The sequence below is a fragment of the Clostridium ragsdalei P11 genome (genome assembly GCF_001675165.1).
Classification (GTDB): domain Bacteria; phylum Bacillota; class Clostridia; order Clostridiales; family Clostridiaceae; genus Clostridium_B; species Clostridium_B ragsdalei.
Window position 1 is genome coordinate 57,672 of record NZ_LROS01000022.1, and the last position, 57,671, is coordinate 115,342.

Genomic DNA, 57,671 nt, shown 5'->3' on the forward strand with positions numbered 1-57,671 from the left:
CCACAAAGCTTTCACTGCCATGACCATTTAAATTCCAGCAGTGAATAGGACTTTTATCAATTGTTATGCTGCCATCACATATATAGGTATCATTTAATCCAATATTGTTTTCTAAAGCACTTGCTGCAGTAACAACTTTAAATATAGACCCTGGTTCAAAATTATCTTGAATAGAAGGATTTTTCCAAAGCATTTCAGCATCTTTAGAGTTTTTGGCTATACTTGCTGCATTATTAAGATCTACACTAGGCTTATTTGCCATTGCTAATATTTCTCCATTTTGAGGATTCATAACTATAATATTGACTGCTTTTGCATTATTATCTTCTAAAGCTTTTTGAGCCGCTTGTTCAGCATATTGTTGAATAACTGAATCTATTGTTAAAATAACATTTTTACCATCTACTGGCTGGGTATATTTTTGAGATTCATAAGGTAATTGATTATTTTTTGCATCTTTTTCATAAGTCATACTGCCAGGTGTACCTGAAAGTTCTTTATCATAGCTCAATTCTGCACCGGAAATTCCATTGCCCTCAGGATTTACCAATCCTAAAATACTTGTCATAAAATTTCCATTTACATAATACCTTTTAGTATCTGGTGAAATAATAATTCCTTTAATATTTAACGCTTTAACCTGAGTCATTACAGGTTTCTCAATCTGCCTTTTCAATAAAGCTGAATTAGCAGGCAATCCATTAGGTAGTGTTGTACTTAATACTTTTAAAATATCGCCAGGTTTCATATTAAGTATGGGAGACAATTTATCAGCTAATTGAGAAAAAGACATTTTTCTCTCACTTAAAGTTTGTCTTAATGTTTTTAAATCGAGGTCAACTCTATAAATACTTTCATTTACTGCTAATTCATTAGAATTTCTATCTAGAATTTCCCCTCTTTTAGCACTAATTGGTATTGTAGTTGTTTGCTGCTCCACAGCCATTGATTTATATTCAGAACCCTTTGCTACCATTAAATACCCTAACCTTCCAACTAGTCCTAAAAATACAATAACCAATAGTATACCAGCAAATATAAATTTATTTTTTTTAACAAATTTTTTTGTTTTCATCCTTCGCCTCTTTAGTCTTTCAGGCAATTTTTCCATTTAACTAATCGCCATTTTATAATATTATTTCTTATATGCTATATAGATTATTATATTAAAAGCTGTAATCATATTCAACTATAAGTAATCATGAATTTCGGCTACCATGCGCTGCCTCTACCGATGAAACCCACATCAATCTAAAATTTAAATTACTGGGATTTTTTTAGTTTGAAGAAACTTAAAAGTTATTCTTCAGTATCTAATGGTACTATTATAACTTTATTTCTGCCCTGATTTTTAGCTTGATAAAGAACATCATCTACTGATTTATAGGAATTATCAAAAGAGTTTAAAAAGCTGCTTTTTAATAAGGAAACTCCAAAACTTGCAGTTATTTGTATTTGTGATTTATCAACTGATATTACCTTATTTTGAATTGCTAATCTAATATTCTCGGCTAATGAATAAGCTTCATTAATTGAAGTTTCAGGGAGAAATATAAGGAATTATCTGCTGTCATTCCAAATTACATTTGAATAAGGATTTATTATGTACGGTATATCATTAAATAATATAAATAAACCTTCAACTATTACAAATATAATAAGAATTAACTTCATTCTTGCAAAACTAATAACATTAATATCATGCATAATATTAGATTTTTGATCTTTTGTAAAAAAAAAATTTGACTTATTAAAAAAGTGTAATTTGTTCATAGTATAGTTCTTCAATTAAATTGTATTACCATTTATAGAAAAATTTTGCATAAGAAAGCCTACAAATAACTACTCATAGTGATATACTACCATAAAAAAATATAAATGAAAATTAATTTATCTATACCGTCATTTTTCGCTTTTGCACTTTATTCTTATACATATTGCTATCTGCTGTCTCTATTAAAGTATCAATATCAACCTTTTTTACATTATTATATTCTGCAAAACCATAGCTAAAATCTACTTTATAATTAAAAGAGCTGCCTGCATTAAGCTTGTCCATGTCACTTCTTATTCTATTAATAATTAATTCTGCATCTTTTATAGCGATATTAGGAAATACAATAAGGAATTCATCTCCACCTATTCTACAAACATAGTCAGAATTTCTTACATTAGAGACTAACAATTTGACTACATTTAAGATAAGATTGTCCCCTTCAATATGTCCATAAGTATCATTTGTCTTTTTTAAATTATCTACATCTATAAAACATATTGTTAGATTATTTTTGTTTCTCAATGCATTTTTCATTTCTTTATCCAAAAACTCCATACCAGCCCTTCTGTTGTATAACTTCGTCATTTCATCAGTAGCAGCTGTTTTTTCTAATTCATTTTCTTTGTCTGTTAATTCTTTGAATATAGTGTTATAAGGCTGAGTAATACAAGTTATTATAACTGCCTTATATATAAGATAAAAAGATATCATCTTAAAATAATGCCCTAACAAATTTGAAAATGCATAGTTATTTATATATAAAGTAAACTCAAATTCAGATATTATAGTAAAAATAATAGACCCAAACAAGTACCCATAAACTTTACTATCAAATTTATTTTTGTTCTTCCTTAACAATATGATATCAGTTGTTAATATTCCACATATTATATATTCACTAATTATCTTAAATGAAGTTTGCCCTTTTCCTTGAATAAAACATATAGGGAACACCTTGAAATAAAAAATTGAAGCTATAATACTTAAAGTAACTACGGTATAAATTCCAAAAGTTAAATATGGCCTCAATTTTCTCTTAAAACGTATGAATATAAATGGTATCAACAAAGAAATGCTTTCAAGATAACGGGCTCCTATCCACAATTGATTAGCATAAAAATTATATCCTCTAAAAATGTTCATACCGTTGTATGACAGTGTATGTAATAAATCTAAAAATGATACAAACATATATGCAATACCTATAAATACAAGGTAATCAAAATATTTTTTTGAAAAATTTTTTGAATTCCATGCTACTATAAATAAAGTAAACCCTATTATTACACTAAATAATTCTGCAAAGCTGTGAAATAACAAATAGCTATATAGGTTGGTCATATACAAAACTGCTATCACAATTAATAAAATAATAACTTCAAAAATATAATTTTTATATTTATACATATGAACAGCCTCCCAATAAAATAATAATTACATATAACAAATACTTTAAATAATTTTATTACCTAGATATAAACTATTAAATACATTATATTATTAAATAATAAAAAATCCAATAGAATAATGTTTAAAAATATTATTTGTCGAAGAAACCTATGTAAAAGGTTCAGATAATAGTCACAACCATTTTATTGTGATAAAATAAGAAAAAAGTGTTTGAAAAGTGTTGTTAATTGAAGTATGATGATTGATACAATCACAAATATGAATTTGTTTAATTAAAATTATGAATTTTAATTCGTTTAATAAAATCTATAAAGATCAGAGGAAGTTTTATATGAATAGAGATATAAAAAAAGAAGTCCAACTAAATACAGCTCAAATGCTAGTAAAGTGTTTAGAAGCCGAAGGAGTAAAGTACATTTTTGGTATTCCTGGTGAAGAAAATTTAGAAATAATGAATGCAATTTCAGATTCAACTATTGAATTTATCACAACCCGTCATGAGCAAGGTGCTGCATTTATGGCAGATGTTTATGGACGTTTAACAGGAAAAGCAGGTGTTTGCCTATCAACACTAGGACCAGGTGCGACTAACTTAGTAACTGGTGTAGCAGATGCTGATAGTGATGGTGCTCCGGTTGTTGCTATTACAGGTCAAGTAGGTACTGAAAGAATGCATATAACATCACACCAATTTTTAGACCTTTGCAAAATGTTCGAACCAATCACAAAGAGAAGTAAACAAATCGTTCGTCCTGATACTGTAAGTGAGATTATAAGACTTGTTTTTAAGTATGCTGAAAGTGAAAAGCCTGGAGCATGCCACATTGATTTACCTGTAAATATTTCAAAAATGCCAGTAGGTGCTTTAGAAAAGCCTTTGGAAAAGAAAATTCCACCAAAGGAACATGCGGATTTATCAACAATTGAGGAAGCTGCAAGTGAAATCTTCAAGGCAAAAAATCCTATTATCTTAGCTGGAAGCGGTGCTATAAGGGGAAATTCTTCAAAAGCTGTTACGGAATTTGCAACTAAATTGAAAATTCCAGTAATTAATACAATGATGGCAAAAGGTATTATTCCAATGGATAACAAATATTCAATGTGGACAATAGGTATTCCACAAAAAGATTATGTAAATAAAATTATTGAAGAGGCTGATTTAGTAATTACAATTGGATATGATATTGTAGAATATGCCCCATCTAAATGGAATGTAAATGGAGACATTAAAATTGTGCATATCGATGCAAGGCCATCACACATCAATAAACTTTATCAGCCCATAGTAGAAGTAGTTGGTGATATTTCAGATGCTCTATACAATATATTGAGAAGAACTTCTAGCAAAGATGAACCAGTAAAAGCTTTGGAGATTAAAGCAGAAATGCTAGCTGAGCATAAAAGCTATGCAAATGACAATGCTTTTCCAATGAAACCCCAAAGAATTTTAAATGATGTTAGAAAGGTAATGGGACCACATGACATTGTCATATCAGATGTAGGTGCTCATAAAATGTGGATTGCCAGACATTATAACTGTTATGAGCCCAATACATGTATTATTTCAAACGGTTTTGCTACAATGGGTATTGGTGTTCCAGGTGCAATTGCAGCCAAATTAATTAATCCAGATAAAAAAGTATTGGCTATTGTTGGTGATGGCGGTTTCATGATGAATAATCAAGAATTAGAGACAGCCCTACGTATTAAAACTCCAATTGTAGTTTTAATATTTAATGATAGTAACTACGGTTTAATAAAGTGGAAACAAGAAGAACACTATGGTAAAAGCTGTTATGTAGATTTTACTAATCCAGACTTTGTAAAGCTTGCAGAAAGTATGTATGCAAAAGGATATCGAGTAGAAAAAGCAGAAGATTTAATTCCAACTTTAGAAGAAGCCTTTAAACAAAATGTACCTGCAGTTATTGATTGTCAAGTTGACTATGGTGAAAATATAAAACTTACAAAGCATTTAAAAGAAATTTATGAAAATATGTAAAGTGGAGGAATAAAATGAAGGCATTATCTATTAAACCAGAAATCTATACCTTTGATACATGTAAAGAATTTATAGACAAATTTAAAATAGGAAAAGAAGACTTAATTATTACAAGTGAGCATACCTATGTTTCATATTTTTCTAAATATAACCTTGATACCAATGTAATATTTATTAGAAAATACGGAACTGGAGAGCCAAATGATACAATGGTAGAAGCAATTTGTAAGGATATAAAAGATATTACTTATAAAAGAGTAATTGCCATTGGCGGCGGAAGTGTCCTTGACGTTTCAAAATTGTTTGCATTAAAAACAGTTTCGCCAGTACTTGATTTATTTGATCACAAATTAGAATTTGTAAAAGATAAGGAATTGATCCTAATTCCAACAACTTGTGGAACAGGCAGTGAAGTAACTAATATTTCTATTCTTGAATTGAAGTCAAGACATACAAAATTAGGTCTTGCCATAGATGAACTATATGCAGATTTTGCTGTTATGATTCCAGAACTTCTAGAGAATTTACCCTTTAAATTTTTTGCAACTAGCTCCATTGATGCCTTAATTCATTCCATTGAATCCAGTGTTTCACCAAAGGCTACAAGCTATACAGAAATGTTTTCCTATAAAGCAATGGAAATGATTTTAAAAGGATATCAGGAAATTTCAAAAAATGGCCCAGACGCTAGGTTTTCCCTGTTAGATAAATTTTTACTTGCAAGCAATTATGCTGGAATCGCATTTGGTAATGCAGGGTGTGGTGCAGTACATGCTATGAGTTATCCTTTAGGTGCTAATTACCACGTTCCTCATGGAGAAGCAAATTATCAAATGTTTATTGGAGTATTTAAAACTTATTATCGTTTAAAACCACAAGGTAAAATTACAAAACTAAATAAATTCTTAGCATCCATTTTAAACTGCAAAGAAAGTGAAGTTTACACTAAAATAGAAGAGTTATTAAACGTGTTGATTCCTAAAAAACAATTACGTGAGTATGGGGTAAAAGAAGAAGAACTAAAGGAATTTACGCAAAGTGTTATGACTAAACAAGGTCGTTTAATGGCAAATAACTATACAAAATTAAATGAACAAACTGTATATGAAATATATAAATCATTATATTAAAGTAGAGTTGATTTAGATTATGATAAATTTTCTTAATTTGGAATACTTTTTAGTTGCATCAGAAGAATTAAACTTTACTAAGGCAGCAAAAAGGCTGTTTATCTCTCAACAATCATTAAGTTCTCATATTTCAAAGTTAGAGAGTGACTTGAATGTGAAATTATTTAATCGCACCTCACCTTTAACGTTGACACCAGAAGGAAAAAGTCTGGCAAAAAACACTATAAAGATATTGAACTTAAGAAAACAGTCTCTAAAAGAACTGTCAGATATCAAAGATTTTAAACGAGGTGACTTATATATTGGTATATCCCCTACAAGAGGACTATCATTTTTGCCAGAGATACTGCCTGACTATAGCGAAAAATTTCCTAATATTCATTTACATTTATTCGAAGGTAATTCAAAAGAATTAGACCTTGCATTACTTAATGGTGATGTAGATTTAATAGTTGCAATGTTACCTTTCAATGTAGAAAATGTAGAAACAATACCTCTTTGTAATGAAGAAGTTCTTATGATTGTTCCAGATAGTATATTAGTAAAATACTTTCCTAATAACTATGATAAAGTTAAAGCGCAACTTGGAAAAGATGTAGATTTAGCTTTATTGAAAGATTGCCCTTTTTTAATGTTTAACACAAGACATATGGTTAGGATTATTGCAGATGAAATGTTTAGTGAAAAACATATAAAACCTAATATTATTTTAGAAACAGATAGTATTGAAACAGCGTTGGCACTTTCAGTAAAAGGGATGGGAATTACTTTTTATCCTAAAACTCTAATGAGTAACAAGAATTTAGTATTTGATAAAGACTCCTTTGCAAATACTAACATATACCACATGAGATATAATAAAACTCATAGAACGCTGGCCATTGGCTATCAAAAAAATCGCTATATATCTCAAGCAGTAAAGGAGTTTATCAAGCTAGCAAAAGAAAAATATGAAAATTTAATTCAATGACAGGCATGGAATTTAATCATTATCCTTGCCTACACCATAATAATAAAACAAATAACCGCACACCTGCTGAATTCAGGTATGCGGTATAATAATGTTATTAAACTCCTGCTGTGATACCACCATCTGCAATAACAGGTGAGCCTGTCATGCAAGAAGAATCATCTGAAGCTAAAAATGTAGCAATTTTAGCAATTTCCATTGGAGCAATAGGTCTTCCAATAGGTTGTACGGAAGCAAGATCTTTTAATACAGCTTCTCTACCTCCAAATAATTCAGCATGAGCATCATTAAAAGTTGTGTCAACCCAACCAGGACAGATACAATTTACTCTAATATTATCTTTTGCAAAATCTAGTGCCATTGCTCTTGTTAACATTAGAATAGCCCCTTTGGATGCTACATAAGCAGAAAGCCTTGGTTCTGCAACAAAACTATTTGCTGATGCAGTATTTACTATTGAACCTCCCCCTGCTTTTTGCATAACAGGAATAACATGCTTAGATACTAAAAAGTGGGACTTTACATTTACATCCATTGTTTTATTCCAAATATCTTCTGTTAACTCAATAACAGAACCAGGAATATTAACAGCTGCATTGTTACATAGGATGTTAATTGTTCCAAACTTTTCAACAGTAAATTTAACAAGTTCCTGTATATTTTTTTCAGAAGAAACATCTGTTTTAAAAAAATAAACAGAATAACCCTTCTTTTGCAATTCTTCCTCAAGAGCTTGTCCTTCAGCTTCTAAAATATCAGAAATAATCACCTTTGCTCCTTCATTTACAAAATCTCTAACAATTGCTTCTCCAATTCCCTTTGCACTTCCAGTCACAATGGCTACTTTATTTTTTAATCTCATATTCTTTTCCTCCTTACCCAATGTAATTTATTTTAGTTCATACATTTTTTTATATATTATCAATTATAGGTCCTTCCTTTTTATATCCTTTTGATTTAATAAATCCAACAATCACACCTATGAAAATCCAAGAAAGACCTACAATTTTAGTATTTCTATCAAAACCTGACCATACAAAAGCACAAACGGCAAATCCTATAAATGGGAACAATAAATGAAATAAAAATCCTTTCACTCCACCTTCTTTTTTCTTGAAAAAGAAATATGCAATTACAGATAGATTTAAAATCATAAATGCTGTTACTGCACCAAAGTTAACAAACATTAAAATGGTTGTTAACTTTAATGTTAAAACAAGAGTAATGGATACAATCATTGATAGTATAATTGCATTTGCTGGAGTCATATATTTAGGGTGAACTTTCTTCAATATATTAGAGCCAGGAACAATGTTATCTCTACCCATAGCAAATAGAATACGGGCTACTGCTGATTGAATATTAAGGGTAACAGCAAGTCCAACTGCAACTACATTTATAAGAAGCATAGCCACATAAAAATACTGTCCTCCAATTTCCTTTGCAATATCAAACATTGCCATATCTGGATTTAAGTTTGCATAATTACTGTGAGCTAAACAAGCCAAATAAGTTTGAACTAAAAATATTAAAGCTGTTGTTACTAATGCTAAAACTGTTGCTTTACCAACTACCTTTTCAGGCTGTTCCACTTCTTCAGCTAATGTACTTATTCCATCAAATCCAACAAAACCTAATAGAATCATAGAAGTTGCAGTTGCAGCAAATTTTAAATTAACATGTTCTGGTTGAAAAATTGGAAGTAATGAAAATCCTCCTATTCCTAATCCTTCAATAAATACAAATTTAATAGCAAAGCTTACAAATAAAATTAATGCTATAATCTGTAATATAAATAAAAATGTATTTACTTTAGCATTCAATTCTACTCCCCGAATGTTAATAAGACCAGTTATTATAATGAATATGATTGCTAAAACTTTTGGATCAAGACCTGGAAAAATACCTGTTAACCATAAACCTGAGAATAAACACATAAGAGCAGGTGCAAGAATATAATCTGATAAAATAGTCCAACCTGCTATAAATCCAATATGTGGATTAAATCCTTTCCCTACATATGAGTAAACTGACCCTGCATATGGAAATTCCTTACTAAATCGAGCATAACTCAATGCAGTAAAAAGCATAAGCACTGCCCCAATTAGATATACCAAAGAGACCATTCCGTAACTTGCTTGAGCAGCTGTACCGAACACTTGAAAAGGTGCAAGAGGTGACATCGTAATCATACCGAATATAATTAAATTTTTCATGGTAAGTGTTCTTTTTAATTCTTGTTGCATACAAATTCCTCCTATTCATCTTTAGTTAACTAAAGTGTATTACGTCTATTATAATATCGCTTGTTTAAAAAAGATAGTATTTTTTTATTTATTATGTATAAATATCGCACTTTCTTTAGAACTTTAGCAAATTATGCAAATTATATAGTTCATTACCAAAAAGATACTTTGAAAAACTCTTCTTATTTCCATACCTCTACTTTCTTTAACTTCTTCTAAAAATCTTCATATGTGAATAATTTTAATCATATTAAACATACTAAATCTGTATTTAATTGTTCTAAAGGAGGTTTTATTACGTCAATTTTAAAATATTTCCATAATCCCAAGAAATCCAAAATTAAAAAACAAGATGAAAAAACTGAAAAAAAGTTACCTCCTCAAATAAAACTTTCTTTAGATTTAACTTCTAATATTGAAATAATAAAAAAGATGCTGGGTTTTTCCAGTGACATAACAGTAAGAAATTTTACCATTACTCCAGGTTCTGAAATAAGAGCAGCAGTCATTTTTATTAAAGGCCTGGCTGAAAGAGAACTCATTAATGAACAGGTTATTGGAGCATTGATGCTAAATGAAAGATTTAATGGTTTCAAAAATACTAATGATTTTTTTCAAACGATAAAAGAGTATGGTTTACCCAACACCTACGTAAATGAAGAATCTGATATTAATAACATAGTAACTGAATTAATTGATGGCAATACAATTCTTTTGTTGGACAAAATAGACAAAGTTCTTATAATAGGAAGCTCAGGCTGGAAGGACAGGGCAATTTCTGAACCAACCAGTGAAAATTCGGTAAGAGGGCCAAAGGATTGTTTTACAGAAAACATTGAAAATAATAGTGCTCTAATAAGGCGTCATATTAAAAGTTCTGACTTAAGGATAGAATCATTTAAAATAGGTACAAAAACTAAAACAACAGTATTGATAGCCTATCTTAAAGGAATAGCAAGGGAAGGAGTAATAAATGAAGTTAGAGAACGACTAGGACAAATTGAAATTGACGGCATACTTGAGAGTGGTTATATTGAAGAATTAATAGAAGATACCCCTTCATCTATGTTTCCTCAGATAGAACACAGTGAAAGGCCTGATAAAATTTGTGCAGCAATCTTAGAAGGTAGGGTGGCTATTCTTGTAGATACAACTCCTTATGTACTCATAGTCCCAACAATTTTTGTTCAATTTATTCAGTCGGTAGATGACTATTACCAGCGTTTCCCTCTGGGGTCTTTTGCAAGATTAATTCGAATTATTGCTTATTTTACTTCAGTTTTTCTTCCTTCACTGTACATTGCTTTAACAAGTTTTCACCAAGAAATGATACCTACTACACTGGCCCTGTCAATTGCAGCTTCCCGTGAGGGTGTACCTTTTCCCAGCATAGGAGAAGCCTTTATGATGGAAATTACTTTTGAAATTCTAATGGAGGCAGGCCTCCGTTTACCCAAACAGGCAGGTCAAGCCGTAAGTATAGTCGGCGGTCTTGTTATAGGTCAGGCTGCAGTTCAAGCAGGTATTGTTTCACAGGCTATGGTAATCGTGGTAGCCCTAACAGGTATAAGTTCCTTTGCCATTCCAGCTTTTAATGCATCATCTTCAGGCCGTTTACTTCGATTTCCCCTAATGATAGTAGCTTCTATACTCGGTTTACCTGGTATCCTGGCAGGAGTAAGTATAATTGTTATTCACTTAAACAGCCTGCGCTCTTTTGGTGTGAACTACATGGAACCTTTTATATCAGCAGACAAAAGCATAACTGAAGACACTGTATTTAGAAAACACTGGTGGAAAATCAACCGGCTTCCAGGTTATATTGCGCGTAAAAATATTGTAAGAGAAGCCCCAAACATGAAACCAGGACCAAAAGCAGATTCTACAGAGAAAGATAATAATAGTTAATTCTGTTTTCAAAAAAGGAGAGATACAGATGAGGAAGATAGCTTTTGGATTAATTTTTATACTTTCACTTCTACAAACTGGCTGTTGGGATGCGAGAGAAATCGATGAACTTGCCTTTGTATTGAGTATTGGTCTGGATAAAACAGACTATGGGTTCAAGGTAACGGCAGAAATTGCAAGTCCCGAAACTTACAGCAAAACACCATCAGGCTCTGGAACTGGTCAAAAGGCTAAACCTTTCTGGATAGTCACAAGCACCGGCAAAACAATTTTTGAGGCAATACGTAATATGGCCTCTACATCTTCCCGTCGTATCTTTTGGTCTCATATTAAAATAATAGTTATAAGTGAACAACTAGCGCGGAGCAATACCCTTGAAATATTTGATTTTTTTATTCGGAATCCCGAGCTTCGTTTGAGAACCCTAGTTGCAGTTACCCCGGGAGATGCAGGAAAAGTTCTTGATGTTGTTCCTGTAACGGAGAAAGATCCAGCTGTATACCTGGAAAAAATAATTAAAAATAAGAACTTAACAGGCAAATCTTACGACATAATGTTAAAGGATTTTATTGAAGATTATCTTGACCCCTATGTAGGTCCAGTAACCTCAAGGATCATTATTGATAAATCAAAATCAGAACCTATTCTAAAAACGAGTGGTGCATACGTTTTTGGCAACAATAAAATGTCCACTGTACTTAGTGAAGAACGGACAAGAGGACTTTTGTGGATAAAAAATAAAATGAACTCATCAATAATGGTTGTAAATTGCCCCTATGATGGTATGCCTATTACACTTGAAATTAAAAATTCTAAGTCTTCCATCAAGAGTTATTTGGATGGTGAAGTCCCCCATTTTTCAATTAATCTTAAAGTAGACGCTACCATCACCGAACAATCATGTCTTACCAACTTTAACGACATGGAAAAACTAAATAAGTTGGAAGAATCACTGGAGAAATCCATTTGCAAAGATATCCAATCTACAATACTAACAGCAAAAGATATACAAATAGATTTTCCCGGTTTAAATTTTACACTACACAGACAGCATAGAAAAGAGTGGAATCAAATATCTTCAAAATGGGATCAGCTTTTTAAAGACAGCAAAGTTAATATAGCTGCAAATGTAACTATTCATCACGTATCATTGGCAAAGCCCCTAGAGCCAATAAAAATACAGAAATAATATATGAGATAAAGGAGTAAGAAGTGCTATGATGCAAAAAAAGGAAACCATTAGCAATAACCAGTTTAGAGATATTTTAATTTGCATTATGTGGCCTACGACAATCAACTACGCAAGTGGCATTTTAGCTAGAGAAGTAGGACGGGATATGTGGATAAGTGGTATTATAGGTGTACTTACTATAATACCTTTTGCTCTTCTCATTGTTTATATCGGACAAAGCTTTCCAGGCAAAACAATTGTACAATATAGTCAGGACTTGTTAGGCCGTGTATTAGGAAAAGTTCTAGGGATAATACTTACACTGTACTTTTTTATCATGTCTTCTAGTTCAATATCGATGTACGTCCACCATCTTACTGACTTTCTACTGCCGCGAACACCTTTTTTAATAGTAACTACAATGCATATTTTGATAGTATTCTATTTAGTATGGAAAGGTTCTGAGGTCATTGGAAGAACAGCTGTTATCGCTTTTGGAGCAGATATATTTTTTTATTTTCTTGTCTCCATGGCTTCTCTAGGTGAAATAGATATTAACAGAATTTTACCTTTTTTTGATTCAGGAGTTGCTAATGTATTTAAATCCACTTTAAAGACTGATACATTTATAGGCATATCCCAAATACTTATAGCAATGATTCTTCCAATGGTTCATGACCAAAAAAAAGCTTTTGGCTCCGCAGCTTCTGGTTTGCTCATTGGAGGTTCTTTTTTTATCTTTTACTTTATTGTAGAATTAATGGTTATGGGTCCCCATGTAGTAGCCTTAATGCGTATTGCCAGTATGGACTTTGTAAGGTCCATTCAAATAACCCAATATCTTCACCGATTTGAATCCTTTATGGTTGCCCTGTGGTATTGGAGTATAATGACTCAGGCAGGAATTCTAGCAAGCTGTTCTTTAACTGCCTTTATGCAAACTACTGGAATAAAAAAGAAAAATCCATTCATTATTATTGTTTTTGCCTTAATAATGATAATTGTTACCTTTTATCTAGGTCATGACAGAGTGTTGTTTTTAAATTTAAGGGAGCATGTATGGCAGTATTTTTCTCTTCCAATTGACTTTGGAGTACCTTTATTACTTTTCTTTGTCCTAGGCATAAAAAAAAGATTACATATGATAAAAAGCAAATAAATAAAGTTGAAGGTTCAACTTTAATATGTTACTATTAATGTAATATAGTTGAACTTTCAACTAGTGTTTAAGGAGGTGAAAGGTTATGGAAATCTTACATAGTCAAATATTAAGGGAAATAGGAGGTCTATCCCGCTGTGTCCAGTCTATAAGTGATTTGAAATTTAAAGAAATAAACCTTCAAAAAGGTCAATTTACATTTTTAACAAGAATATGTGAAAATGCTGGAATTAATCAAATTGACTTATCAAATCTTTTAAAAGTAGACAAAACTACAACAACAAAAGCCGTACAGAAACTCATTGAGGCTGGATATATAAATAAAAAAAAGGATGATATTGATAAAAGAATGTGGCGACTTTATCCAAAAAAAAAGGCATTAGATATATATCCATTTATCATTGAGGAAGAAAACAAACATATACAAATTTGTTTCCATAACTTTAGCAGCGAAGAAAAAGAATTTGTCTATAAATTAGTTAAGAAAATGAGAGAAAACATTGAAAATCATTGGAAAGAAATAAAAAATTCTTAGGAGTGATACTTGTGATAAGAAAAGCAACTATGGAAGATATAAAGGATATTATGGAAATCATAAGAAAAACTATTATAGAAATGCGTACTTATAACAATACTCAATGGGATGAAAATTACCCTCAAAAAAAAGATTTTGTTGATGATATTCAAAATGAAAATTTAGTTGTAGTAGAGAGGAACGAAAAATTAATTGGTTTCCTGTGCATCAATAAAATAGAACCAGCTGAATACAATGGATTAAATTGGTCATTAAATGAAGATTGTTTGGTTCTTCATAGAATGTCAGTTAGCCCGAATTATAGAAGATGCGGAATTGCCACTGAATTAATGAAATTTACAGAAGACCTTGCTCTAAAAAATAATATAAAATATTTAAAAACAGATACTTATTCAGTAAATGCAAAGATGCAAGCTCTTTTTAAAAAATGCAGTTATAATTTTGTTGGAGAAATCCACTTTAATGGAAAAGAAAAGCCATTCTACTGCTATGAAAAAATATTAAGCAAATAGAGCACATTCAATTAGAAATTGATATAAATGAACTTTTTACACATACTACATTTAGAAAAGACATTTAATTGGGAGGAACATATGAATAAAAAAGAGCTTTTTTTAAGTAATATAGAAAATGGACATAATGTAAAACTATCATTAATGGTAATGAAAATAATATTTAAAGATGCTTCTAAGATTGTATGTATATTAGCCGATAAAAGTGGAGAAATAAAAGCTAATATGCCAAATAAAAATGAAAATATTACACAAGGAACAGTACTCGAGGCTGAAGGAATTAAAAGTAATATTCTAGATATAAAGGACTATAAACTAATTTGTGATTATAATATTTCAGATTATCTTCCAACCGCAAAAAGGCCTATTGAAGATATTATGGAGGAAATTGAACTGTATACAAATAAATATATTATTTCTAAAGAAGCTAGAACTTTAAACGATTATTTTTTTAAAGATGAACTATTTCTAGATAAATTTAAAAGAGGAATAGGTGGTGTTTCCATGCATCATAATTATATAGGAGGCCTTGCAGAACATACCTTAAACGTTATGTATTTAACTGCTGTGCTTTGTGAAAGGTATAACTGCAGGAGAACAGAAATGGCAATGTTAGCAGCAAAACTCCACGACATTGGAAAAGTTTATGAATTGTATTATGATGGCCCTTTTAAATATACTCTTAGAGGAGAAATGGAAGGTCATATTGTTATTGGAGTAGAGTTATTAGATAAAGCTATTAGGGAAAATCCTACACTGTATTCAGAGGATTTTATAATGAGAATAAAAGGCTGTATTGTTCAGCATCATGGAAAACTTGAATTTGGTTCTCCAAGAGAAATGAAAACAGAAGAATCATTTATAGTTAACTATGCTGATTCCATAGATGCTACTATGAATAAGATTTGTCAGATAAAGGATGAAACTGAACCTGATAATTGGTCAGAATTTGATAGAAGAATTCAAACAAAATTATACTTATAAATAAAAGAAACGATATAAATTTAAAATATTCATCCAATTTTGATCACCTAAAAGCCCTCTAAATAATTATATTATCTAGGGGGTAACATATTTTCTAAAAATAATGCTATTTTCTCATTTAATTTTATTGCATTATTTGTGTTTATTTTACAAATATGTAAAATAAACAGGTGTACTTCTACGCTTCATATTTTTGTTTTAAACTCTCCATTATTTCTCTATTCTGCGCAACGATACCATTCATCTTTTTCTGCAGCTTCTGTATATCTTTAATATTTTCTCTTACCTTAGCATCTTCATAAAATGAAGTATATTTTTTTTTACAATGTGGACATTCAAAATAAGTCCTTCTAACACTATCATTTACCCAATCTGTTTCTAGTTTTTCTATTCTAAATGTTTTTCCACAATCATCACAATGAACTTCAATTCCTTTTAAAGTATTTTTCATAACATCCCTCCTAGAATTAGACTAATCTTCTTTATCCTTATTTTTCTCTTCTTTACTATCACTAATTTTTTCTTCATCTTTATTAAGTAAATATCTGAAATCAGTTAAGTCCTTATTTTTACCTCTGCCTCCATTTTTGCGTCCCAAATAAACCACCTCCCAATTTATACTTATGTCCATATCTATAGTATAACCTATAGATACAATTAATACTACAATTCATAATTTCAACTAACCTAGGAAATTCTTTAAGTAACCAATAAACATTTAAAAACTCAGTAAAAAATATCAAAAAAGAAATCATATTCACTGAAATATGATTCCTTAACTATTTTATATGACTACCTACCCTAATATTTAGATCTCTCTTTCATCTGTCTATCTATATCCCTTTTAGCAGCTCTCTCCAGCATTGTATTTCTTTTATCGTAGTTTTTCTTTCCCTTTGCTACTGCCAAATTTACTTTTACCCTACCATATTTAAGGTAAAGAGACATTGGCACAAGAGTATATCCCTGCTGGGCTGTATATTGCTGCAATTTAATTATCTCATTTTTATGAAGAAGTAATTTTCTATTTCTTAATGGATCCTTATTAAAAATATTTCCTTGTTCATAAGGACTAATATGCATATTACATATAAATATCTCACCATTTCTTATTTCAGCATAGCTATCTTTTAAATTACATTTACCTTCTCTTATAGATTTAACTTCTGTTCCAACCAGTTCTATTCCAGCTTCCATGGATTCTTCAATAAAATAATCATGCCTTGCCTTTCTATTTTCTGCAAGAGTCTTATTACTAGACTTTTTATTAGTCAAAGCATCCCATCCCCTTTCATAACGTCTGTTTACCTAGTCCCCATTTTCTTCATCATCTATTTCCTTTACCACTTCAAAATATATCTCATGAGCGAACATATCAACTTTTAATACTCGAATTTTTATCTCATCACCTAATTTATAAATGTTTCTGTTTCTCTCCCCTACAAGGCTTAAATGTTTTTCATCATATACATAATAGTCATCTTCCAAAGTACTCATATGAACTAATCCTTCTATCGTATTTGGAAGTTCTACAAACATTCCGAAATTAGTAACTGAAGATATTATTCCTTGAAATTCTTCCCCAATTCTTTTACTCATATATTCCGCCTTTTTAAGATCATCTACTTCTCTTTCAGCGTCTTGAGCAACTCTTTCCATTTCAGAAGATTGTTTTGCAGCATAGTCTACTTCTTTTACCAATGTTTTTATTCTATTATCAGTTAACCTACCATTTATAAATTCTTTAATAATTCTATGAATAATTAAGTCAGGGTATCTTCTTATAGGCGATGTAAAATGACAGTAGTATCTAGCTGCCAGTCCAAAATGGCCCACACACTCCGATGAATATCTGGCCTGTTTCATAGAACGGAGTAGCAAAGTACTCACCACAATCTCTTCTTTTTTACCCTTTACTTTTTCTATAATATCCTGTAGGGCTTTAGGATGGACTTCCTGCCCCCATTTTATCACATATCCTAAATTATGTACAAACTCATTAAAATGCATTAATTTTTCCTCATCAGGGTCTTCATGTATCCTATATACAAAAGGTAAATTGGTCCAAAACATATGCTCAGCTATAGTTTCATTGCACACCAACATAAACTCTTCTATTATCCTGTTAGATATTCCCCTTTCATAAGGCTCAATCTTTACAGGCACACCTAAGTCATCTAAAATTATCTTGCATTCTTGAAAGTCAAAATCTATAGCTCCTCTTCCCGTTCTCTTTTTGTTTAAAATTTTACACAATTCTTCCATCAAATTAAACATGTTCACTAAATAACTATACTTTTCCATAGTCTCAGCATCTTTATCTCTTAGTATTTTTGTTACGTCAGTATAGGTCATCCTCTCATTGCTTCTAATTACACTTTCCACAACATTATGCTGTACTACTTTGCCAGTTTTATCTATTTCCATGAGACAGCTCAATGTTAGTCTATCTGTATTAGGATTTAAACTACAAATACCATTTGAAAGTTTCTTAGGAAGCATAGGTATAACTCTATCTATAAGGTAAACAGAAGTTCCTCTCTTCAATGCCTCTTTATCTAATGGATTTTTTTCCCTTACATAGTTGGATACGTCGGCTATATGGACACCTAAGGAGTAATTTCCATTTGGCAATTTACTTAAGGATATAGCATCATCTAGATCCTTAGCATCTTCTCCATCTATTGTAACTGTAAGTAAATCTCTTAAGTCAGTTCTTCTATCATACTCATCCTTTGGAATTTCTTCAGATATATTTTCAACATATTGCTGAACTTTTATAGGAAACTCTTCAGGTAAGTTATTCTTTTTTATTATGGTCAATATGTCTATTCCCTTTTCTCCTTTTTTACCTAATATATTTATTATCTTCCCCTCTGGATTTCTTCTTTTTTCAGGCCACTCAGTTATTTCTGCAACTACCACATCACCTGTTTGGGCACTTTTTCTACATTCCTTAGGTATAAATATATCTTGATATATACGCTTTTCTTCTGGTACCACAAATCCAAAATTTGTACTGTCTTCAAACGTGCCTATAACTACTTTATTGGCTCTTTCTAATACTCTTATAATTTCTCCTTCACATTTTTTACCTTTATCTTCCATCTTCGTTACCTTTACTACTACTTTATCGCCATTCATGGCGCCATTTAAATAGGAAGATGGAACAAATACATCTGCTCCTTCATTTTCTGGTATAACGAAACCATATCCTTTTTGATGTCCCTGAAACTTACCTGTTACAAGTCCCATTCTATCCGGTATTCCATATCTTTTTCTGCGTGTTTTAACTACCAATCCTTCCTTTTCCAAGTCATCCAATACCTTTTTAAAATCTTTTGCTTCAGCCTTTGTTACAGAAAATATGCTCTCTAATTCCCTTATATTCATAGGCTTATAAGCCTGTTCTTCCATAAAATTTATAATTGCTTCTTTTATATTCATTTTTTCACCACCTACTATTATCTTGACTTAATTATGGTAAAAATATTCAATATTACCCAAATTTTTTATTTAAAATAATAATATATTATACCTACACTATAAGTCAATAACCTATAGAATTTATTTCGTAACTTAAAAATCAACTTACACGTAGGCATGCTTTTACAATTCAAAATATTAACGAGCTGAAGGTTGTAAAAAATATCCGGAGTATAAGTTGATTTTTCGTTTAGAAACTCTACACAAAAAAATAAATAGAGCAACATATACCCTATTTATACAAACTGCTATCTAAATTACTTTATGAAATTTTGCACTACACATATAATTGCAAATAATATAGCTAGTATAACAGTTGTTCTTACTAACATTGCTTCTGAAGTCCTTGATTTATTTCTTGAATAAAAGCTTTCACCTGCTCCACCAGATATAAGTCCACTCAACCCGTTAGTTTTACCTGGCTGCATCAGCACAACTGCTATAAGCATAACTCCAATTATCAGCTGTAAAATTACTAAAAAAATGTGCATAGGTAATTTCCTCCTACATATTGCATTTTAAATTAACACATATACTATATTAACATATGTATCTAATAATTTCAATTTACTATTTTTTAAAAAACCCGGTGTTTTTACACCGGGCTCTTTTTTACTTTCTGTTTAGATTGTAAAATGCATCTAGTCCTCTGTACTCAGCTACTTCGCCTAATTCTTCCTCTATTCTTAAAAGTTGATTATACTTTGCAACTCTTTCACTTCTTGCTGGTGCACCAGTTTTAATCTGTCCTGCATTCACTGCTACTACTAAATCAGCTATTGTAGTGTCTTCTGTCTCACCTGACCTATGTGATACAACTGCAGTATAACCTGCTCTCTCTGCCATCTCTATAGCATTTAATGTCTCTGTAAGAGTTCCTATTTGGTTTAATTTTATAAGTATAGAATTTGCAACTTTTTTATCTATACCTTTTTTCAATCTTTCTGTATTAGTTACAAAGAGGTCATCGCCTACTAACTGAATTTTATCTCCTAATTTTTCAGTTAATAATGCCCATCCTTCCCAATCTTCTTCTGCCATACCATCTTCTAAGGAGATTATAGGATATTTATTTGCAATATCTACATAGAAATCTACCATTTCTGCAGGAGTTAAAACTTTGCCTTCTCCCTTTAAATTGTATTTTCCATCTTCATAAAATTCTGATGAAGCAGGATCTAATGCTATAAATATATCTTTTCCTGGAGTATATCCAGCTTTTTCTATAGCTTCAACTATTACCTGTATAGCCTCTTCATTTGATTTTAGATTTGGAGCAAATCCACCTTCATCACCTACACCAGTGTCATAGCCCTTGGATTTTAAAAGTGATTTTAATGTGTGGTAAACTTCAGAGCTCATTCTAAGAGCTTCACTAAAACTTGGAGCACCTGCAGGCATTATCATAAATTCCTGAAGATCTACATTATTATCAGCATGTTTTCCACCATTTAGTATGTTCATCATTGGAACTGGAAGAACTTTTGCATTTACTCCACCTATATATTGATATAAGCTTAGTCCTAAATATTCAGCAGCTGCTCTTGCGCAAGCAAGTGATACACCTAATGTAGCATTAGCGCCTAACTTAGCCTTATTTTTTGTGCCATCAAGTTCTATCATTGTCTTATCTATAAGTACCTGATCAAATACATTCATTCCTATAAGTTCTTCTGCTACGTAATTATTTATGTTATCAATAGCCTTCAAAACACCTTTTCCCTTATATTTTTCAGTGTCTCCATCTCTAAGTTCTACAGCTTCAAATGCTCCTGTAGATGCACCAGAAGGTACTGCTGATCTGCCTACAGTTCCATCTTCTAATACAACTTCTACCTCTACAGTTGGATTTGATCTTGAATCAAGGATTTGTCTTGCCATTACATCTACTATTTCTATATAATTTTTCATAAATTCTAACCGCTATGTAAAACAACGGTTTTTTCACTCCCTTCATTTCTTATTTTAATTTTATATACATATTTAAAAAATCAGCTAGTTAAGTTTAATCTTTTAATATGAGACTTTTACCTGTCATTTCTGAAGGCTTTTCTAGTCCCATAACATCAAGTATTGTAGGAGAAATATCTGCTAATATCCCATCTTGTCTCAAAGATTTTGAGTTATTTGATACAAATAAAAATGGGACTTCATTTGTAGTATGTGCTGTCATAGGACTTCCTGTAGAATAATTTGTCATTTGCTCACAATTTCCATGATCTGCTGTTATAAATACTGTTCCATCTTTTTCTAAAACTTCATCTACAATTTTCCCCAAACATTCATCTACTACTTCTACTGCTTTTTTTGCAGCCTCAAATTTTCCCGTATGACCTACCATATCAGGATTAGCAAAATTTAATATTATAGTATCATATTTATCCTGATTTAGTTCATTTAACACTTCACTTGTTACCTCTCTAGCACTCATTTCAGGCTTTAAATCATAAGTGGCAACTTTAGGTGAAGGAATGAGATCTCTATCCTCATTTTCATTTGGTTTTTCAACTCCACCATTGAAGAAAAAAGTTACATGAGCATATTTCTCAGTTTCTGCTATTCTAAGTTGTCTCTTTCCTTTACTGCTGAGATATTCTCCCAATGTATTTTTATGTAGTTCATTTTTAAAGGCTACATCCACATTTTCCAGAGTAGAATCATATTCTGTCATAGTTACAAATTCAATATTTAAATTATTTCTTTTAAATCCTTTAAATATCTTATCATTTATAGCTCGTGTAAGCTGCCTTGCCCTATCAGGTCTAAAGTTAAAAAATATTATAGAATCTTCATCTTTTATAGTAGCAATTGGATTTCCACGTTCTTCAATTACTGTTGGAATTATAAATTCATCGGTCTTACCATCTTCATAGGAATTTTGGACTGCTTCCAAGGCACTCTTTGCTTTTTTTCCTTGACCATATACAAGTGCATTATATGCAAGCTCCACCCTTTCCCATCTATTGTCTCTGTCCATAGCATAGTACCTTCCCGATACTGTTGCTATCTCTCCAATTCCTATTTGCTTTATGTAACTTTCCATATCTTTTATATAGGATCCAGCAGAGGAAGGAGGTACATCCCTTCCATCAGTAAACGCATGAATATATACGTCCTCTAGACCTTTTTCCTTGGCTAATTTGAGAAGTCCTTTCAAATGATCCGTATGAGAATGTACACCCCCTGGTGATAAAAGTCCCAAAAGATGGAGGGATGAATTATTTTTAAGACAGTTATCCATAGCTTTATTTAGAGCTTCATTTTTGAAAAAATCCCTTTCTTCTATGGACTTTGTAATTCTAGTCAGTGCTTGATACACAATTCTTCCTGCACCTATATTTAGATGTCCAACTTCAGAATTGCCCATCTGTCCTTCTGGAAGACCTACACTTAATCCACTAGCTCCTAACTCAGTATGAGGATAACTTTTATAGTATTTATCAAAATTAGGTTTATGGGCTGCTTTAATTGCATTTCCCTCTGTTTTTTCAGATATTCCAAAACCATCTAATATCATAAGCATTACTGGTTTCTTTTTCATCTTTTCCTCCAAAATACAATAAAATTTAGTAATTAACTATTTTTGCAAAGTCTTCTGACTTTAAGCTAGCTCCTCCAACTAACGCTCCATCTATATCTGATTGTGCCATCTGAGCTTTAATTGTAGCCGGTTTCACAGAACCACCATATTGAATTCTTGTTTTCTCCGCTGTTTCACTGCCGTACATTTTGGCAATTACACTTCTAATATAAGCTATAGTATCATTTGCCTGTTTGTCTGTAGCAGTTTTTCCCGTACCTATAGCCCATATTGGCTCGTATGCTACAACTAATTTTTCCACCTGACTTTTTTCAAGTCCTGCAAGATCAATCTTTATCTGTTTCCCTAAAACTTCTTCTGTTACATCTGATTCTCTTTCTTCTAAAGTCTCTCCACAACAAACTATAGGATTTATATCATATTCAAAAGCTTTTTTCACTTTTTTATTAATTGACTCGTCTGTCTCATTAAAATATTGTCTTCTTTCACTGTGCCCAATTATTACAAAATCTATTCCAATATCCTTAAGCATATTAGGAGCTACTTCTCCAGTGTACGCACCACTTTCTTCATAGTGCATATTTTGTGCTCCTACTTTTATGTTACTTCCCTTTACTGCTTTGACAACTGCATCTAGACAAACATAAGGAGGGCATACAACTACATCACATTTTGCATCACTTACTAGAGGTTTTAACTCTTCAACCAACTTCAGTGCTTCAGTTACAGTTTTATTCATTTTCCAATTTCCAGCTATTATTGCCTTTCTCATATAAATTACCTCCCTTTATTTCTATCTATCATTTAAAGCTGCTATTCCTGGCAGCTCTTTTCCCTCTAAAAACTCAAGAGAAGCTCCTCCACCTGTAGATATATGGGTCATTTTATCTCCAAAACCAAGTTGATTTACAGCTGCAGCACTATCTCCACCACCTATAATTGTAGTCGCTTCAGATTCAGCCATTGCTTTAGCTACAGCAAAAGTACCCTTGGCAAAGTTTTCAAACTCAAATACTCCCATAGGTCCATTCCATACTACAGTTTTTGCATCTTTTATAGCTTCTTCATATAACTTAGAGGTTTTAGGTCCAATATCAAGTCCCATATAACCATCTTTTATATCTACTCCATCTGTAACTATAGGTTTTGCATTTGCATCAAATTTATCTGCTATTACAGTATCTATAGGTAAAAGTAACTTTACTCCTTTGGCTTTTGCCTTATCTATCATCTGTTTGGCATACTCTAATTTATCCTCTTCTAGGAGAGAAGTTCCTATGGAATGACCTTCAGCTTTTGAAAAAGTATAACTCATTCCTCCTCCAATTATAAGGGTATCTACCTTTTCAAGCAAATTATTTATTACATTAATTTTATCAGAGACCTTAGCACCACCTAATATAGCAATAAATGGTCTTGTTGGATCTTCTACTGCATTTCCTAAAAATTTAAGTTCCTTTTGAATTAAGTACCCACATACGGCAGTATCCAAAAATTTAGTAACTCCTACAGTAGAACAGTGTGCTCTATGAGCTGTACCAAAAGCATCATTTACAAATATTTCAGCAAGGGATGCAAGTTCTTTTGAAAAATTGTCTTCATTTTTAGTTTCTTCTTTTCTATATCTTGTGTTTTCAAGGAGGACTACATCTCCATTTTTCATATTCTTAACTGCAGTCCTAGCATTTTCTCCTACTACCACATCATCTGCTGCAAATACAACTTCTTTTTTTAAAAGTTCTGAAAGCCTTTTTGAAACTGGAAGCAGTGACATTTCTGGTTTTGGCTCTCCCTTTGGTTTTCCAAGATGTGAGCAAAGTATAACCTTTGCATTTTTCTCCAGTAAATATTGTATAGTTGGAAGTGCACCGATAATCCTGTTCTCATCTGTTATCTTTCCATCTTTTAGTGGAACATTAAAATCACATCTAACAAGTACTCTTTTTCCACTTACATCTACATCCTCAATTGTCTTTTTATTAAAAGCCATATCTGTTCCCAACTCCTTTATAAATTTATTTCACGGTAACATTATACAACTGATTTTAAAATTATTGTAGTAAAAAAGCCCGGCCTCATAGACAAAACTACAAAACCAGGCCCTATAATATTATAGTCTGTCGGCAACGTATTTAGTTAAATCTGCTAATCTATTTGAATATCCAAATTCGTTATCATACCAAGCAACAACTTTAACCATGTTTCCACCTATAGCCATAGTTGAAAGTCCATCTACTATAGAAGATCTTTCATCTCCTCTATAATCTACAGATACCAAAGGTTCGTCACTATATCCTAATATTCCCTTCATATCAGTTTCAGCAGCTTTTTTGAATGCAGCATTTACTTCTTCTACTGTTACATCTCTTGAAAGTTCTGCAACTAAATCCGTACATGATACTGTAGGTGTAGGTACTCTAAGAGAAAATCCATTTAGTTTTCCCTTTAATTGAGGAAGTACAAGTGCAACTGCCTTTGCTGCTCCTGTAGTAGTTGGGATCATAGACTCACAAGCTGCTCTAGCTCTTCTCATATCTCTATGAGGAGCATCTAAAAGTCTTTGGTCTCCAGTATATGAATGTACTGTAGTCATAAGTCCCTTTACTATCTTAAATTCTCTATCTAATATTTTAGCAAATGGTGCAAGACAGTTTGTAGTACAAGATGCATTTGAAATTATATTATGTTTAGAAGCATCATAAGTTTCTTCGTTAACTCCCATAACTATTGTTGCATCTTCGTTTTTAGCTGGAGCAGATATAAGAACTTTTTTAACTGATCCTCCCAAATGTGCATTGGCTTTCGTAGCATCTGTGAAAAGTCCAGTGGATTCTATAACTATTTCAGCACCTAATGAATTCCAATCTATATTTTTAGGATCTCTTTCTGCAAATATTTTTATTTCATTTCCATTTACAACTATAGAATTTTCTTTTGCTTCTACAGTTCCATCAAATCTACCATATAAAGAATCATATTTTAATAAGTGAGCTAATGTTTTTGCATCAGTTAAATCATTGATACCTACAACCTGTAATTCATTAGCATATCTTTTTACTAATGCCTTAAATACATTTCTTCCTATTCTTCCAAAACCATTAATTCCAACCTTAACCATTTACAATTCCTCCTAAAAAATTAAATATTTATTTTAAAATAATATATTGTGTTTACTTTATGAATTTAACAATTTCCCTAGCAGCACCTTCATCTGTAATAAGAATACCATTATGATTATTTCTTACTGTAGCAAGAATAGCCTCAGCCTTACTGACTCCTCCAGCTACAGCCATCAATATATCTATTTTACCTATTTCCTCATTTACTATTCCTATGCTTGGAGTAGAATATACTACATTTCCATTTCTATCAAAGTAACATCCAAAAGCTTCTCCTACTGCTCCATCTGCCTGGATTTTATTTATCTTTTCTTCTGGTAATCCTCTTCTCCTTGCCATTTTACAAGCCATTCCTACACCATACATAAGTATATTTGCATTCGATATACTTTTTAATATATCCTGTATATCTTTTTCCTCAATAATTGCCTTTAACGCATTGCCACTTAAATTGTCAGGAACATGAAGTAATTTATAAGTACCTTCTAATTTTTCTGCTAATCTGGCAGATAGGGTATTTGCTTGAGTTTCAACATTTTTACCCATGCCACCTCTAGCTGGCACAACTAATATATCCTTTATGTTAGAAACTTTAGGCATATTATCAATTACTTCTTTTATAGTGGATCCACCAGTAATTGCAATCACATCATTACTTTTTAACACATTCTTAAGATAACTTGCAGCAGCTCTTCCTATTTCATTTAACACAGTTATATCTTCATCACAATTTCCGGGAACAATTATGATATTTTCTAAATCTAAATTATCCTTTATAAATTTCTCAATCTTAGACAATCCTCTTAATTCGTGTATAAAATCCTTCAGTTTGTTTATAATTTCTTCTCCATCCGACGTTATAGTCATACCAGGAGTGTTTATTTCAATAAAGCCTTGAGCTTTAAGAAAATTTATTTCAGTTCTAACAATTCTCTCACCTATGCCTAGATTATTGGCTAATACTCTCCTTCCGACAGGTTGGTTATAGTATATAGTCCTTAAAATGTTATATCTTTTCTCTAATAGTTTTACCAATTCAGGTACTATTCTCTGCTCAAATTTAAGTACATCTTCCACTGCTGTGCCTCCCTGGTCAAAATGCGTCCCACTGCATTATTAATTGTCCCACTTATATTATAAAACATATGAACAATTTTTTAAATAGAAATATGAAAAAAATTTAACAACAATTATAAATATTAGGGAGAATATTAAAATCTTCTTCTCCCTTTTGATGATTTTATACCCATCTCCTCCCTATATTTTGCTACAGTTCTTCTAGAAATATTCATATCTTGTTGATTAACTAAATCACATATTTGTTGATCAGATAAAGGTTTTTTCTTGTCTTCTTCATTTATTATTTTTTCAATGCTCTTTTTAATAATTAATACAGACACATCTTCTCCATCAAATCCTTTTGATATTCCTGTAGTAAATAAGTCCTTTATTTTTATTGTTCCCCTACTTGTATATATATATTTGTCCCTTATAGCCCTACTTATAGTAGATTCATGCATGTCCATGCTACTTGCTATATCCTTTAATGTCATTGGTTTTAAATATCTTTCTCCATAATCAAAATAATCCCTTTGCAAATCCAATATCTTTTGTAATACCTTATATATAGTACTTTTTCTGTGTTGTATACTTTTTATAAGAAATACTGCACTGTTTAATTTTTCTTTTACATAATCCGCAGTCTCTTTGTCCTCCTGGTTTTCAACTATATCTTTATATACTGAATTTATGATTAGTCTTGGTGTCAAATCGTCATTCATAATTATATAATATTTGTCTCCAATTTTTTCTATATAAGCATCTGGGATTATATATTTTACATCTTCTCCTGTATAAAATCCTCTAGAAGGCTTTGGATCGAAAGTTTTTATAATATCACCATATTCCTGAGCCTGTTTTACATTTATCCCCATATTCTTTGCTATAACAGTATACTTATTTTCCGCAATTAGCTCTAAATATTTGTCTATTATTATAAATATATTTTCATCATCTATTCTTCTCTGTGTTGCCTGTATCCTCAGACATTCGGATAAATTCCTAGCACCTATTCCATAAGGTTCTAAAGTTTGAATTATATCTATACAGTACTTTACAAGTTTTGTTGAAATCTTAAGATCTTTTTCTATTTCTCCTTCTTCTATAACTAAATATCCTCTATGATCTATGTTTTCTATAATATAGGAACATATAGATTTAACGTAATCCTTTTCATTTAAGTCCATTATTTCCTCTTTTAAATATTCCTTTAAGGACTTTTTGTGAGAAATAAAGTTAAAAGGAGACACTTCTTCTTCATCACTTTTTTGATAGCTTTGATGACTAAAATTATTTGAATTAAGACTCTTTATAATTTCCTTATAATCCAATTTGTCTTTTTCTATCTCAGTAGAGTCCGGTTCCTTAACATCAAGGACAGGGTTTTGTTGAAATTCTTTTTCTATATATTCCTGAAGTTCAAAACTTGACATCTGAAGCATTTTTATGGACAATTGCATTTGCTGAGTCATGATTAATTTTTGTTCTTGAGTTAAGTTAAGTCCAAAATCCATGTTCATTTTTATATACCTCCCATTCTCACATTTTACTAAAAAAACAGCTTCTTTATTTTATTATATCATGAAGCTGTAAAAAACTTTATTTTGTTTATTTTTTTCTGCAATTCGTAATATACATGAAATACTTTACGATCCTTAAATTACAAATTGCAGACTATATATATATCTTAATAATCCTCTACAAAAAATACTCCACAAGCTCCTGATCCCGAATGCACCCCAACTGTACATCCTACTTCACATTCTATAAAATCTAATTTTTTCTCATTTAAATTTTCTCTGAGAGAATCCAATATGTCTACTTCTCCTACATGAAGTAATATCAAACCTTCATCACTTTTTATTCCTTTTTGATCAAGGTAAGCTAACATACTTCTAAGAACTCTCTTGTTTCCTCTTACCTTATCAACTACTGACATTTCTCCGTCTTTCACTTCAACTATTATCTTTATGCCCAAAATGTTTCCTATAACTCCAGCTGTTTTAGAAAGACGCCCTCCCCTTACAAGGTTATCTAAGCTGTTAAAGGCAAGAGTACTTTTTATATGGGTAGAAATTTTCTTAACTTCCTTTTCTATTTCTTTTATCCCAAGCCCTGCTTGTTTTAATTTTGCCGCCTCAATAACTTGAATTCCTAGTCCAGAAGTTACATTCATACTATCTATTACAACTATATCATCTGATTTAAGGGTTTCTTTGGCAATACATGCAGATTGATAAGTACCACTCATTTTTGATGAAAGATGAATAGAAATTATTTTGTACCCCTTTTTTATATAAGAGTTATAACAATCCAAAAACACCTGTGGATTTACTTGAGCCGTTGCAGGAAAAATACTGCTATTTTCCATCTTATTAAAAAGCGCATAAGTATCTATATCAATTCCGTCTCTATAAGATTCTTCACCAAAATTAATAATAAGAGGAAGTACTTCTATATCGTACTTTTTTAATATATATTCAGGTAAATCTGCTGTACTATCTGTTATTATCTTTATTTTTTCCATAACTTACTCCTTATTTCATATCGGGAAAATCTATCTGCCTTAAAGCCTCATAGGCAACTATTGCTACAGTATTAGATAAATTTAAGGAACGAGTACTTGTTTTTATCATAGGAACTCTTATACATTTTTCAGGGGCACTATCTCTTATTTCATCTGGCAAACCACAGGTTTCCCTTCCAAATACTATAAAATCCCCGTCTTTAAATTTGGCTTCATGATAAAAGTTTTTCCCATGAGTAGTAGAAAAATAAAAAGTACTATCTTTATATTTTTCTCTAAGTTCTTCATAAGAATCATATAAAGTTAAATCCAGGTACTTCCAATAGTCAAGACCTGCCCTTCTCAAATGTTTTTCATCTAAACTAAAACCTAAAGGTTTTATCAAATGGAGCTTGGATCCTGTAAGTACACATGTTCTAGCAATGTTTCCAGTATTTTGTGGTATTTCAGGCTGAAATAACACTATATTTAAACTCAATTTTATTTCCTCCTCTATTACAACATATAAAATATAAATAATAATTTCTTTAAGTTTATGGACTCATTAGTTCAAAAGTCCTATTAAATATATTACTCCATATTGATGTTTCAGTAAAGAGCATACTTTTAACTCTACAATTAGAATTCAATGCTGCAAAGTTTTAAAAAAGTTTAAAGTCCAAATATCAAAGTTCAAATAATGACGATTTCCTTCGTGTCCCATGGAATCTATCCACAGTTGTGGATTATTTAAGATTAACTTTTCAATAGTATTTTTTCTATATCTTATTCCAAATCCAGTTATATTAGAAGCACTATAAAATTTTTAAATAGAAATCAACTTATACTCCGGATATTTTATACAACCTTCAGTTCATTAAATATTTTGATAAGTCTAAGTAAAAAATTCTAAAAAAGCTAAGAACTTTTGAAAACTCGTACCTCAAACAATTCAAAAGTTCTAAGTTTTTACGAATTTTTTCCAAGACTTATATACAAAATATTTAAAAGAACTTCATTATTGTAAAAATATGCCTGCGTATAAGTTGATTTTTAAGTTAAAATACTTAAGGTTTCTAATTGAAATTTGAACTTATACATAAAATGTAATAACAAAATTGAAAGCACCTTTAAAAACTTTTCCATAAGTCTTAGCGAGGTATTTTAGAAAATCTTAGGGGCTTAGGTATGTCTGAGGTACGAGTTTAGCTAAGCTCCTTAGATTTTCTAAATACCGAACTTTAGACTTATTAAAAGTTTTTATGGTGCTGAAATTTGTCATTACATGATTTGTATAAGTCAAATTTCATGTCTAGAAACTCTACAGTTATTAAGGATTTTCATTTAAATACTTTATTATGCCATCTGAAATATTTTTTGCAAGTCTTTTTAACACATCATCATTTGACAACCTTTTTCTATCCTCATCATTAGTTATAAATCCACATTCCATAAGTACCCCAGGTATTTTGCTATATCTTAGTACTGCTAGGTTTTGTCTTCTTATGCCCTTACTTTCCCAACCATCATTTTTTACTGCCTGACTTTCTATTGTTTTTGCTAATCTTATCCTTTCAGATTTTTGATATCCATTTACATCATAATATAATGCAGTTATTCCATTAAAATTTTTATCATTTAAAGAATTTACGTGAATTGAAACAAAAACATCTGCATGAGAAGAATTTGTTTTGTTGCCTATTTCTTTAAGTGGTACTAGCTTGTCCTTATCACGAGTCAAAAGTACTACATCTCCCTGATTCTTTAAGTAAGACTGAGCATACTTTGCTATCTTTAAAGTTAAGTCCTTTTCACTCATATTTCCATAGCTTGTCCCTCTATCTATTCCTCCGTGACCAGGGTCAAGTACTATACGATACTTTTTAGATGAACTATGATTATTTGACATTTTAACTATAGGAGATGCAGCTACCTTCATAGAGTTAACTTGATTCAATATTTTAATATTTTTTCCAAAAATAAACATTATCAAAATTAAAAAAATGCAGGAAAACATTAACTTTTTTCTGCTGTCAATCCTCATAATATCACTGTCCCTTTTTCGTTTTTTTATGATATGTACATTATATCATTTTTTTCCTTAATATTCCAGTTAATATTATTCTTCTACCAAATTATATTTTTACACAGATTTAATTTTGTTTTAATATCCTATTAATAATTATATATTAGTATATTTGTATAGGAGGTATCAAAAATATGAATATATGTATAGACATTGATGGAACAATTACAGATCCATATTACTGGATAGAAAGTGCCAATAAATACTTTAATAAGAATATAACTGCCGATGAAGTAACACAATATGAACTTCATAAAATTATTGGAATAACAAGAGATGAGTATACTGATTTTTACAATAAAATCAAATTTGAACTTCATAGTGAAGAGACAATAAGAAAAGATGCCCTAGAAGTTATACAGAAACTAGCAGAATTAAATAATATTTATTTTGTAACTGCTCGTGAAAAATGTCTGGAAATTGTAACACACAAATATTTGAATAAATATGAAATACCTTACGATGGCGTTTACGTCCTTGGTTCTGCTCATAAGGTAGGTACAGCTAAAAATTTAAACTGTGATATATTTATAGAAGATAGTTATGAAAATGCCATTGAATTATCTAAAAGTAACTTTAAAGTACTACTAGTAGACACAAACTACAACCGCCTTCCTTTAAATCAAAATATCACCAGGGTATTAAATTGGAATGAAATATATAATACTATAGAAAAAATGCTGTTACAAGAAAAAGCCATGTAATAGCATTTTTAAATCTTATACTGGCAACAATTTTTCAATTTTTAATATGTCTAACATTTCCTTAGCTCTATATTTATAGTGATGAATAGATACTGATTTTTGACCCTGCTTCCGTATTTCATCACATTTATCTTTTTCTTTTAAATAATACTTAACTAAATCTAATGTTTCCTGCGGTGAGGAAGATACTACCAAATCTTTTTCAGGAGTAAATAAGCTCCTTATTTTAGGAGTATCTGATGTAATTAAGAATCCCCTAGAAGCTAGAATTTCATAAGTTCTCTGGGTAACCTGAGTACGATGATTCTGTATTCCCAGTATTATATCAGAAGAGCTGTAAACCTGATTTGCTAGTGTATAATCTAAATATCCATGAATCCATTCTTTAGGTATATCTTGCCCTAATATAAATGATAGATTTTCCCATCCCCATCCAAAGAAGTCAATTCTAATATTCTCTTTTACAAGAGGTGCAATAAGGGTTTTTATAGATTGTATTCTATAATGATTTGGGTACAGTGTGAGATTTTTAGGATATCCATTAGCAACTACAGCAATAGAACAGTGATATTTATCTTGTACTCCTGTAAAATAATGCACACTTGGGTGGAAACCAAAATCCAGATGTGCAGCTTTAATTCCTAATTTTTTATAATAATCTACTCTTTCCTGGCAGATAGTAAAAACAAAGTCTGGCTGCATTTTCTGAATTAAAGGTAATGTAAAGCTAAAAGTGTGAGTAGGATCTTCTGTAGCCCAATAAATATGAGTAATTTTATATAACTTAATATATTTTCTTATCCAATTTACTTTTTCACCGACAGTTTCATTAGTCCATCCAATAGTGATTACTAAATCGGGTTTAAAATTTAAAATCATTTGCTCAACATTTTCTTTCGTCAATTCACCAGATACTTTTACTTCATGTCCAAGATCCTGAAATCCATTAGGAAGTCCATGTATCCACATAGGATGGTTTTGGAAAAATAGAACTTTCAATATACACTCACCTCGAACTTTTTTTATTTAATATCATAATATGTAGTACATAAATTATATGATATTGAAATTAGAGGTGAACATACTTTGAATATACAATCCATATCCCCTTCTATCCTTATATGCCATGGGAATACCGATAAAATACAAATTGCACTTACTTACGATGCTGGTTTTGAAGATTCGGAAACTGAAGAAATACTAAAAGTATTAAGAAAACATCAAATAAGATGCACATTTTTTATGACAGGATTTTGGGTAAATAAATTTCCTAAACTAGCAAATAAAATAGTTTCAGAAGGTCATGAAATTGGCAATCACTCATTTGATCATCCCGACATGAGAAAGATACCCTATAATGATATGATTAAAAACATTATAGATGGAGAAAAAGCCATCTATAATATAACAGGAATAAAAACTACATTGTTTAGAGAACCTTTTGGCCATTGGAATGACGAGGTTTTAAAAGCTGTTGGTGAAGCCGGGTATAAGTACAGCATTTACTGGAGTATTGATCCCATAGATTGGGCCCTACCACCTATGCAAGTAATAGTAAATAAGGTATTATGTAAAGCTAAAAATGGTGCTATTGTGCTTATGCATATTGCTGGCAATAATACAGCAGCAGCTACTGATAGAATTATTGAAAACTTGGAAGCTAGAAAATATAAATTGATAACAGTAAGTGAAATATTAAAATAAAAACTGCTGTAGAAATCTTTCTACGGCAGCCTTTTTCATATTATATGATAATTTTTTAATATTTTTATCATATATTCAGCTCTGTCTTTATAGCTATTACCTAATACACTCCTTTTACCACAATCAGCTATTCTTTTTCTCTCCCTAGAATTATTCAAATAATATCTTACAAGAGATAAAGTTTTTTCAGGAGAGGAAGATGCAGCTAACTCTCTACCAGATTTAAATAATTGCCTCACTGCAGCTGTATTAGAAGTTAAAAGGAATCCGCCCGATGCCAATATTTCATAAGTCCTTTGTGTGAGCTGATCAGGATAATTTTGCAATCCCAATACTATTTTAGAAGAACAGTAAACTTTATTTGCATCTTTATAAGGTATATGCCCATGAATCCATTCTTTTGGTATATCACATTTTACATAAGATTTTACCTTATCCCAATTGTTTCCCCAAAAATCAATTCTTATATTATTTTTTAACAACGGAACAATAAGTGTCTCCATGGAAATACGTCTATAATGATCAGGATAATTCTTTAGTACATTGGGATATGCATTAGCAACTAAAGAAATTGAAGCTTTATAATTTTCATCACATTGAGTATACTTATGAATTTTAGGAGAAAAGCCAAAATCCATATAAGCTGCTTTAATCCCCATTTTTCTATAAAAATCAACTGTGGAATTGGAGATACTAAATACGAAATCAGGTTGAAGCCTCTGTATAAGCGGTAGTGAAAAAATAAATGTATATGCAGGATCTTCAATAGACCAATAGACATGAGGCAGTTTTGCAGTTTTTACACATTGTCTCATGATAAGTTGATTCTTAATACGCTGTTCAGTTCCCCAACCAATGCTCATGGATAAATCCGGCTTAAACTTTAATATTTCATTTTTAACATTTTCCTCACTAAATGGCTCTACAATTTCAACTTCATGCCCTGCTTCAATAAGGCCCTCAGGCAAAGTATACCGCCATATATTACCACCTAAAAAAAAATTATACGCATTAAAACACATCCTCCTTTAAAAATCTATTTAATATTTATAGGCAATATTTTTTGTTCTTTTAAAACTTTAATAATATATTCAGCTTTATATTTGTAGCTGCAGCATTCCACTGCCTTTCTGCCATTTTTACGTATTTTTTCCCGCTCTTTCGGATGAGATAAATAGTAGTCCACTAGCTTTAAAGTTTCTTCTTCTGAGGAAGATATAACTAAATCTCTACCATTTTTAAATAATTGTTTCACCACCTGCGTATCATTAGTAAGTAAAAATCCTTCTGAAGCTAAAATTTCATACGTTCTCTGTGTAAGCTGTCTATTCTGAAGTCCTATTACTATATCTGCAGAGCTATAAACTTTATTGGCTTCAGTATAAGGTAAATATCCATGAATCCATTCCTTTGGTATATCAAAGTTGACAATAGAATTCATTTTATCCCAATATCTACCCCAAAAGTCAATACGCATATTATTTTTTAAAATTGGATTTACAAGAACTTTAAGAGAAGCATTTCTGCAGCAGTCCGGGTGAGCTTCAATATATTTATCATAGCCATTTGCAACAACTGCAATAGATACTTTGTATTTATCACAGCTATCTACAGGATGATGAACACTTTCGTGATATCCAAAACCCAAGTGTGCTGCTTTAATTCCTAATTTTTTGAAATAATCTACTTTTTCCTTACATATAGTAAAAACAAAGTCTGGTAATATTTTTTGTATCAACGGCAATGAAAAACAGGCCGTATATGCTGGATCTTCCGTAGACCAATATATTAGAGGTATTTTTGATAGTTTAACATATTTTCTTATCCATTTAAGTTTCTCATTTGTATTTTCAGAAGTCCAGGACATTGTGACAATTAAATTAGGTTTAAACTTAGAAATCATTTCTGGTATGTTTTTTTCTGTTAGGGTGCCGGATACTTTTACTTCATGTCCAAGATCCCTAAATCCGTTAGGAAGCCCATATATCCACATAGGATGGCTTTCTAAAAAAAGTATACGCATATTAAAGCCCTCTTTTATACTGGAATTCTCTAATAGTATATGCTTCCAATCACCATCTGCTATAAGTACCATAATACCTTTTTCATACATACTATAATACTAATCATATTAATTTTTCTATTGTAAGGAGGGTAAATAAAATGGCTAAAATTTTAACAAGATATGACATACTAGTTAAAAGCGAAAAGAATCAAATGAATTTAGATTTTATATTAAACAGTACTGATAAAAAAGTCATTTGCGGCACAGTATGGAATGATGATTTAAAAAATCCCGAAAGAGTACCTGAAGCATTAGTTCAAGTATTTAGGGCAGGAAAAAATTATGAAAAAGATCCCCTTGATATAAAACTTATAGGGTATGTTATAACTGATGCCAGCGGTCAATTTTTAGTTGGGCCTTTTGAGACAGGAACAATGATAATTTTTAAAATATTTAAATTCTGGGGAAACAAAAATGATTCTAGTGAATATTGTGAAGCATCCTTTCAAATAAGTGGTGAACATATAGAAAAAAACAGTGGTGAAGAACAACTATAGTTCACTAGTACTTTTCCCAATTACATTTAAAAACTTAGACCTTTTGAACTATTTTAAATATGAGTTTTCAAAAGGTCTTAATTTCTAATTAGTACTGAACAAATTCATTAAATAATATTAAAAGGCAGTATTCATTATCTTTTTATAAGTGTACATTGGCCTTTGTTTTCGTGCCAATACATCTGAATATGATACAGATGCTTGCAAAATTTCATAAATAGTTAATTCTTTTCCGCTGTCAATACTCTTTATTATATTTTCCGCCATATAACATCCAAGTTGGTTTTCCAAATCTGCAAAATATGCTAGTGCCTTTTCGTCCTTTATGCCGAGACTTTTCCCATGATTTATATAAGCTTTTACATCTCTCATTCTCAGTTCATATTGACATTTCATTCCTTCTTCAGTTCTTAATAATTCACTTATCTTTTCACACTCTATATCATCCAATATCTTGCTATTCCAGAAATCATCATCTTTATTTATATCAGCCAGAATAGTAGTTCCATCTAAAATTGCCTTAGCTTGTTCTTCATTTTTACTTATAATAATTTTCAATAAGTTTTTCGCTCTATAGCCATTCCACTGTAATATTCCTATACTTGATGAAGTACCATCATTTCTGTTTATAGTATCATAGTACCCTTCATTATAGGTTATTATTTCACTAACTTGAATTATAAAATTATCCGATTCAGTAATACCCACTTTATCCATATCATTCACCTATTCACTAAATAGCCTCAAATTTAGCTCACATTATAAGATATGTTTTAAAGTATCCGCATGTTAAAAAGTTTCTAATTTTATCAATTATCCGCACCTGTAGTAGCTATAACCACTGCAGCTACTATAAGTATCCCACCTATAAAAAAGCCAAATGTAAGCTGCTCGTGTAGGTAGAGCCATCCAAAAATTGAACCCGTAACAGGCTGAAAAAATAAAAATAGCGATCCAATTCCTGCATCCATAAGCTCAATACCTTTATTCCACAAAAAAAATGCTCCTGCTGTAGATACAACTCCAAGATAAATAACCCCAAGTATAAGATTTCTGTTATTTAGTATTAATGCAAAGTTATTATGCTGCATAAGCATAAATGGAGTGGTAAATATTAAAGCAAATAACATTGCATATGTAGTTATAATCAGTGAATCAAATCGCTTAGATGCTATTTTTACATAAACAGACAATAACGCCCAGGTCACAGCAGCTCCAACAAGAATTATATTTCCTAAAAGATGTTTCATAAACATGGAATCCAATCCAATAACTATGATGACACCAAAAGTAGCAAGTATAAGAGAAATTATTTTTTTCTTTGTAAATAACTCCTTAAGTATGAATCTGGCAAATATAATCACAAATACAGGTGTAGACGCTGTAATTAATGATCCCATATGGGCATCTGATAATTTTGTGCCCATAAACTGGAGGCATATAGAAATAAAATATCCTATAAAACCTATCCATGCAATGAGAAGCCAGTCCTTCTTTTTTATAACTACCTTACATCCTTTTTTATAATCAAAAAACATAAGTATTAAAAATAGAACTACAAAAGCAATTGCATATCTAATCCACACAAGTGTAATTGGAGAAATAAACTTCAGTATATATTTACTAACTACATACATTCCACCCCATATACAAGCTGCTAAAAATAAGCATATTGATCCAATCAATCTTTTTTTCATTATTAATACCTCCATCTTCTTACATTTATATAAGTTGACATCTAAGAGAAGGTATTTTAATCAAACAATTAACCTTCATCTTAGATTATAGAGATACAACTGGTTGATCGTTTTCAAATAAATCTGAAAAATACATATATATTTTTTCCACCTTTCATAATATCATGATGTAAATAAACTAAACATCCATAAGTTTATCACTAGAACTTATTTGCTATATATTTATATTTTAGTATATCACAGCAAAATTTAATATACTATTCTATTTAATCTACTCTATATATCTATAAACTTCTTAAAATTTTTAGCTAAAGTTATATGTTAATTTTTAAAAAATTTAGGCATAGCAAGAGACCCCTAACATCAATCAGAGGCCTTATATACGTTTGGATTATCGGATGGGCGGTGTATCCATCATCTCAGGTACTCTTTCGAGTGTGTCGGGAACCATTTCCGACCTCAATAATCCTATAATTATCATATTCGCTTGTTATAAATATAATACATTCTTTACTCATTAATGAATGCCATTAAGCATTCATTTGGTGCGGATAACAGGACTTGAACCTGCATGAAGTTTCCCTCACTAGAACCTGAATCTAGCGCGTCTGCCAGTTCCGCCATATCCGCACGATTACACAGTTAGCACAACTTTTCTTTAAAAGTGCTCACTTATTCCTTTAACAGTATATCACAGCAAAGCCCGGAAAACAAGCATAACTGTTTTACACTCCATTTTATATATAAACCGTTTTTAACTGAACATTTTAAGTTATTCAATAAACTTCTCAAATATTAAATAACATTTAATTACTAAATTCTTGTTTTGTATTAGGTTTTCCTTTACTTTGAGGTTTTATAAATTTAAAAACTATTATACCAAATATTGCAGATAAAATTGAAGCCATTATTATACTAATTTTTGCTATAGATAATATAGTCTCATCTGAAAAAGATAAAGATGAAACAAATAATGACATCGTAAATCCAATACCAGCAAGCACACTTGCACCGTACAAATGTATTTTTGTTACTTGATAAGGAAGCTTAGCAATTTTAAATTTTAATAACAAATATGAAACCCCGAATATACCTAGTTGTTTCCCTAAAAAAAGTCCAAATATAATTCCTAAACTAACAGGCGTTGATACAAGCGTTGAAAAATCATTAATATTAATAACTACACCTGAATTTGCTAAAGCAAATATGGGCATAATTACAAAGGAAGACCATGGCAATAGTGCATGTTCTAGTTTATATAACATTGATTTTTTGAATTCTTCTCTATCTTTTCCTGTTGGTATTGTCATTCCAAGCAGTACACCTGCAATTGTTGAATGCACACCAGATTTAAGCAGACTAATCCATAATATAGTTCCCAACATAATAAAAACGGAAACAAATCTTACCTTAAATCTATTTACTAGTACAAGAACTATAAGAATGATCATACCTATAAAAAGATATGTCCATGATATTCTACTGGTATAAAATATTGCAATTACAAGAATAGCTCCTAAATCATCAACTATAGCTAAAGCCGTAAGAAAAATTATAATTCCTTTCGATGCTTTTTTGCCTACCAAAGAAAGTACTCCTAAAGTAAATGCAATATCTGTAGCCATTGGAATTCCCCATCCTGTACTAGTTGGTTCTTTATAATTAAATAATACGTAAATAATTGCAGGTACAATCATACCTCCTATAGCAGCACCAACAGGAAGTATAGTTTTCTTTAAAGATTTAAGTTCTCCAATTACCAACTCTCTTTTAATCTCCATACCAATTACAAAAAAGAATATAGCCATTAACCCATCATTAATCCAGTGAAGAACTGACATTGATAAGGATATATCTTTATATCCAATAGTTATATAGGTATGCAGTATATGACTATATATTGCATTAACTTTAGAATTAGTAATTATTATTGCAATGATGGCAAAAATTAATAGTATTACACCGCTAGCAGACTCACTCTGCAAAAAATATAAAAGTGGAGTTATAATCTTGTTATGAATTTTACTTTTCATATCTACTCTTCCCTTATTTATTTCATATATTAAACTCTCCTTTTATTAGTTATATCCTAAAAGTTAAAAAACATATTACAAATCATTTAATAAATTTTTACAAAAAACTTATGATTTTATTTTGATACTGACGAATTGGAATATAAATTAAATACTATGCTGCCACCTGAAGTATAACTTTGTATGTATATAGGATATTTAAAATCATTTCTAAATTTATAATCTATGTTTCCGTAATCTACCGTAGCATCCATTCCTTCAGGAACATAATGAACAGGCATAGTATGGTGAGTCCTTTCCGTAGATGTAAGTCCTGCTTTAGCAACTGCATTATAAAGCGTCGTAGATACCTGGCATATTCCCCCGCCAAGTCCTGACTCCACTTTATCTCCAATAATAACAGGAGCTGCCTCATATCCTTTGGCTGCAGTTCTCTGACCTACAACATCATTGAAACTAAAAGTATCTCCTGGCATTACTACATGTCCATTTATGCTGCTAGTAGCAAGTGATATGTTATTTGCTCTTTCGCCAGAAGATATGCCGCCATAGGCTGTACTAAAACTAGATATTAATGTGTCCACAGGTTTAAGGTCATCTTCCTTTATTTTAGCTTTAGTAGTTTTGAGTACCGCTTTTACAGTTAAATCCTGATCTGAATTATTATCTATTTTAGATTCAATATCTTTTTTCAAAGCTTCTTTATCTACTTTAGCCCCATCTTTCTGTGGTATTACTGAAAATTTCACTCCTCCCATTTCAAGAGATGCATTCACAGGTTCTGTATCAACTTCACTTGCAATTTTATCTACCATATTATCTATAACTTTAGTGTCATAAGAAAATTTCAAATTATAGTTTACATTTTTAGGATTCTTTAATAATTCATATTTTTTAAATATATTGCTGCTTTTTCCATAAGAATAGGCCAACTTTACCGTATCATCCAAGTTATTCGTAAAACTTAAACTAGAATAAGGTAATTCATAACTTTTATTTCCTGCAGTTATAGTAATTTGTTTCTGTTGAAATTTATTTAAATATCCGCTGCTCATTATACTCTTAGCCTGATCTTTAGTTTTTGCAGAAAGATCCGTATTATTTATAGAAACTCTAGGATAAATTAAGTTATCCCAGTATTTTATATCATTATAATGATATACTATAAATCCGCAACTTATACTCAAAAAAATAGTTAAGGCAGCTAAACCTAATATTTTTAATGTTCCGCCTGACTTTCTCTTTGACTTCCTAGTTCTTCTTTTTGCACTCATAATTATCACCTCTTTATTTTCACATAGTTATTATACTATAGAGTAATAGCTTTTATATATAAGAATTATTAATTTAATTAATAGTTAATGTGGATTTCTTTCCGTTACACTACAAAAAATCTTTAATTAAATTTTTGAATGCTCGTTTTGCTAAAGCAAAACATTACTAAACACTGACTTATATAAATTTAAAGATTTTTTGCAACAGCTAAAAATCATCCTTCACTATTAACTTTTCATTATTAATTCTTAACTTGCAAAGCTTTGCTTCACAAAGTTTTTATATTAGGTCAAAATTTTATATGTACGAAAGTTGAGTTAATTATTATTAAATAAGCATAACTTTTATGCTATCATAAAAGTATGTTTGTTTTTCAAATATACTTAGATATGGAGGTAGTACATAAATGAAAGCTGAGATATTATGCGTTGGTACAGAGATTTTACTTGGAGATATAGTAAATACAAATGCACAATTTATTTCCAAAGGATTAGCTGATCTTGGTATAGAAGTGTATCACCAATCTGTTGTTGGAGATAATCCTCAGAGACTTTTAGATGAGTTTAAGAAGTCTTTTGAAAGAGCTGACATCATAATTACAACTGGAGGGCTTGGACCTACACAAGATGATCTAACTAAAGAAACTAGTGCTAAATACTTCAATAAGGAAATGATCTTAGATAAAAGTTCACTTACCCAATTAGAATCTTATTTTAAGAAAATGGGAAAACTAAATTTAGAAGGCAATAATATAAAACAAGCTTACTTTCCTGAAGGTGCTTCTATACTTCCTAATCCACATGGTACGGCTCCTGGCTGTTGTATGGAGCAAAACGGGAAAATTTTAATAATACTTCCTGGACCTCCAAAAGAGGCAAAGCCTATGTTTCAAAATTATGTAGTACCATTCTTAAAAAAATACAGTAATGGAGTAATAAAATCTAAAACGCTGAGAGTTTGTGGTATGGGAGAAAGTTCTATGGCTGAAAGTGTATCAGATCTTATAAATAATAGTGTAAACCCCACTGTAGCTCCTTATGCAAAAGAAAATGATACAATACTTAGAATTACTACACGGGCAAATACAGAAGAAGAAGCTGTAGAGCTTATAAAACCTGTAGAATCTAAAATTAGAGAAAAACTAGGGATAAATATATATGGTGAAGATGATGACACTATGGAAGATGTTATAGGAAAATTATTGATAAATAAAGGTTTAACTATATCCTCTGCAGAATCATGTACTGGTGGGTTAATAGCAGCAAGACTTGTAAATTATCCTGGCATATCTGCTGTATTTAAAGAAGGTGCTGTCACTTATAGCAACGAGGCCAAAATGAAAAGACTAGGAGTAAAAAAGGATACCCTAGACAAATTTAGTGCTGTTAGTTCTGAGACTGCAAAAGAAATGGCAGAAGGTATAGCTAAAACAGCAAATACAGATATAGGCATAGCTACTACAGGAATTGCAGGTCCTGGCGGTGGTACTTACGAAAAACCTGTAGGTCTAGTATATATAGGACTTTATATAAACGGAGAGACTTATGTTAAGAAGTGCCAATTCTTTGGAAGCAGAGATGTGGTAAGACAAAGGGCTACTATGACTGCCCTTGATTTGATAAGAAGGCACATTATAAATTTGTAGAGTTTATAAGTAAAAGTTGAATACTCAACTTTTTCAGTTTAAAAAAATTGTGAAACAATATTTTTAAACTGAAAAAGTTCAAAGTTCAAATATCAAATAAGGATAATTTTCTTCCTAACGTCAGAAAATATTAAAATTATAGATTTCCTGAGGTACGAGGGAAATCATCTTTATCTGTTCTTTGTTATTTGAACTCTGTTATTTTCAAAAAAACTTTTATTTAGAAACTGTACATAAGTTTTCTAACTTAAAAATCACTTTATATGCAGAAATATTTTTACAATAATGAAGCACTTTTAAATATTTTGTATATAAGTCTTAGTAAAAAAATTTTAAAAAATCTAGAACTTTTGAATTGTTTGAGGTACGAGTTTTCAAAAGTTCTCAGTATTTTTTTAATTTTTTTGCTTAGTCTTATCAAAATATTTAACGTGATGAATGTTGTAAAAATATTTGGAGCATAAAGTGATTTTTACTTAGAAACTCTATGTAAATTCTAAACTTCAAGACTTAGTTTCCTCTGGATGATTGAAGTATTCACAGTAAGGGGCTAGAGGGCAATGTTCACAATCAGGTTTTCTTGACTTACATATGCGCCTTCCATGCCATATTAAATAATGATGTGAATCACTCCACATACTTTTGGGTATATTTTTCATAAGTTCCATTTCTACTTTGTTGGGAGTAGTTCCTTTTGCAATTCCAAGTCTATTTGATACTCTAAATACATGAGTATCCACTGCAATTGCTGGAACTCCAAAGGCGTTTGACAAAACAACATCCGCAGTTTTTCTGCCCACTCCTGGAAGTTCTATCAATTGTTCCATAGTATGTGGTACCTCTCCACCGTACTTTTCAACAAGTTCTCTGCTAGTTGAAAGTATATTCTTGCTTTTATTTCTAAAAAAGCCACAGCTTTTTATCTTTTCTCCTAATTCTTCCTCTGTTAAAGATATCATTTTTTCAGGAGTATTATATTGTTTATACAATTCTGATGTAACTTTATTCACTCTTACATCGGTGCATTGAGCTGAAAGCATAGTGGACACTAGCAATTCATAAGGAGACCCAAAATTCAATGCACATTTTGCTTCTGGATAGGTTTCTTTCAGTACTTTCAATATATTATCTATATTTTGTTTATCCAACTTTTATCACCTTCATTAAGACTTGTATACTCCTCTATATTGTTCAGGCAAAAGTTCTGCTATTTTTTTCATAAATAAATCTGATATTCTGTCTTCATATACATGTTTGTTTTCACCTTTATCTTGGGGCGGTATATCTATCTGCTTTCCTATATTCACATTTACCTCTGCATTATGAAAACTTTCTAGAGCCATATCCTTGTCGCTTATAGGTAAAAGTTTTTCAGTACCAGAGATACCGATAGGAAGAATTGCAGCCTTAGTTAACTTCTGTATTAAAACTACCCCTTTCCTCCCTTTTGCTAAGCTTGCTGTTCTACTTCTCGTTCCCTCAGGGAATATCAGTATATTATCTCCGTTCTTTACAGTTTTTATAATTTTAGATATGGCATCCTTGTCTGCACTATTTGGTTTTATGTCAATAGTTTTTGTAATACACATGCCAAGCTGAGTTAAAGAATTTTGATTCAATTTTTTACCTGCTACAAAAGTCAGGTTTTCTGATTTAAGTACTCTACTTAATACAAGAGCATCAGAATTGCTTAAATGATTGCAGATAAATATTACAGGTCTTTCCACTTCATTTAAATTTTCAATGCCTTTTACTTTTATATCTGCACATCTATTTAAGTAACCACCTAATACCTTTTTTGAAATATACGCTAAAAATCCTTTAGGAAGATGTCCCATTAGCTTGACCATCCATGGAGAAATCATAAATAAATCCACCTTTCTTTTTATATATGGTATACTTTTTTAAATGTACCTCTCTAATATAAATTATAATTTTAAAACCTGTAAAAGTCTATCATAATAATCTCTTACATAGGTTGACCTTATGTTTTTATATTCCAAATTAATACTTTTATTTAATGTAATCATATTTATAATTGCATTTCTCTGAATAATATTTTTACCTCTCCATCCACAGGATGTGTTTTTGTATTTCTCTGCAAATTCTTTTTTATCCATATCTATAATTTCATTTAAATCAACTCTACTCATAAAATCAAAAGGCTTAAAATCCTGTATATTAGAAAAAGCGACCTTACTATTATATGGACATACTTTTTGGCAAGTATCACATCCAAATAATCTTCCTTGAAATTGTGAAAACCATTTATTATCTATATGTTTTTTTTGAGTTATATATGACATGCATATATTAGAATTTTTATCTTCAAGCAAAGCACCTGTAGGACACGATGTTTGGCATAAATTACAGCTGCCACACTTACTTTCTAGTGGGGTATCAGCTTCTACTTTTATATCAGTTATTATTTCTCCTAAAAAAACATAAGATCCATATTTCTCTGTAATAATCATATTGTTTTTTCCTATAAACCCTATTCCACACTGAAAAGCTATATATCTCTCAGGCAAGGAATTGCTATCTACAAAGTATACAGCTTTTCCCCCTAAACCCTTTATAAAATTACACACTTTTTGTAAATAATAACGTGCTACTACATGGTAGTCCTTTCCTCTAGTATATAGAGAAAAGCTTATATTTTCCTCATCTTGTTTTTCAAATAAATAGGGAAAGGCAATGGATACTATTGTCTTTCCCCCATCCATATACACATATGGATTAACTCTATTTTCAATATTCTTTTCTTCGAATTCATTTTCAAGCAAATTTTCTTTTCTATATTTAAAACAATCTTTTAATTCGGTGAATATTCTGCATTTTGTAAATCCTACAGTATCCAATCCAATCTTATTACAGTAACTCAATATATCTTCTTTATAGTTCAAACCTTTCACCTGCTTATTATAGAAATTATATTATCATTTCATTATATATCTTTTTTCTTCTTCCTGCATAGTCTTTTATTTCTATAACAGTATTACTTTCAGCCTTAACTACTTTAGCTGGTATACCTACCACAGTACAATTTGCTGGTATATCCTTCAAAACTACTGAATTTGCACCTACTTTTACATTATCGCCTACAACTATTGGCCCTAAAAGTTTTGCTCCACTTCCTATAAATACGTTATTTCCTACTGTAGGATGCCTTTTTCCTGTATCCTTTCCTGTTCCTCCTAAAGTGACTCCATGGTAAAGCGTTACATTATCTCCAACCTCTGCAGTTTCACCTATAACCACACCCATTCCATGATCTATAAATAATCCTTTTCCTATTTTAGCTCCTGGGTGTATTTCTATTCCAGTTAAACCCCTAGCAATTTGTGATATTAACCTAGCAATAAAGAAACATTTCTTGTTATAAAAAAAATGTGCTATTCTATACTGTATCAAAGCATGAATAAAGGGATATAATATAAAAACCTCTAACGGATTCCTAGCCGCTGGATCATTTTTCATAGCATTTTTAATATCATAAGTTAATAGCTTAAATGGGTTTCTCATTGTTTTCTCCTTTCAAATCTATTGCTCAAATTTTGACTTAACATGAAAGTAATACTAAGTAATCAATTCACGATGCACAATTAAGGATGATTTTCTGCTATTACAGAAAATCTAAAAATTTAATGTTCATACTACTTAGTTTTTAGATTTTTCATAACACTCGTAGATAAAAATCTACCAAAATTGTGAACTGTGAATTGATTGAATTACATACTAATCATATAATCCCATGGATAGATATTTCTCTCCTCCATCTGGTGCTACAGTTACTACTTTTTTACCTTTTCCAAGTTTTTTCGCCACCTGAATTGCTGCAGCTATATTAGCTCCTGAAGATATACCAACTAGTATTCCCTCTTCTTTTCCCATAAGTTTAGCATATTTAAAAGCTTCTTCATCTGTTATAGTTATGATCTCATCTACAACTTCTGATTTGTAAATATCAGGTACAAATCCTGCCCCTATACCTTGTATTTTATGAGCTCCAGTTTTACCTCCTGATAGAACTGGTGAACCTGCTGGCTCTACTGCAACTACCTTTACAGCTTTATTGTGCTTTTTTAAGTTTTCTCCCACTCCTATTGCTGTTCCTCCAGTACCAACACCAGCTACAAAGGCATCTACATCTTTTAAATCCTTTAAAATTTCCTCTGCTGTAGTTTCATAATGCTTTTTAGGATTAGCAGTATTTATAAATTGTTGTGGTATATAGTAACCTTCTTTACCTTTGCCAATTTCATAGGATTTCTCTATAGCTCCCTTCATGCCCTTAGCTCCATCTGTTAAAACTAATTCTGCACCATAAGCCTTTATCATATTTCTTCTCTCTACACTCATAGTTTCTGGCATTACAATTGTAACTTTATATCCTTTTAATTTTCCTATCATTGCAAGAGCTATTCCCATATTACCGCTAGTTGGCTCCACTATTGTGTCACCTTTTTTTAAGAGTCCTTCTCTTTCAGCTCTTTCAACCATGCCAAGAGCAGCTCTGTCTTTAATACTTCCACCAGGATTGAATTTTTCAAGTTTAACATATATATCAGCTGTATCCTCATTTTTAAAATTATCAAGTTTAAACAAAGGTGTATTACCTATCATATCTATAGCATTAGTAAATATCATTTTAGTACCTCCCAAAATTTTATATAATAATTAATATTTTAAGCATGAAATTTACTTTGAAATCAAAAAACTCCGTCTCTATATGTTATATAGAGACGGAGTTTATACTCCGTGGTTCCACTCTAATTAGATTTTTAAAAAATCCAACTCTCAATCGAACACAGCGCTATGTTCTATCACTATAACGGGTGAACCCGATGTAATCTACTATTAATTCGACCACATAACTCCAAAGGGCACTTCACTTAAACTTAATTTAGAAACTTTCACCAACCGTTTCTTCTCTGCAAAATTTAATTTAAGTTACTTTTCTTTTTCAAAGTATTCTTGAGTGTTTTACTATGATTTATATTTATATTATACAACTACCTAAATTTTTGTCAATAATATTTTTAATTTTATATAAAACTTTTTTGTCCTATGCTTACCATTGCTAACACCACCATCTTCTATAAGGTTGAGCTGGAGAAAGTCATAACTATAAGAACTCCACCTGAACCTAAGAAGTACTTGATACAGCTTTAGAAAATTTATACAAGCAAGTGTGCTGATACACGGAAAGCACAGCTAAAATCTATTTTTTTCTTTTTTAAATAATACTGAGTTAAACTCTCCTCCTAAAATAGTTATTGTAGATAAAATAAAAAGCCAAGTTAAGAGGATTATTACAGCTCCTATACTTCCATAAATTTTAGAATAATTTCCAAAATTATTCACATAAAAGGCAAAACCCATAGAAGCTATTACGATACCTATAGTTGAAAAAACAGCACCTGGTAATACCTTTCTCCACGTAAGCCTTACATTTGGAGTAGAAATATAGACTGCTGCAAATATAAATATGGTTCCAAAAAATATAATAACATATCGTAATATATTCCATAAAAAGCCAAATCCCTCGGAAAGCCCTAACTTAAAAGCTAAAAAACTTCCAAGCATTTGCCCAAATACTAAAAACAATAAAGTACATAATATTATTAAAGTTACTCCTAGGGTGCATAGTATAGATATAATATATATCTTAAATATGGATCTAGTTTCTCTTTGATCATATGCTTTATTCAATCCTTTTATAACAGCATGAAATCCACCTGATAGCGCCCATAGTGTAAGAATCAAGCTTAAGCATAAAAGTTCTATATTTTTGCTATTAGCAGTTTTAACTACTGTATTTTCTATTAATTCCAGTGCATTTTTAGGCAATACATTACTTAAAATTAGCAATATATCATTACTACTTATATCACTATACCCTATAAGGCTTATAAAAAATACTAAAAAAGGGAAAATAGAAAATAATAAGCTATATGCAAGTTGTGAAGCCAGCGCTAATACATCATCTTGTATAAATCTAAAAATAAATTCCTTTAATTTACTAAATGCTCTTTCCTTCAAAGAAAATTCTCCTCTTTTAGGCATTTGAAAGAAAAAAGGCTATCATACTGACTGGATGGCTATTTCTTTGAAAATACCTTAATTTAATCGTCTATACGCCTTCAGAATATTGTATATTATCCGCTATATAGACTATATATTAATATTATGCTATACTCTTATTTGTTATTATAATTTTGCCCTTTTACATGAAAAATTATAAGCAAATATGCCTAAATCTATTGAACTTATCTAGAGATACATCTATTCTTTACCCCGCCTTGAAAAAAACAGAGAACTAAAGTCTATGATTTTGTGCAAATTATTTTTACAAAGTTCGGTGGAGTAATGGGATAAAATTTAAGTTAATAGATATGGCATATTTTTTACATAAATTAAAATCAAAATAGAAAGAAGCGATTAAAAAGTGAAGAAACTTATTAAAAACTTCGTATTATTTTGCGGAATTTATGCAATTGCTCAAGGCTCTCACTGCACAATTGCATTAGCTGCAAATAATATGGACAAGTCTTCTGACGTATCAACTGTTACCGCTTCAACTAGTTTAGATACTAATAAAGATATTTCTAATTCAAAAACTATTGATGGTAACACTAATAGCAGCTATGATAAAAGTACCAGCGAGAACAATACTCCAGAAAAAGCTAATTCAAACGTGGGCCAAAGTACAAACTACGATACCATTGTAAAAGTTAGTATTCCTGTAAGCAAAAAGTGGAAGATAAGCTTTAACCAACCAGTAGATGTAAATTCCTTAGGTGGTAAAATAAGACTAGTTGACAATAATAATACTGAAGTTCCACTAGCTTTTTCTTCAACAGATTACGGAATGTCCGTTATTGTATCACCTACGAATGCTTGTAATCCAGACACAGACTATACCTTAACTATAAGTGGGAATATAGTATCCAGATACAACAGAACACTTAAAAATCCTACTATAGTAGAATTTAAAACAGCACCAGTTATATCTTCTATAGATAACATAAGTGTAACTATAAATCAGGAAGATGAATACACCTTACCTACACAGGTAACTGCTAAAATGTCAAATGATACTACTACTTCTGTAAATGTATCTTGGAACAAGTCTGTAGACATGACAAGCATACCAGGTGTATATGCTTATACAGGTACTGTTGATGGATATAGTAAACCAGTAACGTTAAATTTAACTATAAAAGCATTTGAACCTGTACCATCTATTATGAACGACTATAGAATTCAATCTCAAATTGGGACAAACCTTTATAATTATCTTATGAATTATGATAATAGACAATCTGTGCTAGACAGAGCTATTGAACTTCACGGTGGAATTACAAGTAATAACTGTGTATATTATGCAAGTGAAGCTCTTAGAAGAGCCGGAATGACTGATCTTCCGGAATATGTAGCAAATACCAATCAACTTACATCTCAACTTGGAAGCAGAGGATGGCAAACTTCTACAGATTTATCTAAACTTTTGCCAGGAGATATATGCTTTACTACTTCTTATGGAAGCGGCCCTACTCATACATATACATTCATGAAGTGGGTAGATCCAAAAAGTTTTGATTATGCTTATATTTGTGATAATCAAGGTTATGACTACACCGGTGATGCCTACCATAAGAGAAACATAGATTTTGAAACTCCAACAAAAGATTGTATATCTTATTTTATGTATTTAGCATAGAGTATAAAAAGGGACTGATACACTAATTAGTGTATCAGTCCTTTGCATTTATCCGATGACTACTGTTTATTTAAAGTATCTATTCAACAATCCCTGGAAAGCAGCTCCATGTCTTGCTTCGTCTTTACACATTTCATGTACTGTATCATGAATTGCATCATAGTTTAACTTTTTAGCTAAAGTAGCTAAATCCTTTTTACCTTTACAAGCACCTGTCTCTGCATCTACTCTCATCTGCAGATTTTTCTTTGTATCAGGTAATACTACTTCTCCCAATAATTCTGCAAATTTAGCTGCATGATCTGCTTCTTCAAAAGCTATTCTCTTATATGCTTCTGCAACTTCTGGATAACCTTCTCTATCAGCTTGACGACTCATAGCAAGGTACATTCCTACTTCAGAACATTCTCCAGTAAAGCTAGCTCTCAATTCTTCTAATACTTTTTCATCTACACCTTTAGCAACGCCTACTTTATGTTCATCTGCCCAACTAATTTCGCCTTCTGCCTTTTCAACAAATTTATCTGATGGTGCACCACATACAGGACATTTTTCTGGTGGATTTTCACCTTCATAAACATATCCACAAACAGCACAAACAAACTTTTTCATTTAAAATTCCTCCTTAAGTTATTTCATATAATTTTCATTTCCCTTGACATAAATTATTATATAATATTAATTATTAATTTGCAATAGCTTTTATAAAATAATTTTCATTTTATATGAAATAAATACATTATAGGTATACCCATAATGTATTTATTCTTACTTGATTAGAAGGTTCAATTTTAAAACCTTTAAACAAATGCTTCATATATATTTTTATCCTAAATAACTCAAAAAATTTATCGGTTTTATTAATTTCTACTATTTATTTAAAAATTGTTCTAAATTAACTATCTGTTGTTCGTATATTCCAAACCCTACTTTACAATTTTTTTCATTGAAAGCTTCTACATTATAACGCAGTTTTTTACCTTCAATTGATATTAATGTTACTTTTATAATAACTTTCATATTTGCAGGTATTGGTTTTATATGTTCAACGTCAATTTTAGTTCCAACAGGTCTATAATTTTTAGGTATAACATTGTCTACTATATGTAAAGTTGTATATTCCATATACTTTATCATAGCAGGCGTAGATAACATAACAACACCTTTATTTCCAATAAAGTTAGCTGTATCTTCAGGCTTTACTATATACTCACTAACATACGTGCTTCCAACTTTAAATAGCTTGCTAAAATCCATTTGGTCACCAACCCCTTGTGTAAAAATTTTACGTTATACCTTTATCTTTATTAATCTTTAACAATTTTATCTTCTTCAACAGCTCTATGTTTTATCGGGTCAAGCTTTGCCACTAAGGCTAAAATGGAACCTAAAGCACATATACCTGCACATATCCATAATGCATAACCATATGCAGTAGCATTATTTGCACCAGCTTTTAAGCCAGCGTCAACTACAATACCAGTTATAGTTGGTGCAAGTATTCCAGCAATGGAACCTAGAACTCCTGCAAGACCAGCATAAACACCAGCAAGTGTAGGACAGATAGAAGGTGCTACAGAAAAATAACCACTCATAGTCAAGCAAAGAAATCCATAGGATAATGATACAGCCGCAATTACAATAGTTGGATTAGTTGCACTGGCACCTAAGAAAATAAGAACTGCTGCACCAATCATACCAACTACCTGTACTAGTTTACGTCCAATTTTATCTCCAAATTTATTGGAAGCTGCATCTGCAACAAATCCGCCAATAAAATAAGTAAAGAACCCTACTATATAAGGAACGGCTCCTGCGCTGATTTTCATACCACGACCAATAATAAAATAATTTGGAAGCCATGTAGTGCAAAAGAAATACATATAGGTAGCACATGCATAAGACAAACACATAAACCATACAGCAGGAGTTCTCAAAACATCCGACTTTGTAATGTCTGTGTTCATTACTACTGCTTGAACTTTTTCCTTCTGATGAATATAAGCAAGCTCTGCTTTGTTAACTTTCTTATGCTCAGATGGATCAGATTTACCAATTAGCGCCCATATAATACACCATATTGGGAAGAACAATGCATATACGAAAAATAGCTTTTTCCATCCAATAATTGGGAGTAATGCTGCTGCCAAATATATAGTGATTGCAGAACCTAAAGGACATCCTGCCTGTACCAAACCACATGCAATACCAGATTCTTTCTTTGGAATCCATCTTCCTAAATTCGACATTGCACCTGGAACAATACATCCCTGTGCGATACCTTCAAAGACACGAACCAAAATCATAAGTCCAATAGAAATTCCAATGATTGGTGTAAAGAAAGTAAATATTCCAGATAATAGCAGACTTATAATTAATACCTTGGTAGCTCCGTACTTATCAGCAATAGCACCTGATGGTATCATACTAATCATGTACCCAATAAAAAATGCAGTGGAAGCATATCCAAATTGTGTAGAAGTCCATCCATACTCCTTCATTATACTAGGTCCAGATACAGAAAATACAGTTCTACCTAAAAACATTACCATATAGGAAAGTGACAATACAACTGCCACTGCCCAACGTACATTCGTTCTTTTTGAATCACTCATAAAAAACCCTCCTAAATTTATTATAGAAATTTTAGTTACTCGTGGAATTTCGAAATGATTGAAAAATAAATAGCTTAATATTCTTAAACAGAATATCTCAATTAAAGAACGTTATAAATCTAAAAGTTCTTTCAAAAATAAAAGTTAAATTTTTAATGAAATTTTAAAAATATCTATATTCTATCATTTTAAGTTCAAAAATTATATATTATTATACAATTTTGTACAAATTTATATAAAATTCTATATTTTTTTATAAATTTATGCTACAATAACAATGTACACTAAAAAATCTAATATATACTGGTATGGAGGCATAACATGAACTTAAATCAACTGTATTACTTTAGAAAATTAGCACAATTACAACATTTTACACATGCCGCAAAAGAACTATATATAACACAACCAAGTTTAAGCGGGGCGATTTCGTCTTTAGAAGAAGAACTTGGTATAGAATTATTTCATAGGCAAGGTCGAAAAATCAAGCTTACAAAATACGGAAAAGTCTTTTATCAATACGTATGCAACTCTTTAGGTGAATTAGAAAAAGGTATTGATTGTTTAAAAGAATCATCTGGTATTATTGGAGGGATTATTGATATAGGATGCATCCCTACCTTATGTGGGGACTTTTTACCAAATATAGTAAATGGGTATTTAGATACTGTGAACTCAAAAACTAAATTTAATATTTTTACCGGCATGACTTTAGATGTTATAGAGGGAATCAAGTCTGAAAAATACGATATCGGTTTCTGTTCCATTTTAGAGAATGAGCCTAATATCGAGTTTGTTCCAATTCTTACTCAAGAACTTGTTCTTGTTGTAAACGATAAACATCCATTGGCAAAAGAAAAAATCATTGGTCTACAAGATATCGGCGACTATCCATTAATCACATATCGACAAAGTTTGCCTATTGGTAAAACTATAACGGAACTCTTAAAACCCTACAACCTTCATGTAAGTTATGATTTTGACGATGAAATAACTATTGGTGGAATGGTATGTTCAACAAATGTGGCTGCTATTACTGCGCGTACTTCTTTTTTACTCCAATTTCATAAGTTAAAAATTATAAAACTAGATACACCAAATAATACACGTACAGTATATATGGCGTATAATAATAATATTTACCACACCATGGCTGTAAAAATGTTTGCAGACTATATGATTAAAAAAAGCAAAATTCGTAAAATTAAGACTGCCAATTAGCATGCATTCTCTCTAAAGGGATTTTAACAATTGCTTTATCTTTTATATATGCATAAATTTCAAATCCCCTTTTACATCTAAAAGTACATTCAAGGCATGGATCTTCGTCACAGTAAACATAAGAATCTTCATCTGCTAAAGCAAATACAAAAGATGTCTTTTTAGGATTTGTCACATATTTTAACTGTCCTCCTGTAAATGTTCTAAGATAAATCCATTCGAGAGAAGTGGTTTCATTCTTTATTTTCCAAAAAACTTCTACCACATTTTCATTGTATCCTCCTGTAATTTTGTAATCAATAATTATATCATCTGAAATCTCTGATGGATCTTTTGTAGAAAGCATCTCCATTTTTTCATCACAACACATTGGAGAAATTTCTTTCCTCATACTTGTTAGTTGAAAAACGCTACCACAATGTTTACAATGATAAAATATTAACTTGGGGCACACAACCCTTGGTTTTGTTGTTTCTCTTGATCTTCTTGGACCAAATTCTCGCCCTTCCAACTTGACTCCTCCTGTCTACCCATACGAACTTTCAAATCCTTTGCCAATAAATTTTTTTTCACCTTACCACTATCAGTTCTCGGAATTTTATCTATAATCTCCAGATGTTCTGGCCAATACCGTTTTGGAATCTTTTCTTTCCTCATATACTCTAAAAGTTCTCCTAATTCCAGAAAATGAACTCCTTTTTCTAATACAACATAAGCGCAAATTCGTTCACCAAGACGCTTATCAGGCATTCCAATAACTGCCTCATCCTTAATTAGCGGAAATTTTGAAATATACTGACTTATATGATTTGAGTTGAGGTTTTCACCGCCCCTAACAATTATGTCTTTCTTTCGTCCAATGATATTAATATTTCCACTTGTATCGCTTACACATAGATCTCCACTATAAAACCATCCTTCATCATCCAGTACCTTATTTGTAGCTGATTTATCACCTATATATCCTACAAATACATTTGGACCTCTTGATGCTTCTTCCCCTAGATTTCCAGGTAGTATTTCTTTTCTATTTTCATCTACAATTCGAATTTCTACCCCTTCCATAGGCCTTCCTGCAGTACCAAATGTTAACTCAATATTTTCATCAGGTCTTACAAATACATGTGGAACACTTTCTGTAGATCCATAAACTTCACATATCTTTATTCCATATTCATAGGCTTGCCTTGCCATTTCTTCCGGTACCACAGCCCCACCACAAAGATAAAATTTTAACGAACTAAGGTAAAGTTTATCCTCTCTAATATTCTTTAAAATATCATATATAAATGGTGTAGCTCCCATTGACCAGGTGCATTTTTCTCTATTCATAAGGTTTATTGCTTTTCTACTTTTAAACTTTTGCTGTAAAACCACTTTTGATCCCATGAGCATAGGTGCAATAATTCCATGGTGAAACCCAGTTGCATGATTTAAAGGCGCCGGCATAAACATGATATCATCTTTTGTAAGACCAAGTTCCTTACTAAAGTATTTCTCACTAAATATTATGTTGTTATGCGTCATCATAGCCCCCTTTGCACATCCAGTAGTGCCAGATGTACAAAGAACAGCTGCAACATCATTACTATTAACTCTTACTTCATCTTTTAACTTTATTGGAAAATATGATGATAATATTTGTGTCAAAGTAGCGATGCTGCTTTCTTTTTCCTTTAGGTTGTCAAGTAATACAATGTGTTTTAAACTTTTTACGTCCTTTTCGACTGATAGAATCAATTTTTCATAATTTGTCTTGTTGTAATATGTAGGACAGAGAAAAACTCTACTTTTACATAAATTTAAGAGATACGAAACTTCTCGACCACTATAGCACATACCAATTGGGTTAACAACAGCTCCCACCTTCATGCATGCAATAGTAACAATTACAAATTCACTCCATATTGGTATTTGAAAAGAAATAACATCTAGAGGCTTTACTCCAATACTGAGAAAATAGGAAGCAATAATACCTGCTTTTTCATCTAATTGTCCATAGGTATAGCGGTATCCTCTATCATCTACTACAAATTCCTTATCTCTATACCTTTTTACCGACGTATTCCAGTAATCTAAGAGTGTTTTTTTACCCCAATAGCCCATTTTTTCATACAATTTTTTTTGGCTATCATTTATTTTAATTTCATCCATCACGTCATATCTCCTTATAAAAAGAACACAATTAAAGATTTTTTACTGAACTAATTTCCTTTATAAGTGCTGGAACGACTTCAAATAGGTCTCCTACTATACAATAATCTGCTACTTCAAATATTGGTGCAGTTTCATCTTTATTAATTGCAATAATTGTATCTGAAGAGCTCATTCCAGCTAAATGCTGCACGGCACCGGAAATTCCACATGCAATATATACTTTTGGAGAAACTGTTTTACCTGTCTGCCCTACCTGCTTTGTCTGTGGAATCCATCCAGAATCTACAGCAGCTCTTGATGCTCCAACTGTTCCGCCAAGTAAATCTGCAAGCTCTTGTAACATCTTAAAGTTTTCTCCATTTTTCATTCCTCTACCGCCGGATACTATATATTCTGCCTCTTCAAGTTTAACACCAGAATCTTCTTGGGCTTTAATAAAGTCAACTACTTTTGTTAAAATAGAATCTTTGTCTATATTAATAGTCTCTTTAATAATTTCTGGACGGTTATTTTCATTTTCCTGTGGTTTCTTAAAGGCACCAGGTCTTACAGTTCCCATCTGTGGTCTGGTATCACTGCAAAGTATCTGTGCATAGAGATTGCCTCCAAAAGCAGGTCTTTCCCATACAACATTTCCAGTATCCTCTTCTACACTTAAAGCAGTACAATCTGCAGTAAGACCTGTTCTCAAGCTAACTGCAATTTTAGAACCAAGTTCTCTGCCCCTTATA

At 31.2% G+C, this 57,671-nt stretch carries 55 protein-coding genes, 1 tRNA gene and 1 other annotated feature (2 of these 57 cut by a window edge); of the genes, 15 read left to right on the forward strand and 41 right to left on the reverse strand.

Annotated elements, in window-relative coordinates:
* The 4 genes from CLRAG_RS10395 to CLRAG_RS10405 form a co-directional block, all read right to left on the reverse strand.
* A protein-coding gene (locus CLRAG_RS10395) for a penicillin-binding transpeptidase domain-containing protein (protein ID WP_065078378.1) crosses the window boundary here: on the reverse strand, nt 1-1,075 show its 5' portion. It extends 704 nt beyond the left edge of the window; the window shows 1,075 of its 1,779 coding nt (coding positions 1-1,075); it begins with the start codon at nt 1,073-1,075; its stop codon lies off the left edge, out of view.
* A gap of 224 nt (nt 1,076-1,299) precedes the next feature.
* Nucleotides 1,300-1,554 (reverse strand): GGDEF domain-containing protein, encoded by a 255-nt coding sequence (locus CLRAG_RS21085; protein WP_275507579.1) that lies wholly within the window; start codon nt 1,552-1,554, stop codon nt 1,300-1,302.
* 6 nt (nt 1,555-1,560) lie between these two features.
* The gene (locus tag CLRAG_RS21090) at nt 1,561-1,773 is read right to left on the reverse strand and encodes a hypothetical protein (RefSeq protein WP_065078379.1); all 213 of its coding nucleotides are present in this window, start codon (nt 1,771-1,773) and stop codon (nt 1,561-1,563) included.
* Between the two features lie 121 nt (nt 1,774-1,894).
* Nucleotides 1,895-3,184, reverse strand: coding sequence for a sensor domain-containing diguanylate cyclase (locus CLRAG_RS10405; protein ID WP_065078380.1), 1,290 nt, complete (start codon nt 3,182-3,184; stop codon nt 1,895-1,897).
* Nucleotides 3,185-3,518: 334 nt separating this feature from the next.
* Between CLRAG_RS10405 and CLRAG_RS10410 the strand changes: the two genes are divergently transcribed.
* The 3 genes from CLRAG_RS10410 to CLRAG_RS10420 are packed head-to-tail and all read left to right on the forward strand — an operon-like array spanning nt 3,519 to nt 7,289.
* Nucleotides 3,519-5,189 (forward strand): acetolactate synthase large subunit, encoded by a 1,671-nt coding sequence (locus CLRAG_RS10410; RefSeq protein ID WP_065078381.1) that lies wholly within the window; start codon nt 3,519-3,521, stop codon nt 5,187-5,189.
* A 14-nt stretch (nt 5,190-5,203) separates the two neighbouring features.
* Nucleotides 5,204-6,319 (forward strand): 4-hydroxybutyrate dehydrogenase, encoded by a 1,116-nt coding sequence (locus tag CLRAG_RS10415; protein WP_065078382.1) that lies wholly within the window; start codon nt 5,204-5,206, stop codon nt 6,317-6,319.
* Between the two features lie 19 nt (nt 6,320-6,338).
* A complete protein-coding gene (locus CLRAG_RS10420) occupies nt 6,339-7,289 on the forward strand; it encodes a LysR family transcriptional regulator (RefSeq protein WP_065078383.1) in 951 nt (316 codons plus the stop codon).
* A 97-nt stretch (nt 7,290-7,386) separates the two neighbouring features.
* On the opposite strand, the gene CLRAG_RS10425 is transcribed toward CLRAG_RS10420, so the two are convergent.
* Both CLRAG_RS10425 and CLRAG_RS10430 read right to left on the reverse strand, forming a co-directional pair.
* Nucleotides 7,387-8,151: an SDR family NAD(P)-dependent oxidoreductase gene (locus tag CLRAG_RS10425; RefSeq protein WP_065078384.1), complete on the reverse strand. Its 765-nt coding sequence runs from the start codon at nt 8,149-8,151 to the stop codon at nt 7,387-7,389.
* A 49-nt stretch (nt 8,152-8,200) separates the two neighbouring features.
* Entirely contained in the window at nt 8,201-9,535 is a 1,335-nt protein-coding gene (locus tag CLRAG_RS10430) for an APC family permease (RefSeq protein ID WP_065078385.1), read from the reverse strand.
* Nucleotides 9,536-9,766: 231 nt separating this feature from the next.
* On the opposite strand from CLRAG_RS10430, the gene CLRAG_RS10435 reads away from it, so the two are divergent.
* The 6 genes from CLRAG_RS10435 to CLRAG_RS10460 all read left to right on the forward strand — a co-directional run bounded on the left by CLRAG_RS10435 (nt 9,767) and on the right by CLRAG_RS10460 (nt 15,804).
* On the forward strand, nt 9,767-11,443 hold the full coding sequence (locus tag CLRAG_RS10435) for a spore germination protein (protein WP_242872132.1): 1,677 nt from the start codon (nt 9,767-9,769) through the stop codon (nt 11,441-11,443).
* Between the two features lie 28 nt (nt 11,444-11,471).
* The gene (locus tag CLRAG_RS10440) at nt 11,472-12,632 is read left to right on the forward strand and encodes a Ger(x)C family spore germination protein (protein ID WP_065078386.1); all 1,161 of its coding nucleotides are present in this window, start codon (nt 11,472-11,474) and stop codon (nt 12,630-12,632) included.
* A gap of 28 nt (nt 12,633-12,660) precedes the next feature.
* Complete coding sequence (locus CLRAG_RS10445; protein WP_065078387.1) at nt 12,661-13,773, forward strand: GerAB/ArcD/ProY family transporter; 1,113 nt, start codon at nt 12,661-12,663, stop codon at nt 13,771-13,773.
* A gap of 85 nt (nt 13,774-13,858) precedes the next feature.
* Nucleotides 13,859-14,308 (forward strand): MarR family winged helix-turn-helix transcriptional regulator, encoded by a 450-nt coding sequence (locus CLRAG_RS10450; RefSeq protein WP_065078388.1) that lies wholly within the window; start codon nt 13,859-13,861, stop codon nt 14,306-14,308.
* Between the two features lie 11 nt (nt 14,309-14,319).
* Nucleotides 14,320-14,820, forward strand: coding sequence for a GNAT family N-acetyltransferase (locus tag CLRAG_RS10455; protein WP_065078389.1), 501 nt, complete (start codon nt 14,320-14,322; stop codon nt 14,818-14,820).
* Between the two features lie 81 nt (nt 14,821-14,901).
* Complete coding sequence (locus CLRAG_RS10460; protein ID WP_065078390.1) at nt 14,902-15,804, forward strand: 3'-5' exoribonuclease YhaM family protein; 903 nt, start codon at nt 14,902-14,904, stop codon at nt 15,802-15,804.
* A gap of 178 nt (nt 15,805-15,982) precedes the next feature.
* Here CLRAG_RS10460 and CLRAG_RS10465 read toward each other — a convergent pair whose 3' ends face one another.
* The 15 genes from CLRAG_RS10465 to CLRAG_RS10530 form a co-directional block, all read right to left on the reverse strand.
* Complete coding sequence (locus CLRAG_RS10465) at nt 15,983-16,255, reverse strand: hypothetical protein (protein ID WP_023162452.1); 273 nt, start codon at nt 16,253-16,255, stop codon at nt 15,983-15,985.
* A 21-nt stretch (nt 16,256-16,276) separates the two neighbouring features.
* On the reverse strand, nt 16,277-16,402 hold the full coding sequence (locus tag CLRAG_RS21240) for a hypothetical protein (RefSeq protein ID WP_275507577.1): 126 nt from the start codon (nt 16,400-16,402) through the stop codon (nt 16,277-16,279).
* Between the two features lie 203 nt (nt 16,403-16,605).
* A complete protein-coding gene (gene smpB, locus CLRAG_RS10470; protein WP_065078391.1) occupies nt 16,606-17,079 on the reverse strand; it encodes an SsrA-binding protein SmpB in 474 nt (157 codons plus the stop codon).
* Nucleotides 17,080-17,112: 33 nt separating this feature from the next.
* Nucleotides 17,113-19,251: a ribonuclease R gene (gene rnr, locus CLRAG_RS10475; protein ID WP_065078392.1), complete on the reverse strand. Its 2,139-nt coding sequence runs from the start codon at nt 19,249-19,251 to the stop codon at nt 17,113-17,115.
* Between the two features lie 296 nt (nt 19,252-19,547).
* The gene (gene secG, locus CLRAG_RS10480) at nt 19,548-19,781 is read right to left on the reverse strand and encodes a preprotein translocase subunit SecG (protein ID WP_065078393.1); all 234 of its coding nucleotides are present in this window, start codon (nt 19,779-19,781) and stop codon (nt 19,548-19,550) included.
* Nucleotides 19,782-19,902: 121 nt separating this feature from the next.
* Nucleotides 19,903-21,201, reverse strand: a complete 1,299-nt coding sequence (gene eno / locus CLRAG_RS10485; protein WP_013240509.1) for a phosphopyruvate hydratase — start codon at nt 21,199-21,201, stop codon at nt 19,903-19,905.
* Between the two features lie 94 nt (nt 21,202-21,295).
* Nucleotides 21,296-22,831 (reverse strand): 2,3-bisphosphoglycerate-independent phosphoglycerate mutase, encoded by a 1,536-nt coding sequence (gene gpmI / locus CLRAG_RS10490; RefSeq protein ID WP_065078394.1) that lies wholly within the window; start codon nt 22,829-22,831, stop codon nt 21,296-21,298.
* Between the two features lie 25 nt (nt 22,832-22,856).
* Nucleotides 22,857-23,603, reverse strand: coding sequence for a triose-phosphate isomerase (tpiA, locus tag CLRAG_RS21095; protein ID WP_065078395.1), 747 nt, complete (start codon nt 23,601-23,603; stop codon nt 22,857-22,859).
* Nucleotides 23,604-23,624: 21 nt separating this feature from the next.
* Nucleotides 23,625-24,821, reverse strand: coding sequence for a phosphoglycerate kinase (locus tag CLRAG_RS21100; protein WP_065078396.1), 1,197 nt, complete (start codon nt 24,819-24,821; stop codon nt 23,625-23,627).
* A gap of 120 nt (nt 24,822-24,941) precedes the next feature.
* Nucleotides 24,942-25,949: a type I glyceraldehyde-3-phosphate dehydrogenase gene (gap, locus tag CLRAG_RS10505; protein WP_063555151.1), complete on the reverse strand. Its 1,008-nt coding sequence runs from the start codon at nt 25,947-25,949 to the stop codon at nt 24,942-24,944.
* A gap of 52 nt (nt 25,950-26,001) precedes the next feature.
* On the reverse strand, nt 26,002-27,027 hold the full coding sequence (locus CLRAG_RS10510) for a sugar-binding transcriptional regulator (RefSeq protein ID WP_065078397.1): 1,026 nt from the start codon (nt 27,025-27,027) through the stop codon (nt 26,002-26,004).
* Nucleotides 27,028-27,161: 134 nt separating this feature from the next.
* The gene (gene rpoN / locus CLRAG_RS10515; RefSeq protein WP_207644812.1) at nt 27,162-28,523 is read right to left on the reverse strand and encodes an RNA polymerase factor sigma-54; all 1,362 of its coding nucleotides are present in this window, start codon (nt 28,521-28,523) and stop codon (nt 27,162-27,164) included.
* A gap of 173 nt (nt 28,524-28,696) precedes the next feature.
* Nucleotides 28,697-29,536, reverse strand: a complete 840-nt coding sequence (locus tag CLRAG_RS10520) for a DegV family protein (protein ID WP_065078399.1) — start codon at nt 29,534-29,536, stop codon at nt 28,697-28,699.
* 10 nt (nt 29,537-29,546) lie between these two features.
* On the reverse strand, nt 29,547-30,014 hold the full coding sequence (gene trmL / locus CLRAG_RS10525; protein WP_065078400.1) for a tRNA (uridine(34)/cytosine(34)/5-carboxymethylaminomethyluridine(34)-2'-O)-methyltransferase TrmL: 468 nt from the start codon (nt 30,012-30,014) through the stop codon (nt 29,547-29,549).
* Nucleotides 30,015-30,845: 831 nt separating this feature from the next.
* A complete protein-coding gene (locus CLRAG_RS10530) occupies nt 30,846-31,559 on the reverse strand; it encodes an N-acetylmuramoyl-L-alanine amidase family protein (protein WP_065078401.1) in 714 nt (237 codons plus the stop codon).
* Nucleotides 31,560-31,726: 167 nt separating this feature from the next.
* Between CLRAG_RS10530 and CLRAG_RS10535 the strand changes: the two genes are divergently transcribed.
* Nucleotides 31,727-32,305 (forward strand): 5' nucleotidase, NT5C type, encoded by a 579-nt coding sequence (locus CLRAG_RS10535; RefSeq protein ID WP_065078402.1) that lies wholly within the window; start codon nt 31,727-31,729, stop codon nt 32,303-32,305.
* Nucleotides 32,306-32,320: 15 nt separating this feature from the next.
* On the opposite strand, the gene CLRAG_RS10540 is transcribed toward CLRAG_RS10535, so the two are convergent.
* Entirely contained in the window at nt 32,321-33,304 is a 984-nt protein-coding gene (locus CLRAG_RS10540) for a CgeB family protein (RefSeq protein WP_065078403.1), read from the reverse strand.
* A gap of 87 nt (nt 33,305-33,391) precedes the next feature.
* On the opposite strand from CLRAG_RS10540, the gene CLRAG_RS10545 reads away from it, so the two are divergent.
* A complete protein-coding gene (locus CLRAG_RS10545; RefSeq protein ID WP_065078404.1) occupies nt 33,392-34,009 on the forward strand; it encodes a polysaccharide deacetylase family protein in 618 nt (205 codons plus the stop codon).
* Between the two features lie 35 nt (nt 34,010-34,044).
* Here CLRAG_RS10545 and CLRAG_RS10550 read toward each other — a convergent pair whose 3' ends face one another.
* Entirely contained in the window at nt 34,045-35,031 is a 987-nt protein-coding gene (locus CLRAG_RS10550; protein WP_065078405.1) for a CgeB family protein, read from the reverse strand.
* Nucleotides 35,032-35,045: 14 nt separating this feature from the next.
* A complete protein-coding gene (locus CLRAG_RS10555) occupies nt 35,046-36,122 on the reverse strand; it encodes a CgeB family protein (RefSeq protein ID WP_207644811.1) in 1,077 nt (358 codons plus the stop codon).
* A 50-nt stretch (nt 36,123-36,172) separates the two neighbouring features.
* On the opposite strand from CLRAG_RS10555, the gene CLRAG_RS10560 reads away from it, so the two are divergent.
* Nucleotides 36,173-36,571 carry a hypothetical protein gene (locus CLRAG_RS10560; protein ID WP_065078406.1) on the forward strand — a complete coding sequence of 133 codons (399 nt, stop codon included), beginning with the start codon at nt 36,173-36,175 and terminating at the stop codon, nt 36,569-36,571.
* A gap of 117 nt (nt 36,572-36,688) precedes the next feature.
* Here the strand turns inward: CLRAG_RS10560 and CLRAG_RS10565 are convergent, their stop codons facing one another.
* The 5 genes from CLRAG_RS10565 to CLRAG_RS10585 all read right to left on the reverse strand — a co-directional run bounded on the left by CLRAG_RS10565 (nt 36,689) and on the right by CLRAG_RS10585 (nt 41,575).
* Nucleotides 36,689-37,288: a hypothetical protein gene (locus CLRAG_RS10565; protein WP_065078407.1), complete on the reverse strand. Its 600-nt coding sequence runs from the start codon at nt 37,286-37,288 to the stop codon at nt 36,689-36,691.
* A 92-nt stretch (nt 37,289-37,380) separates the two neighbouring features.
* Entirely contained in the window at nt 37,381-38,268 is an 888-nt protein-coding gene (locus CLRAG_RS10570) for a DMT family transporter (RefSeq protein WP_065078408.1), read from the reverse strand.
* 543 nt (nt 38,269-38,811) lie between these two features.
* Nucleotides 38,812-38,898, reverse strand: a tRNA-Leu gene (locus tag CLRAG_RS10575).
* Nucleotides 38,899-39,074: 176 nt separating this feature from the next.
* Nucleotides 39,075-40,301, reverse strand: coding sequence for a Na+/H+ antiporter NhaA (gene nhaA, locus CLRAG_RS10580; RefSeq protein ID WP_065078409.1), 1,227 nt, complete (start codon nt 40,299-40,301; stop codon nt 39,075-39,077).
* A 116-nt stretch (nt 40,302-40,417) separates the two neighbouring features.
* Nucleotides 40,418-41,575, reverse strand: coding sequence for a VanW family protein (locus CLRAG_RS10585; RefSeq protein WP_065078410.1), 1,158 nt, complete (start codon nt 41,573-41,575; stop codon nt 40,418-40,420).
* Nucleotides 41,576-41,982: 407 nt separating this feature from the next.
* Between CLRAG_RS10585 and CLRAG_RS10590 the strand changes: the two genes are divergently transcribed.
* Entirely contained in the window at nt 41,983-43,221 is a 1,239-nt protein-coding gene (locus CLRAG_RS10590) for a competence/damage-inducible protein A (RefSeq protein WP_065078411.1), read from the forward strand.
* Nucleotides 43,222-43,724: 503 nt separating this feature from the next.
* On the opposite strand, the gene nth is transcribed toward CLRAG_RS10590, so the two are convergent.
* The 6 genes from nth to CLRAG_RS10620 all read right to left on the reverse strand — a co-directional run bounded on the left by nth (nt 43,725) and on the right by CLRAG_RS10620 (nt 49,290).
* Complete coding sequence (nth, locus tag CLRAG_RS10595) at nt 43,725-44,369, reverse strand: endonuclease III (RefSeq protein WP_065078412.1); 645 nt, start codon at nt 44,367-44,369, stop codon at nt 43,725-43,727.
* Nucleotides 44,370-44,384: 15 nt separating this feature from the next.
* Complete coding sequence (locus CLRAG_RS10600) at nt 44,385-45,086, reverse strand: lysophospholipid acyltransferase family protein (protein ID WP_065078413.1); 702 nt, start codon at nt 45,084-45,086, stop codon at nt 44,385-44,387.
* A gap of 63 nt (nt 45,087-45,149) precedes the next feature.
* Nucleotides 45,150-46,127, reverse strand: a complete 978-nt coding sequence (gene queG, locus CLRAG_RS10605) for a tRNA epoxyqueuosine(34) reductase QueG (protein ID WP_065078414.1) — start codon at nt 46,125-46,127, stop codon at nt 45,150-45,152.
* Nucleotides 46,128-46,152: 25 nt separating this feature from the next.
* Nucleotides 46,153-46,746, reverse strand: coding sequence for a serine O-acetyltransferase EpsC (gene epsC / locus CLRAG_RS10610; RefSeq protein WP_065078415.1), 594 nt, complete (start codon nt 46,744-46,746; stop codon nt 46,153-46,155).
* Nucleotides 46,747-46,959: 213 nt separating this feature from the next.
* A complete protein-coding gene (gene cysK / locus CLRAG_RS10615) occupies nt 46,960-47,871 on the reverse strand; it encodes a cysteine synthase A (protein WP_065078416.1) in 912 nt (303 codons plus the stop codon).
* An 88-nt stretch (nt 47,872-47,959) separates the two neighbouring features.
* Nucleotides 47,960-48,200: a binding site (T-box leader), on the reverse strand.
* A 238-nt stretch (nt 48,201-48,438) separates the two neighbouring features.
* Complete coding sequence (locus CLRAG_RS10620) at nt 48,439-49,290, reverse strand: YihY/virulence factor BrkB family protein (protein ID WP_065078417.1); 852 nt, start codon at nt 49,288-49,290, stop codon at nt 48,439-48,441.
* A 382-nt stretch (nt 49,291-49,672) separates the two neighbouring features.
* Between CLRAG_RS10620 and CLRAG_RS10625 the strand changes: the two genes are divergently transcribed.
* Nucleotides 49,673-50,947 (forward strand): Ig-like domain-containing protein, encoded by a 1,275-nt coding sequence (locus CLRAG_RS10625; RefSeq protein WP_065078418.1) that lies wholly within the window; start codon nt 49,673-49,675, stop codon nt 50,945-50,947.
* Between the two features lie 66 nt (nt 50,948-51,013).
* On the opposite strand, the gene CLRAG_RS10630 is transcribed toward CLRAG_RS10625, so the two are convergent.
* The 3 genes from CLRAG_RS10630 to CLRAG_RS10640 all read right to left on the reverse strand — a co-directional run bounded on the left by CLRAG_RS10630 (nt 51,014) and on the right by CLRAG_RS10640 (nt 53,562).
* Nucleotides 51,014-51,559 (reverse strand): NADH peroxidase, encoded by a 546-nt coding sequence (locus tag CLRAG_RS10630; protein WP_065078419.1) that lies wholly within the window; start codon nt 51,557-51,559, stop codon nt 51,014-51,016.
* A gap of 258 nt (nt 51,560-51,817) precedes the next feature.
* Nucleotides 51,818-52,204, reverse strand: a complete 387-nt coding sequence (locus tag CLRAG_RS10635; protein WP_065078420.1) for a thioesterase family protein — start codon at nt 52,202-52,204, stop codon at nt 51,818-51,820.
* Between the two features lie 50 nt (nt 52,205-52,254).
* Complete coding sequence (locus CLRAG_RS10640; protein WP_065078421.1) at nt 52,255-53,562, reverse strand: MFS transporter; 1,308 nt, start codon at nt 53,560-53,562, stop codon at nt 52,255-52,257.
* A gap of 321 nt (nt 53,563-53,883) precedes the next feature.
* Here CLRAG_RS10640 and CLRAG_RS10645 point away from each other — a divergent pair, with 321 nt between their 5' ends.
* Nucleotides 53,884-54,783 carry a LysR family transcriptional regulator gene (locus CLRAG_RS10645; RefSeq protein ID WP_065078422.1) on the forward strand — a complete coding sequence of 300 codons (900 nt, stop codon included), beginning with the start codon at nt 53,884-53,886 and terminating at the stop codon, nt 54,781-54,783.
* Here the strand turns inward: CLRAG_RS10645 and CLRAG_RS10650 are convergent.
* The 3 genes in view from CLRAG_RS10650 to CLRAG_RS10660 are tightly spaced (at most 31 nt apart) and all read right to left on the reverse strand, a layout consistent with a single transcriptional unit that may run on beyond the window.
* Entirely contained in the window at nt 54,767-55,294 is a 528-nt protein-coding gene (locus CLRAG_RS10650) for a hypothetical protein (protein WP_065078423.1), read from the reverse strand. The genes CLRAG_RS10645 and CLRAG_RS10650 overlap by 17 nt on opposite strands.
* Complete coding sequence (gene fadK / locus CLRAG_RS10655) at nt 55,222-56,937, reverse strand: medium-chain fatty-acid--CoA ligase (RefSeq protein ID WP_065078424.1); 1,716 nt, start codon at nt 56,935-56,937, stop codon at nt 55,222-55,224. The genes CLRAG_RS10650 and fadK overlap by 73 nt, the downstream gene beginning before the upstream one ends.
* Before the next feature lie 31 nt (nt 56,938-56,968).
* Nucleotides 56,969-57,671 carry the 3' portion of an electron transfer flavoprotein subunit alpha/FixB family protein gene (locus CLRAG_RS10660; RefSeq protein ID WP_065078425.1) on the reverse strand. Its footprint extends 308 nt past the window's final position, so 703 of the gene's 1,011 nt are visible here — the last part of the coding sequence; its start codon lies beyond the right edge, outside the window; its stop codon occupies nt 56,969-56,971.

What these genes read in the sequence shown, in the direction of transcription:
- CLRAG_RS10570 (WP_065078408.1), bottom strand. Translation starts at nt 38,268, where the DNA reads ATGAAAAAAAGATTGATTGGATCAATATGCTTATTTTTAGCAGCTTGT.
- CLRAG_RS10585 (WP_065078410.1), bottom strand. Translation starts at nt 41,575, where the DNA reads ATGAGTGCAAAAAGAAGAACTAGGAAGTCAAAGAGAAAGTCAGGCGGA.
- CLRAG_RS10530 (WP_065078401.1), bottom strand. Translation starts at nt 31,559, where the DNA reads ATGAGGATTGACAGCAGAAAAAAGTTAATGTTTTCCTGCATTTTTTTA.
- gpmI (WP_065078394.1), bottom strand. Translation starts at nt 22,831, where the DNA reads ATGAAAAAGAAACCAGTAATGCTTATGATATTAGATGGTTTTGGAATA.
- CLRAG_RS10565 (WP_065078407.1), bottom strand. Translation starts at nt 37,288, where the DNA reads ATGGATAAAGTGGGTATTACTGAATCGGATAATTTTATAATTCAAGTT.
- CLRAG_RS21100 (WP_065078396.1), bottom strand. Translation starts at nt 24,821, where the DNA reads ATGGCTTTTAATAAAAAGACAATTGAGGATGTAGATGTAAGTGGAAAA.
- CLRAG_RS10405 (WP_065078380.1), bottom strand. Translation starts at nt 3,184, where the DNA reads ATGTATAAATATAAAAATTATATTTTTGAAGTTATTATTTTATTAATT.
- CLRAG_RS10560 (WP_065078406.1), top strand. Translation starts at nt 36,173, where the DNA reads ATGGCTAAAATTTTAACAAGATATGACATACTAGTTAAAAGCGAAAAG.
- CLRAG_RS10520 (WP_065078399.1), bottom strand. Translation starts at nt 29,536, where the DNA reads ATGGAAAAAATAAAGATAATAACAGATAGTACAGCAGATTTACCTGAA.
- CLRAG_RS10440 (WP_065078386.1), top strand. Translation starts at nt 11,472, where the DNA reads ATGAGGAAGATAGCTTTTGGATTAATTTTTATACTTTCACTTCTACAA.
- CLRAG_RS10415 (WP_065078382.1), top strand. Translation starts at nt 5,204, where the DNA reads ATGAAGGCATTATCTATTAAACCAGAAATCTATACCTTTGATACATGT.
- rpoN (WP_207644812.1), bottom strand. Translation starts at nt 28,523, where the DNA reads ATGGATTTTGGACTTAACTTAACTCAAGAACAAAAATTAATCATGACT.
- CLRAG_RS10450 (WP_065078388.1), top strand. Translation starts at nt 13,859, where the DNA reads ATGGAAATCTTACATAGTCAAATATTAAGGGAAATAGGAGGTCTATCC.
- CLRAG_RS10420 (WP_065078383.1), top strand. Translation starts at nt 6,339, where the DNA reads ATGATAAATTTTCTTAATTTGGAATACTTTTTAGTTGCATCAGAAGAA.
- CLRAG_RS10640 (WP_065078421.1), bottom strand. Translation starts at nt 53,562, where the DNA reads ATGAGTGATTCAAAAAGAACGAATGTACGTTGGGCAGTGGCAGTTGTA.
- CLRAG_RS10425 (WP_065078384.1), bottom strand. Translation starts at nt 8,151, where the DNA reads ATGAGATTAAAAAATAAAGTAGCCATTGTGACTGGAAGTGCAAAGGGA.
- CLRAG_RS10460 (WP_065078390.1), top strand. Translation starts at nt 14,902, where the DNA reads ATGAATAAAAAAGAGCTTTTTTTAAGTAATATAGAAAATGGACATAAT.
- CLRAG_RS10555 (WP_207644811.1), bottom strand. Translation starts at nt 36,122, where the DNA reads ATGTATGAAAAAGGTATTATGGTACTTATAGCAGATGGTGATTGGAAG.
- cysK (WP_065078416.1), bottom strand. Translation starts at nt 47,871, where the DNA reads ATGATATTTACTAATGCTATAGATATGATAGGTAATACACCTTTGTTT.
- rnr (WP_065078392.1), bottom strand. Translation starts at nt 19,251, where the DNA reads ATGAATATAAAAGAAGCAATTATAAATTTTATGGAAGAACAGGCTTAT.
- CLRAG_RS10550 (WP_065078405.1), bottom strand. Translation starts at nt 35,031, where the DNA reads ATGTGTTTTAATGCGTATAATTTTTTTTTAGGTGGTAATATATGGCGG.
- eno (WP_013240509.1), bottom strand. Translation starts at nt 21,201, where the DNA reads ATGAAAAATTATATAGAAATAGTAGATGTAATGGCAAGACAAATCCTT.
- secG (WP_065078393.1), bottom strand. Translation starts at nt 19,781, where the DNA reads ATGCACATTTTTTTAGTAATTTTACAGCTGATAATTGGAGTTATGCTT.
- CLRAG_RS10600 (WP_065078413.1), bottom strand. Translation starts at nt 45,086, where the DNA reads ATGATTTCTCCATGGATGGTCAAGCTAATGGGACATCTTCCTAAAGGA.
- nhaA (WP_065078409.1), bottom strand. Translation starts at nt 40,301, where the DNA reads ATGAAAAGTAAAATTCATAACAAGATTATAACTCCACTTTTATATTTT.
- CLRAG_RS10620 (WP_065078417.1), bottom strand. Translation starts at nt 49,290, where the DNA reads ATGCCTAAAAGAGGAGAATTTTCTTTGAAGGAAAGAGCATTTAGTAAA.
- CLRAG_RS10645 (WP_065078422.1), top strand. Translation starts at nt 53,884, where the DNA reads ATGAACTTAAATCAACTGTATTACTTTAGAAAATTAGCACAATTACAA.
- CLRAG_RS10465 (WP_023162452.1), bottom strand. Translation starts at nt 16,255, where the DNA reads ATGAAAAATACTTTAAAAGGAATTGAAGTTCATTGTGATGATTGTGGA.
- CLRAG_RS10430 (WP_065078385.1), bottom strand. Translation starts at nt 9,535, where the DNA reads ATGCAACAAGAATTAAAAAGAACACTTACCATGAAAAATTTAATTATA.
- fadK (WP_065078424.1), bottom strand. Translation starts at nt 56,937, where the DNA reads ATGGATGAAATTAAAATAAATGATAGCCAAAAAAAATTGTATGAAAAA.
- gap (WP_063555151.1), bottom strand. Translation starts at nt 25,949, where the DNA reads ATGGTTAAGGTTGGAATTAATGGTTTTGGAAGAATAGGAAGAAATGTA.
- CLRAG_RS21090 (WP_065078379.1), bottom strand. Translation starts at nt 1,773, where the DNA reads ATGAACAAATTACACTTTTTTAATAAGTCAAATTTTTTTTTTACAAAA.
- CLRAG_RS10445 (WP_065078387.1), top strand. Translation starts at nt 12,661, where the DNA reads ATGATGCAAAAAAAGGAAACCATTAGCAATAACCAGTTTAGAGATATT.
- CLRAG_RS10635 (WP_065078420.1), bottom strand. Translation starts at nt 52,204, where the DNA reads ATGGATTTTAGCAAGCTATTTAAAGTTGGAAGCACGTATGTTAGTGAG.
- epsC (WP_065078415.1), bottom strand. Translation starts at nt 46,746, where the DNA reads ATGAGAAACCCATTTAAGCTATTAACTTATGATATTAAAAATGCTATG.
- CLRAG_RS10630 (WP_065078419.1), bottom strand. Translation starts at nt 51,559, where the DNA reads ATGAAAAAGTTTGTTTGTGCTGTTTGTGGATATGTTTATGAAGGTGAA.
- CLRAG_RS10590 (WP_065078411.1), top strand. Translation starts at nt 41,983, where the DNA reads ATGAAAGCTGAGATATTATGCGTTGGTACAGAGATTTTACTTGGAGAT.
- CLRAG_RS10410 (WP_065078381.1), top strand. Translation starts at nt 3,519, where the DNA reads ATGAATAGAGATATAAAAAAAGAAGTCCAACTAAATACAGCTCAAATG.
- tpiA (WP_065078395.1), bottom strand. Translation starts at nt 23,603, where the DNA reads ATGAGAAAGGCAATAATAGCTGGAAATTGGAAAATGAATAAAACTGTA.